The organism is Rhabdothermus arcticus (assembly GCF_055382915.1).
Genome location: NZ_AP043808.1, coordinates 1,426,923 through 1,482,481, shown reverse-complemented (window position 1 = coordinate 1,482,481; position 55,559 = coordinate 1,426,923). Strand labels below are relative to the sequence as shown.

General features: G+C 70.3%; 50 protein-coding genes, 2 tRNA genes and 2 rRNA genes (2 of these 54 cut by a window edge). 28 read left to right on the top strand and 26 right to left on the bottom strand.

Annotated elements, in window-relative coordinates:
* The 3 genes from ACZ48Y_RS07725 to ACZ48Y_RS07715 all read left to right on the top strand — a co-directional run.
* Positions 1–448, top strand: partial view of an NUDIX hydrolase gene (locus tag ACZ48Y_RS07725; protein ID WP_464742884.1) — the 3' portion only. It extends 14 nt beyond the left edge of the window; the window shows 448 of its 462 coding nt (coding positions 15–462); its start codon lies beyond the left edge, outside the window; it ends in the stop codon at positions 446–448.
* Complete coding sequence (locus tag ACZ48Y_RS07720) at positions 412–1,722, top strand: nicotinate phosphoribosyltransferase (RefSeq protein ID WP_464740061.1); 1,311 nt, start codon at positions 412–414, stop codon at positions 1,720–1,722. The genes ACZ48Y_RS07725 and ACZ48Y_RS07720 overlap by 37 nt, the downstream gene beginning before the upstream one ends.
* Before the next feature lie 94 nt (positions 1,723–1,816).
* Entirely contained in the window at positions 1,817–3,625 is a 1,809-nt protein-coding gene (locus ACZ48Y_RS07715) for an aldehyde ferredoxin oxidoreductase family protein (RefSeq protein WP_464740059.1), read from the top strand.
* A 109-nt stretch (positions 3,626–3,734) separates the two neighbouring features.
* Here ACZ48Y_RS07715 and fmt read toward each other — a convergent pair whose 3' ends face one another.
* The 12 genes from fmt to ACZ48Y_RS07655 are packed head-to-tail and all read right to left on the bottom strand — an operon-like array spanning position 3,735 to position 13,960.
* Positions 3,735–4,658, bottom strand: coding sequence for a methionyl-tRNA formyltransferase (gene fmt, locus ACZ48Y_RS07710; protein WP_464740057.1), 924 nt, complete (start codon positions 4,656–4,658; stop codon positions 3,735–3,737).
* The gene (gene def / locus ACZ48Y_RS07705; RefSeq protein WP_464740055.1) at positions 4,655–5,242 is read right to left on the bottom strand and encodes a peptide deformylase; all 588 of its coding nucleotides are present in this window, start codon (positions 5,240–5,242) and stop codon (positions 4,655–4,657) included. The genes fmt and def overlap by 4 nt, the downstream gene beginning before the upstream one ends.
* A 5-nt stretch (positions 5,243–5,247) precedes the next feature.
* Complete coding sequence (locus tag ACZ48Y_RS07700; RefSeq protein ID WP_464740053.1) at positions 5,248–6,096, bottom strand: CdaR family protein; 849 nt, start codon at positions 6,094–6,096, stop codon at positions 5,248–5,250.
* A complete protein-coding gene (cdaA, locus tag ACZ48Y_RS07695) occupies positions 6,089–6,808 on the bottom strand; it encodes a diadenylate cyclase CdaA (protein ID WP_464740051.1) in 720 nt (239 codons plus the stop codon). The genes ACZ48Y_RS07700 and cdaA overlap by 8 nt, the downstream gene beginning before the upstream one ends.
* Positions 6,809–7,954, bottom strand: a complete 1,146-nt coding sequence (locus tag ACZ48Y_RS07690; RefSeq protein ID WP_464740049.1) for a phosphopentomutase — start codon at positions 7,952–7,954, stop codon at positions 6,809–6,811.
* A gap of 18 nt (positions 7,955–7,972) precedes the next feature.
* Positions 7,973–9,592, bottom strand: a complete 1,620-nt coding sequence (locus ACZ48Y_RS07685; protein WP_464740047.1) for a helix-hairpin-helix domain-containing protein — start codon at positions 9,590–9,592, stop codon at positions 7,973–7,975.
* Positions 9,585–10,376, bottom strand: a complete 792-nt coding sequence (locus tag ACZ48Y_RS07680) for a histidinol-phosphatase HisJ family protein (RefSeq protein ID WP_464740045.1) — start codon at positions 10,374–10,376, stop codon at positions 9,585–9,587. The genes ACZ48Y_RS07685 and ACZ48Y_RS07680 overlap by 8 nt, the downstream gene beginning before the upstream one ends.
* Positions 10,377–10,403: 27 nt before the next feature.
* Entirely contained in the window at positions 10,404–11,300 is an 897-nt protein-coding gene (locus tag ACZ48Y_RS07675; protein WP_464740043.1) for a carbohydrate kinase family protein, read from the bottom strand.
* Between the two features lie 3 nt (positions 11,301–11,303).
* Positions 11,304–11,894 carry a DNA-3-methyladenine glycosylase family protein gene (locus tag ACZ48Y_RS07670; protein ID WP_464740041.1) on the bottom strand — a complete coding sequence of 197 codons (591 nt, stop codon included), beginning with the start codon at positions 11,892–11,894 and terminating at the stop codon, positions 11,304–11,306.
* Positions 11,887–12,480, bottom strand: a complete 594-nt coding sequence (locus ACZ48Y_RS07665; protein WP_464740039.1) for a cysteine hydrolase family protein — start codon at positions 12,478–12,480, stop codon at positions 11,887–11,889. The genes ACZ48Y_RS07670 and ACZ48Y_RS07665 overlap by 8 nt, the downstream gene beginning before the upstream one ends.
* Positions 12,477–13,037, bottom strand: coding sequence for a biotin transporter BioY (locus tag ACZ48Y_RS07660; RefSeq protein ID WP_464740037.1), 561 nt, complete (start codon positions 13,035–13,037; stop codon positions 12,477–12,479). Before ACZ48Y_RS07660 ends, ACZ48Y_RS07665 begins: the two co-directional genes overlap by 4 nt.
* The gene (locus tag ACZ48Y_RS07655) at positions 13,034–13,960 is read right to left on the bottom strand and encodes a biotin--[acetyl-CoA-carboxylase] ligase (RefSeq protein WP_464740035.1); all 927 of its coding nucleotides are present in this window, start codon (positions 13,958–13,960) and stop codon (positions 13,034–13,036) included. The genes ACZ48Y_RS07660 and ACZ48Y_RS07655 overlap by 4 nt, the downstream gene beginning before the upstream one ends.
* A gap of 58 nt (positions 13,961–14,018) precedes the next feature.
* Between ACZ48Y_RS07655 and ACZ48Y_RS07650 the strand changes: the two genes are divergently transcribed.
* Positions 14,019–15,941 (top strand): tetratricopeptide repeat protein, encoded by a 1,923-nt coding sequence (locus ACZ48Y_RS07650; RefSeq protein ID WP_464740033.1) that lies wholly within the window; start codon positions 14,019–14,021, stop codon positions 15,939–15,941.
* Between the two features lie 30 nt (positions 15,942–15,971).
* Here ACZ48Y_RS07650 and ACZ48Y_RS07645 read toward each other — a convergent pair.
* The 3 genes from ACZ48Y_RS07645 to ACZ48Y_RS07635 all read right to left on the bottom strand — a co-directional run bounded on the left by ACZ48Y_RS07645 (position 15,972) and on the right by ACZ48Y_RS07635 (position 18,139).
* Positions 15,972–16,047, bottom strand: a tRNA-Phe gene (locus ACZ48Y_RS07645).
* A gap of 3 nt (positions 16,048–16,050) precedes the next feature.
* Positions 16,051–16,128 (bottom strand) — tRNA-Asp (locus tag ACZ48Y_RS07640).
* Positions 16,129–16,198: 70 nt separating this feature from the next.
* On the bottom strand, positions 16,199–18,139 hold the full coding sequence (locus ACZ48Y_RS07635; RefSeq protein WP_464740031.1) for an EAL domain-containing protein: 1,941 nt from the start codon (positions 18,137–18,139) through the stop codon (positions 16,199–16,201).
* A 90-nt stretch (positions 18,140–18,229) separates the two neighbouring features.
* On the opposite strand from ACZ48Y_RS07635, the gene ACZ48Y_RS07630 reads away from it, so the two are divergent.
* From ACZ48Y_RS07630 to rrf, 3 genes are all read left to right on the top strand, one after another.
* Positions 18,230–18,604, top strand: a complete 375-nt coding sequence (locus tag ACZ48Y_RS07630) for a hypothetical protein (RefSeq protein WP_464740029.1) — start codon at positions 18,230–18,232, stop codon at positions 18,602–18,604.
* A gap of 128 nt (positions 18,605–18,732) precedes the next feature.
* Positions 18,733–21,666 (top strand): 23S ribosomal RNA (locus ACZ48Y_RS07625).
* A gap of 102 nt (positions 21,667–21,768) precedes the next feature.
* Positions 21,769–21,885 (top strand): 5S ribosomal RNA (gene rrf, locus ACZ48Y_RS07620).
* Between the two features lie 49 nt (positions 21,886–21,934).
* Here the strand turns inward: rrf and ACZ48Y_RS07615 are convergent.
* The 5 genes from ACZ48Y_RS07615 to rgy are packed head-to-tail and all read right to left on the bottom strand — an operon-like array spanning position 21,935 to position 31,890.
* Positions 21,935–22,531 (bottom strand): queuosine precursor transporter, encoded by a 597-nt coding sequence (locus tag ACZ48Y_RS07615; protein WP_464740027.1) that lies wholly within the window; start codon positions 22,529–22,531, stop codon positions 21,935–21,937.
* 11 nt (positions 22,532–22,542) lie between these two features.
* Positions 22,543–24,156: an FAD-dependent oxidoreductase gene (locus ACZ48Y_RS07610; RefSeq protein ID WP_464740025.1), complete on the bottom strand. Its 1,614-nt coding sequence runs from the start codon at positions 24,154–24,156 to the stop codon at positions 22,543–22,545.
* The gene (locus tag ACZ48Y_RS07605) at positions 24,144–25,586 is read right to left on the bottom strand and encodes an FGGY family carbohydrate kinase (RefSeq protein ID WP_464740023.1); all 1,443 of its coding nucleotides are present in this window, start codon (positions 25,584–25,586) and stop codon (positions 24,144–24,146) included. Before ACZ48Y_RS07605 ends, ACZ48Y_RS07610 begins: the two co-directional genes overlap by 13 nt.
* 4 nt (positions 25,587–25,590) lie before the next feature.
* On the bottom strand, positions 25,591–28,527 hold the full coding sequence (locus ACZ48Y_RS07600; protein WP_464740021.1) for an HD domain-containing phosphohydrolase: 2,937 nt from the start codon (positions 28,525–28,527) through the stop codon (positions 25,591–25,593).
* 9 nt (positions 28,528–28,536) lie between these two features.
* Complete coding sequence (gene rgy / locus ACZ48Y_RS07595; RefSeq protein WP_464740019.1) at positions 28,537–31,890, bottom strand: reverse gyrase; 3,354 nt, start codon at positions 31,888–31,890, stop codon at positions 28,537–28,539.
* A 16-nt stretch (positions 31,891–31,906) separates the two neighbouring features.
* On the opposite strand from rgy, the gene ACZ48Y_RS07590 reads away from it, so the two are divergent.
* From ACZ48Y_RS07590 to ACZ48Y_RS07580, 3 genes are read left to right on the top strand one after another with little or no spacing between them, the layout of a single operon-like run.
* Entirely contained in the window at positions 31,907–32,206 is a 300-nt protein-coding gene (locus tag ACZ48Y_RS07590) for a hypothetical protein (RefSeq protein WP_464740017.1), read from the top strand.
* A gap of 16 nt (positions 32,207–32,222) precedes the next feature.
* Positions 32,223–32,873, top strand: a complete 651-nt coding sequence (locus ACZ48Y_RS07585) for a DUF47 domain-containing protein (protein WP_464740015.1) — start codon at positions 32,223–32,225, stop codon at positions 32,871–32,873.
* Positions 32,873–33,925, top strand: coding sequence for an inorganic phosphate transporter (locus ACZ48Y_RS07580; RefSeq protein ID WP_464740013.1), 1,053 nt, complete (start codon positions 32,873–32,875; stop codon positions 33,923–33,925). Before ACZ48Y_RS07585 ends, ACZ48Y_RS07580 begins: the two co-directional genes overlap by 1 nt.
* Here the strand turns inward: ACZ48Y_RS07580 and ACZ48Y_RS07575 are convergent.
* A complete protein-coding gene (locus tag ACZ48Y_RS07575) occupies positions 33,922–35,616 on the bottom strand; it encodes an ABC-ATPase domain-containing protein (protein ID WP_464740011.1) in 1,695 nt (564 codons plus the stop codon). The two genes, ACZ48Y_RS07580 and ACZ48Y_RS07575, sit on opposite strands and share 4 nt — an antisense overlap.
* Before the next feature lie 67 nt (positions 35,617–35,683).
* Between ACZ48Y_RS07575 and ACZ48Y_RS07570 the strand changes: the two genes are divergently transcribed.
* The gene (locus tag ACZ48Y_RS07570) at positions 35,684–35,854 is read left to right on the top strand and encodes a hypothetical protein (protein WP_464740009.1); all 171 of its coding nucleotides are present in this window, start codon (positions 35,684–35,686) and stop codon (positions 35,852–35,854) included.
* On the top strand, positions 35,851–36,453 hold the full coding sequence (locus ACZ48Y_RS07565) for an SDR family NAD(P)-dependent oxidoreductase (protein WP_464740007.1): 603 nt from the start codon (positions 35,851–35,853) through the stop codon (positions 36,451–36,453). The genes ACZ48Y_RS07570 and ACZ48Y_RS07565 overlap by 4 nt, the downstream gene beginning before the upstream one ends.
* Here the strand turns inward: ACZ48Y_RS07565 and ACZ48Y_RS07560 are convergent.
* The 3 genes from ACZ48Y_RS07560 to ACZ48Y_RS07550 form a co-directional block, all read right to left on the bottom strand.
* A complete protein-coding gene (locus tag ACZ48Y_RS07560; protein ID WP_464740004.1) occupies positions 36,434–37,327 on the bottom strand; it encodes a DMT family transporter in 894 nt (297 codons plus the stop codon). The genes ACZ48Y_RS07565 and ACZ48Y_RS07560 overlap by 20 nt on opposite strands.
* Positions 37,328–37,811: 484 nt before the next feature.
* Positions 37,812–38,792: an ABC transporter permease gene (locus tag ACZ48Y_RS07555; RefSeq protein ID WP_464740002.1), complete on the bottom strand. Its 981-nt coding sequence runs from the start codon at positions 38,790–38,792 to the stop codon at positions 37,812–37,814.
* Positions 38,792–40,582: an ABC transporter permease gene (locus ACZ48Y_RS07550; RefSeq protein WP_464742882.1), complete on the bottom strand. Its 1,791-nt coding sequence runs from the start codon at positions 40,580–40,582 to the stop codon at positions 38,792–38,794. Before ACZ48Y_RS07550 ends, ACZ48Y_RS07555 begins: the two co-directional genes overlap by 1 nt.
* Positions 40,583–40,689: 107 nt before the next feature.
* Between ACZ48Y_RS07550 and ubiE the strand changes: the two genes are divergently transcribed.
* Genes ubiE through ACZ48Y_RS07535 form a run of 3 tightly spaced genes read left to right on the top strand, consistent with a single transcriptional unit; the run spans position 40,690 to position 42,531 of the window.
* A complete protein-coding gene (gene ubiE, locus ACZ48Y_RS07545; RefSeq protein WP_464742880.1) occupies positions 40,690–41,355 on the top strand; it encodes a bifunctional demethylmenaquinone methyltransferase/2-methoxy-6-polyprenyl-1,4-benzoquinol methylase UbiE in 666 nt (221 codons plus the stop codon).
* The gene (locus ACZ48Y_RS07540) at positions 41,348–41,839 is read left to right on the top strand and encodes a hypothetical protein (RefSeq protein WP_464740000.1); all 492 of its coding nucleotides are present in this window, start codon (positions 41,348–41,350) and stop codon (positions 41,837–41,839) included. Before ubiE ends, ACZ48Y_RS07540 begins: the two co-directional genes overlap by 8 nt.
* Positions 41,836–42,531: an FAD-dependent oxidoreductase gene (locus ACZ48Y_RS07535; protein ID WP_464739998.1), complete on the top strand. Its 696-nt coding sequence runs from the start codon at positions 41,836–41,838 to the stop codon at positions 42,529–42,531. The genes ACZ48Y_RS07540 and ACZ48Y_RS07535 overlap by 4 nt, the downstream gene beginning before the upstream one ends.
* Here the strand turns inward: ACZ48Y_RS07535 and ACZ48Y_RS07530 are convergent.
* Positions 42,496–43,455 (bottom strand): A/G-specific adenine glycosylase, encoded by a 960-nt coding sequence (locus tag ACZ48Y_RS07530; RefSeq protein ID WP_464739996.1) that lies wholly within the window; start codon positions 43,453–43,455, stop codon positions 42,496–42,498. The two genes, ACZ48Y_RS07535 and ACZ48Y_RS07530, sit on opposite strands and share 36 nt — an antisense overlap.
* Complete coding sequence (locus ACZ48Y_RS07525) at positions 43,436–43,855, bottom strand: CoA-binding protein (protein ID WP_464739994.1); 420 nt, start codon at positions 43,853–43,855, stop codon at positions 43,436–43,438. Before ACZ48Y_RS07525 ends, ACZ48Y_RS07530 begins: the two co-directional genes overlap by 20 nt.
* 19 nt (positions 43,856–43,874) lie before the next feature.
* Between ACZ48Y_RS07525 and ACZ48Y_RS07520 the strand changes: the two genes are divergently transcribed.
* From ACZ48Y_RS07520 to ACZ48Y_RS07460, 13 genes are all read left to right on the top strand, one after another.
* Complete coding sequence (locus ACZ48Y_RS07520; RefSeq protein ID WP_464739992.1) at positions 43,875–44,396, top strand: bioflim formation protein; 522 nt, start codon at positions 43,875–43,877, stop codon at positions 44,394–44,396.
* Positions 44,397–44,414: 18 nt separating this feature from the next.
* A complete protein-coding gene (locus tag ACZ48Y_RS07515) occupies positions 44,415–45,248 on the top strand; it encodes a carbohydrate ABC transporter permease (RefSeq protein WP_464742878.1) in 834 nt (277 codons plus the stop codon).
* Positions 45,245–46,015, top strand: a complete 771-nt coding sequence (locus ACZ48Y_RS07510; RefSeq protein WP_464739990.1) for a carbohydrate ABC transporter permease — start codon at positions 45,245–45,247, stop codon at positions 46,013–46,015. Before ACZ48Y_RS07515 ends, ACZ48Y_RS07510 begins: the two co-directional genes overlap by 4 nt.
* A gap of 4 nt (positions 46,016–46,019) precedes the next feature.
* On the top strand, positions 46,020–47,213 hold the full coding sequence (locus tag ACZ48Y_RS07505; RefSeq protein ID WP_464739988.1) for an ABC transporter substrate-binding protein: 1,194 nt from the start codon (positions 46,020–46,022) through the stop codon (positions 47,211–47,213).
* Positions 47,210–47,977: a sugar phosphate isomerase/epimerase family protein gene (locus ACZ48Y_RS07500; protein WP_464739986.1), complete on the top strand. Its 768-nt coding sequence runs from the start codon at positions 47,210–47,212 to the stop codon at positions 47,975–47,977. Before ACZ48Y_RS07505 ends, ACZ48Y_RS07500 begins: the two co-directional genes overlap by 4 nt.
* 90 nt (positions 47,978–48,067) lie before the next feature.
* A complete protein-coding gene (locus ACZ48Y_RS07495; RefSeq protein WP_464739984.1) occupies positions 48,068–49,156 on the top strand; it encodes a c-type cytochrome in 1,089 nt (362 codons plus the stop codon).
* A gap of 9 nt (positions 49,157–49,165) precedes the next feature.
* Positions 49,166–49,648, top strand: coding sequence for a cytochrome C (locus ACZ48Y_RS07490; protein WP_464739982.1), 483 nt, complete (start codon positions 49,166–49,168; stop codon positions 49,646–49,648).
* Positions 49,645–50,259, top strand: coding sequence for a QcrA and Rieske domain-containing protein (locus tag ACZ48Y_RS07485; RefSeq protein WP_464739979.1), 615 nt, complete (start codon positions 49,645–49,647; stop codon positions 50,257–50,259). Before ACZ48Y_RS07490 ends, ACZ48Y_RS07485 begins: the two co-directional genes overlap by 4 nt.
* A gap of 56 nt (positions 50,260–50,315) precedes the next feature.
* Positions 50,316–51,506, top strand: coding sequence for a cytochrome b (locus ACZ48Y_RS07480; protein ID WP_464742876.1), 1,191 nt, complete (start codon positions 50,316–50,318; stop codon positions 51,504–51,506).
* A 127-nt stretch (positions 51,507–51,633) separates the two neighbouring features.
* A complete protein-coding gene (locus tag ACZ48Y_RS07475) occupies positions 51,634–52,116 on the top strand; it encodes a type II secretion system protein (protein WP_464739977.1) in 483 nt (160 codons plus the stop codon).
* A gap of 65 nt (positions 52,117–52,181) precedes the next feature.
* Complete coding sequence (locus tag ACZ48Y_RS07470; RefSeq protein WP_464739975.1) at positions 52,182–53,363, top strand: hypothetical protein; 1,182 nt, start codon at positions 52,182–52,184, stop codon at positions 53,361–53,363.
* Complete coding sequence (locus ACZ48Y_RS07465; RefSeq protein WP_464739973.1) at positions 53,360–55,015, top strand: GspE/PulE family protein; 1,656 nt, start codon at positions 53,360–53,362, stop codon at positions 55,013–55,015. Before ACZ48Y_RS07470 ends, ACZ48Y_RS07465 begins: the two co-directional genes overlap by 4 nt.
* Before the next feature lies 1 nt (position 55,016).
* Positions 55,017–55,559 carry the 5' portion of a type II secretion system F family protein gene (locus ACZ48Y_RS07460; protein WP_464739971.1) on the top strand. It continues 654 nt past the right edge of the window, so the window shows 543 of its 1,197 coding nt (coding positions 1–543); the start codon lies at positions 55,017–55,019; its stop codon lies off the right edge, out of view.

Below are 55,559 nucleotides of genomic sequence, written 5' to 3'. Positions count from 1 at the left end.
GATCTCCGCCGGGGGGGTGGTGCTGCGCGGCTGCCGCCGCCCGCGCGTTTTGCTCATCGCCACCAAGAACCGCCGGGTCTGGGCCCTCCCCAAGGGGCGGGTGGAGCCCGGGGAACGCCACAAGCAGACCGCGCTTCGGGAGGTCCGTGAGGAGACCCAGATCGAGGCCGCGACGATCCGCGATCTGGGTTCGGTGCGCTACTACTTCACCGTGCACGAGGAGGAGGGGCAGGTGCGCATCTCCAAGACCGTGCACTACTACCTGATGCGCTACCGCCGCGGCGAGCCCAAGCCTCAGCTCGAGGAGGTCGACGACGCGCGCTGGGTCGATGCCCGGCGCGCGATCGGTATGCTGACCTACGAGAACGAGCGCAAGGTCCTGGAACGCGCCTTGCACCACTGGAGGGAACGATGCAAAAAGCGCTCTTCACTGACCTCTACGAGCTGACGATGGCTTATTCCTACTTCAAGCGGGGGATGAACACCCCGGCGGTCTTCGACCTCTTCGTGCGGCCGCCGGTTCCCCGGCGACGCTTTTTGGTCTTCGCCGGGCTGGAGAGCGTGCTTGCCTACCTCGAGGCCTTCGCCTTCAGCGACGAGGACCTCGCCTACCTCGAGGGCCTGGGCCTGTTCGACGACGCCTTTTTGCGCTTTCTCTCCGAGCTCTCCTTCTCCGGGGACGTCTGGGCCATGGAGGAGGGGACGATCGTCTACCCCGGGGAGCCCTTGATCACCATCGAGGCCCCGCGGATCGAGGCCCAGTTGATCGAGACCTACCTGCTCAACGTGGTCAACTTCGAGACCCTGATCGCCACCAAGGCGGCCCGGGTCCTCCTCGCCGCGGGGGAGGGGAAGGGGGTCGTCGACTTCTCTCCCCGTCGCGATCACGGCGAGGACGCCGCGATGCGCGTCGCCCGGGCCAGCTACCTGGCGGGGATGGATGGGACCTCGAACACCCTCGCCGGCAAGCGCTACGGGATCCCGGTGGTGGGAACGATGGCCCACGCCTACGTGATGAGCTTTCCCAGCGAGCTCGCGGCGTTCCGCGCTTTTTCCGCCGACCACCCCCGCCCGATCCTCCTCATCGACACCTACGACGTCTTCTCCGGGTTGGAAAACGCCATCCGCGTCGCCGAGGAGCTGAAAGCCCAGGGAAAGCGCCTTTTCGGCGTGCGCATCGACTCCGGCGACCTGGCGCGGCTGACCCCCGCGGTGCGGGCCCGCCTGGACGCCGCGGGGCTGGCCGAGGTCAAGATCCTGATCTCCGGCGATCTCGACGAGTACCGCATTCGCGATTTCTACCTGCGCGGCGGGGTGGCGGATAGCTTCGGGGTGGGCACCCGGCTCGGCACCTCCTACGACCTGCCCGCCCTGGGCGGGGTCTACAAGCTGGTGGAGGACGTCGAGGGGCCGAAGATCAAGAAGAGCCCGGGCAAGGTCACCCTTCCCGGGCGCAAGCAGGTCTTCCTCGCCGAGGACGGGGTGACCCACATCGTCGGCCTGCGCCAGGAGCCGCCGCTGGGCGCCCCGTTGATGCGGCCGGTGATGGAGCGGGGGCGGAGGATCGCCCCCCCCGCCGACCTGGCGCGCCTGCGGGAGGCCACCCGGGCGCGGATCTTCGGCCTGCCCAAGTGGCTTTCCGGGATCGATGCCCCCGAGGTCCCGGCCTACCCGGTGACGCGCTCGAAGAGGCTCGAGGCCCTCCTCGCCGAGCTGCTCTAGGGCGTGTTGCAAGATCTTGCAACACGATTGCGGCGTTTCCTGCCCCTCCTTATGATGGGGGTGTAACCCAAGGGGTTCGTCAAAGGAGGGGAAGATGCTCGGAGGATACGCACATCGGCTGGCCAGGATCGACCTCACCCGGCAAAGCGTCAGCTATGAGGCGCCGAAGGAAGAAGATCTAAGAAAATACGTCGGCGGCCGCGGGCTTGGGGTGAAGTACGTCTTCGACAACGGGCCCCAGGTGGACCCGCTCTCCCCGGAGAACCTGCTCGCGATCATGAACGGCCCGCTCTCCGGCACCAAGGCCAAGATGAGCGGGCGGCTCGCGGTGGTCACCAAAAGCCCCCTCACCGGGACCGTCGCCGACAGCCACATGGGGGGCTGGACCGCGGCCAAGCTCAAGTGGGCGGGGTTCGACGGTCTCTTGATCACCGGCGCGGCGAGCGAGCCGGTCTACCTCCTGGTCAAGGACGGCGAGGTGACGATCGAGGACGCCAGCGACCTTTGGGGCAAGACCACCCACGAGGTCCACGAGATCTTGCGTCAGCGCCACGGGGAAGAGGCGGACGTGATGGCCATCGGCCCCGCCGGGGAGAACCTGGTCAAGTTCGCCAACTGGGTCAACAACGACGAGCGGGCCGCGGGGCGCAACGGCACCGGCGCGGTCGCGGGCTCGAAGAAGCTCAAGGCGATCGTGGTCATCGGCGATAAGCACAAGGTCCCGGACCCGGTGGACAAGGACGCCTGGCGCGAGGCCGACCAGCACGCCCTGGCAGGCATCGTCGACGAGAAGAACGTCACCTCGCCCAAAAAGGGCGGGCTCAGCCTCTACGGGACCAACGTCTTGATGAACATCACCAACGCGATCGGGGCCCTGCCCACGCTGAACGCGCAGCACACCCAGTTCGCCGAGGCCGAGAAGATCTCCGGCGAGTACGTGCGCGAGCACATCCTGGAAAAGGACAACACCTGCCACGCCTGCCCGGTGGCCTGCAAGAAGATGGTCCGCATCCGGGTCAACGGCGAGGAGATCGTCTTCGAGTCCTACGAGTACGAGTCCGCCTGGGGGCTCGGCGCCGACGTGGGCAACGGGGACACCCACTGGGTGGGCTACGCGATCTATTTGGCCAACGCCTACGGGATGGACACGATCGAGCTCGGGAACGTCCTTGCGGTCCTGGCCGAGGCCACCCAGCGCGGCTACGTCCCCCCCGAGGAAGGCCTGGCCTGGGGCGACAAGGCGCGCGAGGCCGAGCTGATCAAGAAGGTCGCGCTGCGCGAGGGCGTGTACCACCGGCTCGGTGAGGGCGCGGCCGGGTTCGCCAAGGCGATCGGCCACGAGGAGCTGGCGATGAGCGTCAAGGGCCAGGGTATCCCCGCCTACGACCCGCGCGGGCTCAAGGGGATGGGGATCGCCTATGCGACCTCGAACCGCGGTGCCTGCCACCTCCGCGCCTACACCCCGGCCTCGGAGATCCTCGGCGTGCCGTATAAGACCGACCCCCTGGAGTGGAAGGGCAAGGGCGAGCTGACCAAGCTCTTCCAGGACCTCTCCAGCTTCACCGACTCGCTGGACCTTTGCAAGTTCAGCCAGTTCGCCGAGGGACCGGAAGAGTTCGCCGAGCAGTTCTCGGCCTACACCGGGATGCAGGTGACCCCGGAGGAGATCCTGCGGATTGGCGAGCGGATCTACAACCTCGAGCGCTACTACAACAACCTCGCGGGCTGGGGCGAGGGCTCGGACTACCTCCCCGAGCGCTTCCTCAAGGAGCCCGCCGACGCCGGCGGCTCCAAGGGGCACGTCACCGAGCTGGACAAGATGCTCGAGGAGTACTACGCCGCCCGGGGCTGGAAGAACGGCGTGGTGCCGGAGGAAAAGCTCAAGGAGCTGGGAATCCTCTAAGCTGGAAAACGCGCGCGGGCGGGGCCTTGGCCCTGCCCGCTTTTTGGTTGCGGCGTGCGCGAGGGCACGCCGCAAACAGAGGTTTGGTTCGAACGATTGCCAGCTAGGCTTACCCCCCGAGGCGGGTGCCCGGGGTGACGGCGTGGCCCCGGACCCAGTCGGCGGCGGGCATGGGGCGTTTGCCCTCGGGCTGGACCTCGATGAGGCGCACCGCTCCTTCGCCGGTCGCGACCAAGACGCCCTCGGGGCCGACCTCGAGCACCTCCCCGGGGGCACCCGCGCCCGCTTGTGGCCGCATCGTTAAAACCTTGACCCGTTTCCCTCGGTGCCAGAACCAGCTTCCCGGCCAGGGCTGGACCCCGCGGTGGCGGGCGTAGACTTGCGCCGCCGGTGCCTCGAAGCGAATCCGCCCGTCCTCCTTGGTCAGCCGCGGCGCGTAGCTCGGAGGACCGGTCTGCGGGGTGGGGGTCTCCGCTTCCAGGCGCTCGAGCACCTCAAGCAGCTGGCCGATCCCCAGGTCCCTGAGCCGCGCCGCGAGCTCGGGGGCGGTCTCGTCGGGATGGATGGCGACCCGGGTCTGCCGGTAGAGGGGGCCGGTGTCCATTCCCTCGTCGAGCCGCATCAGGCTGACCCCGGTCTCGGTCTCCCCCTCGATCAGCGCCCAGTTCACCGGGGCCGCGCCGCGGTACTTGGGCAAGAGCGAGGGGTGGATGTTGAGCACGCCGTGGGGGAAGGCCTCGAGCACCGCCTTGGGGATGATCTGGCCATAGGCCGCGACCACCCCGACCTCCGGGGCCAGGGCTGCGAGGCGTTCGAGGAAGGCCCGGTCCTTCCTGAGCTGCCGGGGCTTTATAACCTCCAGGCCGAGCGCGCGGGCCCGCTCGGCGACCGGGCTCTCCTTGGGCTTGAGCCCCCGGCCCGCGGGCCGGTCCGGCTGGGTGACGACCAGGGCCACGTCGTGGTGCCGGGCCAGGGCCTCGAGCACCGGCACCGCCCAGGCCGGGCTGCCAAAGAAGACCACCCGCCGCTTCACCGGCCGCGAAGCTCCTTCAAAAAGGCCTTGGCCTCCCGCTGCATCTCCGCCAGGCGGGCGCGGTTCTCCTCCAGGAACCGGCGCCGCGCCTCGGGGGGGAGGCGGTCAAAAAAGAGGACCCCCTCGAGGTGGTCGAACTCGTGCTGGATGATTCGCGCCAGGTAGTCCTCGGCCTCGAGCACCTTGGGTTCGCCGTGCTCGTCCTGGTACTCGACCCGGACCCGAAACCTGCGGGGCACCTCCTCGCTGTAGAGGCCGGGCAGGGAGAGGCAGCCCTCGGTGCCCACCGCCTCCCCTTCGGAGAAGGTGATGCGCGGGTTGACCATCACGAAGAGCTCCTTCACCCGCTGCTTCAAGGGGGCCTCCTCGCCCTCCTCCTCGGGCTCGTCGTGGTAGAGGGCGGCGACGAAGATGCGCTGGCCCACCCCCACCTGGGGGCCGGCCAGCCCCACGCCCCCGGCCTCGAACATCGTCTCCAGCATGTCCTCCGCCAGGCGCGGGATCCGGCTGAAGTCGCTCACCGGGCGGGCCTTCTTGCGCAGGATGGGATCGCCGTAGAGGCGGATCGGCAATACCTCGGCCACGCCCCTTATTCTACGCGTTGGACGACGAACCGCCCCCAGGGAGCCTTGAGGGCGTAGACCCCCTCGGGGAGGCGAAAGCGCAAGGGGGCGGTGTAGCTGCCCTCGCGCCACTCCACCTCGGCGACGACGTGGTCGATCTCCGCAAGCAGCGCCGGGGGGCCGACCAGGGTGATTTCGCGGGGCACCTCGACGCGAACCGCGACCAGCCCCTGGGGTGGCCCGGGGAGCGCGATGGGGACCTTCTTGAGCGAGAGCAGGGGGCCGCGAAAGCGGGCCTGAACCGTGTCGGGGACGGGGCTTGATTCGGGGAGCGCGCGCCCCTTGGCGTCGAGGACGAGGACCTTGAGCGCGTTGCCCCCTACCCCCAGGGCGTAGGCGGCGTCCTCCACCACCCGGGCCGGGCCCTGGACGCGGACCTCGGCGACCTCGGGAAGGACCGCCTGGCCCGGGTAGAAGCCATAGAGCGGGCGCTTGACCTCCAGGTAGCGGTCGACGAAGCCCGCGATCCGGGCGGGGATCACCGCGGCGACGATGACCCCCGCCGGGACCCGGACCTCGACCGGGCGCTCGAAGGGGCCCTCCTCGACGTCGGAGAGGTCGAGGTAGGCGACGACCGCCTCGGGGTGTAGGCCCTCGATCAGCCGGGCCTCGCCGCGGACCCGGACCACCACCTCCCGGGGCAGGCCGACCGCGCCACGGTCGCCGGAGAGGCCGATGACCTCGAGTGGGCGGTGCAAGACCCGCTCGACCACCGGCTCGCTGCTCTTGAGCTGGTACCAGAGCAGGAAGGCGGCGAGGAGCGAGAGCAGCTTGGCGGGCCAGTTGTGCTTGAGCCGGGTCCAGAGCCTACGCACCGAAGACCTCCATCAACTTCTCGCGCAGCTCGGAAGGGGTCAGGGGGGGCGAGAGCTCACCGCGCTCGGCGATGCGGATCGTCCCCCGCTCCTCGCTGACCACCAGCGCCAGCGCGTCGCTGGCCTCGGTAAGCCCCACCGCGGCGCGGTGGCGGGTGCCCAGGTAGACCAGGTCCGGCCGCTCGGAGAGGGGAAAGAGGCAGGCCGCGGCGAGGATGCGCTCCTGGCGCACGATCATTCCTCCGTCGTGCAGCGGGGTGCCGACGGTGAAGATGGTCTCGATCAACCGCGCTGAGATCAGGGCCTCGATCAGCTCGCCGGTCTCCGCGAACTCCCCCAGCGGGGTGCGGCGCTCGAAGGCGATCAGCGCTCCCATACGGCGCGCGGCCATGCGCTCGGTGGCGCGCACGATCTCCTCGATCTCCCGCTTGCGCACCCCCGAGGTCCCGATCCGCCCCCGGCCGAGGCGTTCGAGCACCCCCCGCAGCTCGGGCTGGAAGACCACGATCAGGGCGAAGACCCCGAGGGTGGCGGCGTTGCCCAGGAGCCAGGCCAGGGCCTTGAGCCCCAGCCGGTCGGCGACGAACCAGACCAGGACGTAGACCACCAGGCCGCGGATCAGGTTGAGGGCGCGCGTCTCGGCGAAGAGGTTGTAGAGGTAGTAAAAGAGGACGGCAACCGAGAGGATGTCGAGCAGATCGCGCCAGGTCATCTACACGAAGGCCTCCCCCGGCCCCTCCCAGGGCAGCGTGAAGCACTTGGCCAGGCTGGCCGCGACGTCGGCGAAGGTCTCCCGGGTGCCGAGGTCCCGCCCGGCCATGTTCGGCCCGGCGACGAGGAGCATCCCGTACTCGCGGGTGTGGTCGGTGCCGCGGAAGGTGGGGTCGTTGCCGTGGTCGGAGAGCAAGAAGAGGCAGTCCTGGGGCCCGAGCGCCTCCAGAAACCGCGGCAGGGCCCGGTCGAAGGCGTAGAGCGCGGCTGCGTAGCCGAAGGGGTCGCGGCGGTGGCCGTACTTGGCGTCGAAGTCTACCAGGTTGGCGAAGACGAGGCCGTCGAAGTCCTCCTTCAAGAGGGCCAGGGTCTTCTTGATGCCGTCGTCGTTGTCGTCGGTGTGGACCTCGCGGGTAAAGCCGCGGTGGGCGTAGATGTCGGGGATCTTGCCCACCCCCACGACCTCGAGCCCCGCGGCCCGGATGCGGTCGAGGACGTTCTCCGGGGGGGTGAGGGCGAAGTCCTTGCGGTGCTCGTTCAGGCGGTAGAAGCTCCCCGGCGCCCCGGCGAAGGGGCGGGCGATCACCCGGGCCACCGCGTAGGGCCCCTGGAGGATCTCGCGGGCCGCCTTGCTCCAGGCGTAGAGGGTCTCGAGCGGGACCACGTCGACGTGGGCGGCGATCTGAAAGACCGAGTCCGCCGAGGTGTAGACGATCGGCTTTCCGGTCTTGAGGTGGGCCTCGCCGTAGTCCTTGATCGCCTCGGTGCCGGAGTAAGGCTTGTTCAGCAGCACCCCGCGGCCGATCGCCCGCTCGAAGGCCTCGATGACCTCGGGCGGAAAGCCCTCGGGGAAGGTGCGAAAGGGGTGCTCGAGGTGAATCCCCACGAACTCCCAGTGGCCGGTGGTGGTGTCCTTGCCCCGGTTCTTCTCCTTCATCCGCCCGTAGGCCGCGACCGGCGCCGGCTCCGGGGGGAGGGTGTGCACCCCGGGCACGTTGCCGAGCCCTAAGCGGGGCAGGTGCACCAGGGGGACGTCGGTCTTGAGCACGGTGTGGTCCAGGGTGTCCGCGCCTTCGTCGCCGAACTCGGGCGCGTCGGGGAGGTAGCCAAGCCCCACGGAGTCGAGCACCACCACGGCGACCTTCATGGCCCCAGCATACCGCCGTCAACGCCGCGCGCGGCGGGCATGGACGTGGGCCAGGAGGGCCTTTGCGGACCAGGTGTTGACCACCCGTTCCGGGCTGAGGGCGGCCTTGTTGGCCATCAGCACCCCGAGCTCCACGTAGTCCAGCATCTCCAGGCTGTGGGCGTCGGGCCCGATGGAGAAGAAAAGCGCCTCGCGGTGGGCCAGCGCCAGCCGCCAGTCGAGGTCCAGCCGGGCCGGGCTGGCGTTGAGCTCGACGATCACCCCGGCCTCGGCGGCCTTGGCCAGGACCCGTTCCCAGTCCGCGCGGGCCCCGGGGCGGCGCAGCAGGAGCCGCCCGGTGGGGTGGCCGAGGATGTCCAGGTAGGGGTTGTCCAGCGCCCGCAGGAGGCGCTCGGTCTGGGCCTCGGGGTCCAGGTCGAGGTGGCTGTGCAGGCTCCCGATCACCACCTCGAAGCCCTCGAGGACCGCCTCGGGGTAGTCCAGGGCGCCGTCTTTCAAGATGTCGGACTCGATCCCTTTGAGGATGCGAAAGGGCGCGAGCGCCGCGTTCAGGCGGTCGATCGCCGCCCACTGGGCGCGGACCTCGGCGACCGAGAGGCCTCCGGCGTAGCCCGCCGAGCGCGAGTGGTCGGAGACCACCATGTAGGCGTAGCCCGCGGCGATCGCCGCCCTGGCCATGGTCTCGAGCGACTCGGCGCCGTCGGAGGCGGTGGTGTGGACGTGGATCAACCCCTTCAGGTCGGCGCGGGCGAGCGGGCGTGCCGGAGGGTCGAGGCCGATGTGCTCGGGCTCGCGAAAGTAGGGCGGGTAATAGGGGCGGCCGCGGGCGGCAAAGACCTGGGCCTCGTCCCGGGCTTCGGGGAGGGGACCGAGGGTGGTGACGAAGGGCGCGGAGCCGGTGGCCTCGACCCAGACGCGGCCCAGGTTTTCGGGGGTGGCAGAGAAGACCTTGAGGGAGAGCCCCTCGACCCGCCCCCGCACCAGCTGGCCCTCGCTGGCCTCGGCGCGCGCGCCGAGCGCGGCCTGAATCGCCTCGGGCGGGGCCAGGGCGACGAGGTCCACCCCGCCCACCGTCTCCAGGCCCCGCCGCAGGCTGCCCGCGAGGCGGCCCTCGATGCCGTGGGCGGCGAGGTCGGCCTGGACCTCGGCGGCGGCGGCCAGGCCGACCGGGAGCAGGACCCGGCGCTGGCTTTCGAGCGCGAAGCGGGCGGCGCTGGCGATGCGCTCGGCGCTCTTTTTCCCGAAGCCGGGCAGGGCGGCCAGGCGGCCGGACGCCGCGGCCTCGATCAGGGCCTCGAGGGTGGTGATCCCTTCCTCGAGCAGGCGGCGGATCTTCTTGGGGCCCAGGCCCTGGACGGAGAAGAGCTCGAGGGCGCCGGGGGGGAGGCGACCCTCGAGCTCGTCGAGGTAGGGAAACCCGCCGGTGCGGACGATCTCGTCGAGGAGCTGGGCGAGGCCGGGGCCGATCCCGCGGATCCCCTGAAACCCGCCCTCGGCGAGCTCAGCGAGGGGCGCGGGGTGGGCCTCGAGCGCCCGCGCCGCGCGGCGGTAGGCGAGGACCCGAAACGACCCCTCGTCGAGGACCTCCATCAGGTCCGCGGCGCGCTTCAAAAGGGCGGCGAGCTCCTTTTTATTCAAGGGGACGGGCCTCCGGCTTGCGGCCTTTGAAGACCTGAACCTCGGTGTAGCCGGTCTCCTTGAGCACCCGGACGGCGTCCGAGAAGCGGTGGCCGACCTCCTCCGGGGCGTGGGCGTCGGAGCCCAGCACCACCGGGATGCCGAGCTCGCGGGCGCGCATCAGGATCGGCGGGCTGGGGTAGAGCTCGCCCACCGGCTTGCGCCAGCCCGAGGTGTTGACGTCGAGCGCCAGCCCCTCGGCGGCGATCGCCTTGAGCGCCTCCTCGGCGAGGTCCAGGTAGCCCTCGGCGGGGACGTGGCCGAACTTCTTGGGCAGGTCAAGGTGGCCGATCGCGTCGTAGAGCCCGGTCCTGGCGGCCTCGACGACCAGCTTGAAGTAGTCGCGGTAGACCTCGCGCACCTCGCGCCATTCGAACTCCTCGGCATACAGGGGGTTGTCGAAGCCCCAGCCGCCGATGAAGTGCACCGAGCCGATCACGTAGTCGTAGGGGTAGGCCTCGAGCACCCGCCGCACGAAGCGCTCGGTGCCCGGGTGGTAGTCGGCCTCGAGGCCGATGCCCACGAAGAGGTCCGGGGTGGCCTCGCGGAGCTTCTCCAGCGTCGCCAGGTAAAAGGGCAGCGCCCCGAGCTCCATCCGCGACTCCGGGTCGAACCAGGGGGGCATCGGCGCGTGGTCGGTGAAGACCAGACCGGAAAGCCCGGCCCGGCGCGCGGCCTCAACGTAGGCCGCGGGCTCGCCGCGGGCGTGTTTGCAAAGCGGGGTGTGCACGTGGCTGTCCAGCACGCTTCGAGCATACCGGACGGACCGGAGCTAGACCGGGGCCGCCTCGTCGAGCGGCGGCCGGGCCCCCAGCCGGCCGACCACCCAGCTGGCCGCGTGCACCGCGCGCCGGCCGGCCTCGAGCGGCGAGGCCCCGGAGAGCACCCCGGCGAGGAAGACCCCGGCAAAGGCGTCCCCGGCCCCGGTCGCGTCCACCGCCGCCACCGGCGGCGCCGGGACCTGCACGAAGCCCTCCGCGGTGGGGATCAGCGCCCCCTCGGCGTCCAGCTTGACCACCACCCGGGTGCCGGGGAGGGCGTTTGCGAGGGCCCGCGCCGCGGCCTCGAGGTCCGCTTGCTGGCTGAGCACCCGGGCCTCCTCGCGGTTGGGGAAGAACCAAAGGGGGCGGATCTGGCGCAAAAGCTCCAGGTAGGCGCCCCGGCCCATCTCCTCGATCCGGCGCGCGGAGGCCGGGTCCAAGCTGACCGGGCGCACCCTAGCTGCGGCGTTGAGGGCCGCGGCCCGCGGAGGGTCGGTAAAGAGCGCCCACCCCGAGAGGAAGAGGTGCGTGGCCGGGCGAAAGGCCGCCTCGGGCAGGGCCTCCGGACGCAGGAAGTGGTCCGCCCCGTAGCCGAAGACCTGGGTCCGCTCCCCGCCGGGGCTGACCCAGATCGCCACCGCGTTGGTGGGGTGATCGGGGTCCTTGACCAAGAAGGCCTCGACCCCCTCCCGAGCCAGCTCCTCGGCGGCCAGCCGGCCGAAGGCGTCGTACCCGACCTGCCCCAAGAAGGCGCTGGGGTACCCGGCGCGGCGGCACCAGACCGCGACGTTCGCCGCTCCGCCCCCGGGTAGCAGCGCCACCTGCCCGGGCACGTCGGCCCCGGGATGCAGGGGACCCTGGGGCTTGACCAAAACGTCCCAGGCGTAGTCGCCGAGGGCCAGGAGCACCGCCTAGCCTCCGTCGTGGTCGGCCCAGAGGTAGTGCGCGGCGAACGAGCGATAGGGGCGAAAGCGCTCGCCCAGCGCCCTAAGCGTCCGGCGGTCGCGCACCCCGTAGTGCCGCTCGATCTGGCGCACCAGGCCCAGGTCGTCGATGGGCCAGACGTCGGTCCGGCCCAGGCCGAAGATCAACACCATTTCCGCGGTCCAAGGACCGATCCCCTTGAGGGCGGTCAGGGCGCGCCGCACCGCGTCGTCGGGGCCGGTGAGCGCCTTCGAGAGGGCCCCCCAGCGCCGCGCCGCCTCGCGGATCGTCTCCCCCTTGGTCCGCGCCAGCCCGAGCGCCCGGAAGGCCGCGAGGTCCATCGTCGCCAGGTGTTCGGGGTCCAGCCCGCTGGCCTCGGCGAGGCGGCGGTAGAGGGTGCGGGCGGCGGCGTTGGAGAGCTGCTGGCCGATCACCGCCCGCACCAAGGCCGCGAACGGAGGGTGCACCCCCCAGCGCGCCGGCCCGTGGCGGGCGATCAGCCGGGCCATGACCGGGTCCCGTCCGAGGCGCGCCAGCGCCTCGGGCCCGGCGACGACCTCGCCGACGTGCTCAGCCAAAGCGGACGCCGTCCACGGTGGTCACCTTTCCCTGGTAGAGGAAGGTGACCTGGCGCAGCGCGGCCATCAGGTCGAAGGGGGTCAGGGCGCTGGTCCCGTCCTCCGGGAGGACGACGTCGTACCAGCGCAGCGCCGCGCTGCCCGCGGTGTGCAGCACGCAGATGTTGGCCACGGTCCCGACCACGACGACGTGCCGCACCCCCCAGAGGTGCAGGTAGTGGTCGAGCGGCGTGCCGTAGAAGCCGTCGTAGCGGAGCTTTTTGATCACAACCTCGCCGGGGCGAGGAGCCAGGGCCTCGACGATCTCCGCGCCCCAGGTGCCGGCGATCGCGTGACGGGGCCAGATCTTGAACTCCGGGTCGTCCTCGTCGTGCCAGTCCTGGGTGTAGACCACCCGCGCCCCGGCGGCCCGCGCCTTGTCGAGCAGGCGGCGGATCGCGGGGATCGAGGCCTCGGCGTCGGGGACGAAGAGCGCCCCGTCGGGGTGGGCGAAGTCGTTTTGCATGTCGACGACGATCACCGCGGTGGCCTCGGGGGCCAGCTCGACCGCGGCCACCCGGGGAATCTCCGGGACCTCGACGGTCATCTCCGCCCTCCGTTCACCCGTAGGACCAGCGCCGCCGCGATCAGGGCCTTCAAGAGGTCGCCGGGAAGGAAGGGGATGGCCCCGAGGGCGAGCGCCTTCACGAGGTCGGCGCCAAGGTAGAGGGCCAGCCAGGGCACGCCGAGCCCGTAGATCACCGCGCCGGCCAGGACGAAGGCCAAAAACGCGCTCCAAAAGCGCCGCCCCGCGCCGCGCTCGACGAGCGCCCCGGCCAGGTAGGCGGCCAGGGGAAAGGCGAAGAGGTAGCCGCCGGTGGGGCCGAGCAGGTAGCCGAGCCCCCCGCCCTTGGCGAAGACCGGAAGGCCCAGGGCTCCCTCGAGCAGGTAGAAAAGCATCGCCCCGGCGCCGATCCGGGCCCCGAAGAGGGCGCCCGCGAGCAGGACCCCGAGGGTCTGACCGGTGATCGGGACCGGGCTGAGCGGCAGGCTCAGCTTGGAGAGCAAGGCCACCATCGCGCTGGCCGCGAGCATCAGGGCCAGCGTGCGGCGAAGGTCCTTGGCCTCGACGTAGCGTAGAACGAGCGGAACGGTCTTGGTCATCGTGCCTCCTCCTTCTTCACCAGCTCGACGTCCCCCGCGGTGACGGCCTTGCGCTTGTTGTGCTTGAGGCGCAATAAGAGCGCGCCGTCCTCGCGCAGGTCGTCGGCCAGGCCCTCGAGCACCCCCCCGACCCAGCGCACCCGCACCCGCCGCCCCAGGGTCAGCGCGTGCAAGCGCCAGGCCTCGACCAGGGCCTCTGGCGTCTCGGCCAGGGGCAGGGCGCGCTCGAGCGCGTCCAGCACCCGGGCCAAGAGCTCGTCCCGGCGCACCCCGGGGAAGTAGGCGGCGAGCGCCGCCGCCTCGGGGGGCAGCCCCCGGACCTCGACGTTGATCCCCACCCCGAGGAGGACGTAGCGCACCTCCTCCCCCAGGACCTCGGCCTCGAGCAGCACCCCGGCGAGCTTTTTGAACGCCGGGTCGAGGACGTCGTTGGGCCACTTCAGCCCCCCCACCCCGAGCGCCCGGACCAGGCCCACCCCGGCGGCCAGGGGCAGGCGGGGGAGGACCGAGAGCCCGGACGTGGGGCGGAGCAAAAGGGAGAAGTAAAGCCCCCCGGGGGGGCTCGCCCAGACCCGCCCCCGGCGGCCCCGGCCCGCGCTCTGGGCCTCGGCGAGGACCACCGCCCCCTCGGGAGCCCCGGCCTCGGCCCATTCCCGGAGCCGGTCCTGGGTGCTGGTGGTGCGGCCGAGGTAGCGGTAGGGCCGGCCGAACCGCCCGCGGAGCCGCTCGGCGAGGGCCTTCGGCCCCGGCGCGCCGGGTTTGAGCCGCACTCCCTGGGGTCCGAGCTCCACCGGGTAGCCCTCCGCGGCCAGCTTGCGCGCGGCCTGGTGCACCGCCTGGCGGCTTACCCCAAGCCGCCGGGCCAGCGCCGCTCCCGGCTGCCAGGCGTCGGTCAGGTGCTCGATCAGGGCCACGTCAAGCATCATAGCCGCTTTTGCTTGACGCAATCCTCCCCTCATCCGCCGCGACTATAGTGGCGCTATGCCGAGGATCGCGACCGTTTGGTTCTTCCTGCTCTTGCTCTCCGCCTTCGCCCGGGGCTGGGTCCTGCCCTTCGAGGGCCAGGGTGGGGCCAGGGCGGCGCTCGCGGTGGCAGCGGCGATCGCCGCCGAGGACCCCATCCTGGCCGGGCTCTTCCTCCCCGAGCCTCCCTGGCGGGAGGGTTGGCGGCTGACCTTGCGGCGCCTCGCTTCCCCCGCCGGGGTGCGCATGGTTCGGGAGGCCACCGGGGTTGACTACGTGCTCGGCGGCTACCGCGACGCCGAGGGATTCTGGCGGGTCTACTACGACGATGGGCAAACCAGCGCCTCGGGGAGGTTCGAGCGCCCCGAGCTCGTCGCCCGCTGGGCCGCCGGCCTGCTCGGCCGCAGCCCGCGGCCCCTTCCCCGGGACCTGCCCGACGAGGCCCTCTTGCGCCTGGCGCTGCGCGACCCCGAACTGGCCGCGAGCCGGGCCGAGGCCGCAGGCCTCGCGGACTTTGCCCGGCGCCTTCGCGCCTACGCCGCGCTCCGCGACCGGGGGGACCCGAGCGGGCGGCTGCCGGAAGCGGTCCGCGCGTTTTGGGAGGCGATCCGGGCCCGGGACGTGCGCCGCATGCCGGACGCCGGGATCGGCCCGGTCTGGCGCGCGTTCCTGGCCCCGGACCCGCGCCCACGCGCCCTGACCCTCGCCAAAAGCGCCCGGCTTTTGGACCAGACCGCGGCGCTCTTGATCCTTCGTGAAAAGGGCGACCCCGCCTGGCGTCGGCTGGCCCGGCGCATCGTTCGGACCGAGCCGCAATACGCCTGGGCGCACGAGATGCGCAGCTTTGCCGCCTTCGAGGAGGGGCGGGCAAAGGAGGCCCGGGACGCCCTCCTCCAGGCGGTGCGGCTGGACCCGGAGAACGGCCTTTACTGGACCAACCTCGGCTGGGCGTACTACCTGAGCGGAGACCTGGCCCGGGCCGAGCTCGCCTCCAAGCTCGCTTTGCGCATCGACGAGAACCCCACCGCGCGCTACAACCTGGGCCTGTTCTCGGCCCTCGAGCGGCGCCACGTGGCGGCGCTGACCCACTACCGCCGGGCGCTCTGGTTGGATGAGGCCTGGGAGGTCGAGGCCGCGATCCGGGACCTCGCCGCGCGGCCCGAGCCCTGGCTGCGCTTTTGGGAGGGCTACCTCCTGGCCCGTGCCGGTGAGGTCGCCCCGGCCAAAAAGGCCCTCGTCGCCTTTTTGGAGGCGGACGGGGATCCCTTGCTCCGACCCTGGGCCCGGCGTGAGCTCGAGCGCCTGGAGCGCGCCCGTGCGCGCGTCGTCTTGAAGGCCGTAAGCCCCCGGGCGGACCTCCCCGAGCTCGGGCCGCTGGCCGGCGAGCCCCTTTGGATCGCGGTGCGGCTCGAGGCCACCCCCGCCCTTCCCAAGGCCCCGGTCGAGGTCACCGTCTTCAAGGACGGCGCCCCCCTGGTGAAGGGCACGTTCTTGCTGCACCCCCTCTACCCGCCGAACACCGTCGCCGCCGAGGGCACCCTCGGCCCCCTCGAGCCCCTGCCCGAGGGGCGCTACCGGCTCCGGCTGCGCTTTGGGGAGGCCGAGACCGAAAGAACGCTCGAGGTCAAGACGGGCCACCTCGGGCAGCGCCTTTTGGCCCGCGGGCACCTGCCCCGCGACCTCGACGGCCGGCCGCTGGTGGACCCCGCAACCCTCCTCCAAGCGCACGGAGAGGCCCGGCTGATCGCGGCCTTGATCGAAAAGCTGCGCAACGCGGCGCCGATCGCCGAACGGGTGCCGGCGTTTTCCGCGATCGCCGAGCGCCTCCGCGAGGTCGATCCAAAGACCGCGCGCCGCTACTTCGAGGCCGCGCTCGAGGACCCTTCCTGGCTTCAACCCAACGCCATCGAGGGGTTCCTCCGCTGGTTGAAGGCTCGGTAAAGGCAAACGCCCCGCGCTTGGCGGGGCGTTTGGTGCCGAGGGGCGGAATCGAACCGCCGACACCGCGATTTTCAGTCGCGTGCTCTACCGACTGAGCTACCTCGGCAGCTGGCGGCCCCGACGGGACTTGAACCCGCGACCTCCCACGTGACAGGCGGGTGTGCTAACCAAACTACACCACGGGGCCGCGTTTGACCCGCATCCATGCGGGCAAAGCCCATGCTACTGAAGCCCACCGGGGCTGTCAAGCAGCGTCGTTAGGCGGGTTTTTCCGGCAGGGTGGCGTAGTCCGCGGGCCGGGCCAGCCCAAAGCCCTGGGCGAAGCGCACCCCCATCCGCTTTAGGTCCTCAAGGCACTGCGCGTCCTCCACCCCCTCGGCCACCAGCCCCAGGTCCAGCTGCGTGGCCAGCGCCGCGATCCCGCGGATCAGGGACTGGGCCCGCGGCCGGGTGAGGTTTGCGATCAGCGTGCGGTCGAGCTTGACCCAGTGCAAGGGGAGCTCGGCCAGAAGCGAGAGGCTGGAGAAGCCGGTGCCGAAGTCGTCGAGGGCGAGGCGGAACCCGCGCTCGGCCAGGGCGTAGAGGGTCTCCTTTTCCACCCGGCCCATCAGGGCGTACTCGGTGACCTCGAAGCCGACCCAGCGGGGGTCGGCTTGGCTGGCCGCGAACGCGGGAAACTCGGGGTCGGCGAGGGTGCTCGGCAGCAGGTTGACCCAGACCGGGACGCCGAGCCGTTGCGCGATGGCCTCTGCGCGGGCGAGGACGTACGCGTCGAGCCGCGGGCCCAGCCCCTTTTGCTCGGCCAGGGGGATGAACTCGGCGGGGGAAGCCTTCCAGCGCAGGAGGAGCTCGGCGTGGGAAAAGCGCCGCTCGCCCAGGTCCCAGACCGGCTGGGCGACGAGGCTCAGCCCCTCGGTTTCCAAAGCCTCCTTCAGCGCCAGGAGAAGCACCCGCTCGTGCTGCGCGCGGGCGTCCGCGTGGGGGTTGAAGACCGCCAGACCGCCCCCGGCCTTGGCGCGCCTTAAGGCGGCCACGGCCTCGCCCCAGCGGGCTTCGAGGACTTGTTCCGCAGGCCCTTTTCCCGCCGTTCCCGGCGCGAGGCCGATGGCCAGCGAGGGCACCAGCCGCACCTCGCCGCCGGCCAGCAGGATGGGTTGCTCCGCTGCCTGCCGTAAGCGCCGGGCGGCCTTCAGCGCACCCGCTTCGTCCGAGCGCAAGAGCAGCGCCGCAAACTCGTCGCCGGCCATGCGCACCAGCAGGTCCCCGGCAAAGAGCGCCGCCTTGAGGCGGCGGGCCACCTCAAGGAGCAGCCGGTCCCCGGCGGCGTGGCCGACTCGGGCGTTGATCGTGCGCAGGTGCCCGACGTCCATCGCCAGCACCGCGTAGGGGGTGCCGGGGGCGAGGCGGGCGAGCAGCATCGGGCCGGTCTTCTGCCAGAGGCGTTCGTTGGGGAGCTCGGTGAGCGGGTCGTGGTAGGCGAGGTATTCCGCCTCGGTGGTCTTTTGCCACCAGCGGTAGACGAGGTTCAAGGTGGCCGCCAGAATGCGCACCCGCGCCAGGTCGTCGGGCGAAAAGGCGCCTTCGTGGAAGGCGTCGAGGTTCAGCGCCAGCGCCACCCGGCCCCCGATCACCACCGGGACGCGCAGCACCTCGACGGGTGGGGGCGTGTCTTTGAGCACGCGGTCGAGCGTCGCTCCTCGCGGCGGCGCGTTCAGGATCGAGGGCGTGGGGGTCGCGTCCCAGGCTTCCTCCAGGGGCAGCACGACGTCGAACAGGGCCTTCGGGTAGTTCCAAAGGGCCTTGAAGACGAAGCCCTGGCCTTGGCGCAAAAGGACGCTGCCCGCCTCCGCCTGGGGCAGGAGCTCGCGCGCGATCTCGAGCAGCTTGGGGTAGAACGCGCTCTCGGTGAGCGTGCCGGCGAGGGTGGCCTCGAGCAGCTCGGCGAGCGCGTCCTCAAAACGCAGGGCGGGCGCGAGTTCGATCGCGATCCCGATCCCTCCTTCACGCCAGTAGAGGTAGTCCTTTCCCCCGTGGACGAACCGCCCGGGTCGGGACGGGGGACGGAGCTTGAGCCGCGCCGCCGCGGGGTTTGCCGCGCGCGGTCGCCCCGCTTCGTCGAGGAGGAAGACCGGTCGTTCCCCTTCCCATAAGGCCCGGCCCAGGGCCTTTTCGAGCTCGGAGGGTTCGCTTTCCCCCATGCTTACCCTGCAGTATAGCAGGATTAGGCCCTGTGGTATGCTGATGTTTAACCCGAGGCGTAGGGGTATGAAGAGAGGTAGAGGTAAGTGATGCTCGCGCAAAAGTTCGAGACCGCCCAGGCGCTCCGAGCGGATGCCCGCGCCAAGGCGGCCTACAGCTGCTTGCTCGACGCCGCCATGGCCCGGCGCACCCTGACCTACGGTGCCCTGGCCGAGCAGCTTGGCCTGCCGCGGCGGGGCAACCACATGGCCAGGGAGCTCTCCCGGGTTTTGGAGCTGATTGCCGCCTACGAGGCCCTGCACCTGCGGCCGCTCTTGCCGGTGCTGGTCTTCTCCACCACCGCGAGGCGGCCGGGGAAGGGTTTTTTCCTGCATGCCCGGGCGCTGGGCCTGCTCACCCCCGAGACCGGCGAGGACTTCTTCTTCCGCATGCAGCTCGGCGCGGTCTACCACACCTGGAGCTAGCCTGCTTGACAGGGTTCTTTCTCCGTGGTATCTTAGCTTTTGCGCCACTGAGGTGGCGGGGGACCATGAAAAGCGGGCCAAGCGAGTAGCGCGAAGCGTCTTGGGCTTTTTACACGTGGAGTGTGGAAGGTCAAGGTAGTAAGGGCGCACGGTGGATGCCTCGGCACCCGAGCCGATGAAGGACGTGGCTACCTGCGAAAAGCCAGGGGGAGCCGGTAGCGGGCGTTGATCCCTGGATGTCCGAATGGGGGAACCCGGCCGGTGGGGACACCGGTCACCGCTGTGTATGCAGCGGGGGGAACCTGGGGAACTGAAACATCTAAGTACCCAGAGGAGAGGAAAGAGAGATCGACTCCCTGAGTAGCGGCGAGCGAAAGGGGAAGAGCCTAAACCGGGGTGCTTGCACCCCGGGGTTGGTGGGGCGTGTCCTGGGCGAAGCCCGGGGAGTGAGCAATCCCTGGTCTAGCCGAATCCTGCTGGGAAGGGGAGCCAGAGAAGGTGAAAGCCCTGTAGGCGAAAGGCCAGGGACTCTCTGGGGCACGACCCCGAGTACCCTGTGGTTCGTGGAGCCATGGGGGAATCTGGGCGGACCACCGCCCAAGGCTAAGTACTCCGGGTGACCGATAGCGAACCAGTACCGTGAGGGAAAGGTGAAAAGAACCCCGGGAGGGGAGTGAAAGAGAACCTGAAACCGTGCGCTTACAAGCAATCACGGCCCCACGCCTGCGCGCGAGCGCGGGGAGGGGTTGTGGTGTGCCTATTGAAGCATGAGCCGGCGACTTGCGGTCACTGGCGAGGTTAAGCCGGGAGGCGAAGCCGAAGGGAAACCGAGTCCGAAGAGGGCGTAGAGTCAGTGGTCGCAGACCCGAAACCAGGCGAGCTAGCCCTGGCCAGGCTGAAGCTGGGGTGACACCCAGTGGAGGGCCGAACCGGTAGGGGATGAAAACCCTTCGGATGAGCTGGGGTTAGGAGTGAAAAGCTAACCGAGCCTGGAGATAGCTGGTTCTCCCCGAAATGACTTTAGGGTCAGCCTCAAGCGGCAACTCAGGCCTGTAAAGCACTGCTAGGGCTAGGGGGCCCACCAGCCTACCAAACCCTGGCAAACTCAGAAGGGTCTGAGTGGAGGCTTGGGAGTGAGGGCACGAGCGATAACGTCCGTGTCCGAGCGCGGGAACAACCGAGACCGCCAGCTAAGGTCCCGAAGCTAGGCTAAGTGGGAAAGGATGTGGGGCTGCTGAGACAGCCAGGATGTTGGCTTAGAAGCAGCCATCATTTAAAGAGTGCGTAATAGCTCACTGGTCGAGTGGCCCCGCGCCGAAAATGAACGGGGCTTAAGCCTAGCACCGAAGCTGCGGGTGCGACGGGAAGCCGTTGCGCGGTAGGGGAGCGTTCCCGAGGCCAATGAAGGCAGACCGCGAGGGCTGCTGGAGGCAAGGGAAGTGCGAATGCCGGCATGAGTAACGATAAGTGGGGTGAGAATCCCCACCGCCGAAAGCCCAAGGGTTCCTACGCAACGGTCGTCGGCGTAGGGTTAGGCGGGACCTAAGGCGTAGCCGAGAGGCGAAGCCGAAAGGGCAGCCGGTTAATATTCCGGCCCCACTCCACTGGAGCGATGGGGGGACGCCCTAGGCTAGGCGGAGCGGAGCTATGGCTAAGCCCGTTGGCCAGCGGGGGGTGCAGGGTAGGCAAATCCGCCCTGCGGGAGCCCGCCGCTGGTCGGGAAGCCCCGAGAGGGGTGACAAGCCGCTGAAGCCAGGGGGCCGAGAAAAGCCTCTAAGCGATGAAGGTGGAGTGCCCGTACCGCAAACCGACACAGGTGGGCGGGTGTAAGAGCACCAAGGCGCGCGGGAGAACCCTCGCCAAGGAACTCTGCAAAATGGCCCCGTAACTTCGGGAGAAGGGGTGCTCTCCGGGGTGATGAGCCCTGGGGAGCCGCAGTGAACAGGTCCTGGCGACTGTTTACCAAAAACACAGCTCTCTGCGAACACGTAAGTGGACGTATAGGGAGCGACGCTTGCCCGGTGCCGGAAGGTCAAGGGGAGGGGTGCGAGCCCCGAACCGAAGCCCCGGTGAACGGCGGCCGTAACTATAACGGTCCTAAGGTAGCGAAATTCCTTGTCGGGTAAGTTCCGACCTGCACGAAAAGCGTAACGACCGGGACGCTGTCTCGGCGAGGGACCCGGTGAAATTGAACTGGCCGTGAAGATGCGGCCTACCCGTGGCAGGACGAAAAGACCCCGTGGAGCTTTACTGCAGCCTGGCGTTGGTCTTTGGGCACGCCTGTGTAGGATAGGTGGGAGGCTAGGAACCACCCTCGCCAGGGGGTGGGGAGCCGCCGGTGAAATACCACCCTGGCGTGTTCGGAGATCTAACCCCTTTTAGGGGGACAGCGCTTGGTGGGCAGTTTGACTGGGGCGGTCGCCTCCTAAAGCGTAACGGAGGCGCCCAAAGGTTCCCTCAGGCGGGACGGAAATCCGCCGGAGAGCGCAAGGGTAGAAGGGAGCCTAACAGCGAGGCCTACAAGCCGAGCTGGGACGAAAGTCGGGCCTAGTGAACCGGTGGTTCTGTGTGGAAGGGCCATCGATCAACGGATAAAAGTTACCCCGGGGATAACAGGCTGATCGCCCCCGAGCGTCCACAGCGGCGGGGCGGATTGGCACCTCGATGTCGGCTCGTCACATCCTGGGGCTGAAGAAGGTCCCAAGGGTTGGGCTGTTCGCCCATTAAAGTGGCACGCGAGCTGGGTTCAGAACGTCGTGAGACAGTTCGGTCTCTATCCGCCACGGGCGCAGGAGTCTTGAGGGGGTCTGCTCCTAGTACGAGAGGACCGGAGTGGACGCACCACTGGTGTCCCTGCTGTCCCACCCGGGGCATAAGCAGGGTAGCCATGTGCGGGAGGGATAACCGCTGAAAGCATCTAAGCGGGAAGCCTGCCCCGAGATGAGGACTCCCACAGGGCAACCTGGTAAGGACCCCGGAAGAGAACCGGGTAGATAGGCCGGGGGTGGAAGCCCCGCGAGGGGTGAAGCCGACCGGTCCTAATCGTCCGAGGCCTTGACCTTGAGGAGAGATTGCGAGGCGCTTTGTGCGCGCTTGGCCCGCTGAGGTTCCCTGCCACCGGGGTGGTGGCGCGGGAAGCATGAAAGCGAAAAACATGAGATTCCCCCCGTGCCCATAGCGGCGTGGAACCACCCGATCCCATCCCGAACTCGGAAGTGAAACGCGCCAGCGCCGATGGTACTAGGCGGGCAGCCGCCTGGGAGCGTAGGTCGGTGCGGGGGGATTTTCCTTAAAACACCAACGCCGCGCATCGCGCGGCGTTTTTTTCGTTTAGTCGGCGGCCGGGCGGATCCGCTGCTTGACCCAGACCACCAGGGGCAAGAGCGAGAGGCTGATCGCGAACTTAAAGAGGATCTGGCCGAGCATCATGTTGACCAGCGGCGCCCCGGTGCCGGCGAAGGCCAGGGTGATGAAGACCACCGTGTCGAGGACGACGGCCGCCGCGTTGGAGATGCCGACCTTGGTGGCGGCGCCGCCCGGGACGGCCTCGAAGAGCTGGGTGTTGGCCAGCTGGGCGACGAGGTAGGCGGTGAGGGAGGCGACGACGATCCGGGCGCTCTGGCCGAGCACGGCGCGGTAGGCGCCCTCGTCGAACCAGGGGGGCGCGGGCAGGGCGAGAACGAAGAGCCCGTAGAGGGCGAGGAGGGCGTTGGCCAGAAAGCCTCCCCAGACCACCGCCCGGGCCGCGGAGAGCCCCCCGGCGGCGTGGATGGCGTCGCGCAGGGTGAAGGTCAGGGCGTAGATGAAGATCGCCCCGGGGAGGACCAGGGGGCCGAGCTGCACCAGGCGGCCGGCGGAGACGTTGGCGATCACCTCGGCGGCGATGTAGACGCTGGTCAGGAGCAAGAGCAGGCGCTCGCGTTCCACGGGGCTTCATTTTAGGGGGCGAGGCGCAGCCAGTCCTCCGCCTCGCGGGCGCGTGCTTTTTCTTCCTCCGGGCGCCAGCCCTTTTCCCGGGCCATGAGCGCGGTCACCCGGGGCAGGGCCCTGAGCGCCGCGGCCAGGTCCAGGAAGGCCAGCCGGGTGCGGCGCTCGAGCACGTCCAGGGGGTGTTCGGCGAGCTCGTGCCGGGCGGCCCAGACGACCTCGGCCTCGATCTCCGGGTGCCCCTCGGCGAGCCGGGCGGTAAGGCCCTCGGCCTGGGCCAGCGCGGCCACCGCCTGGGCCTGGTCGCCGTAGCTGCGGTGCAGGTGCTCCGCGACGTCCTTGGGGAAGACGCGGGACAACGCGGCCAGATCGGCCTCACGAAACCCCTCGGCCCCGACCAGCGGGGTCTCGGCGCTGACGCTGGGCCCGGCCTTGAGGCCGCGGGTGCGGGCGAGGTGGTCGACGAGGTCCTCGGCCATCTTGCGAAACGTCGTCCACTTCCCGCCGGTCAGGGTGACCAGCCCCTTGGGGCCGTCGACGATGACGTGGTCTCGGGCCAGCTGGGCGGTGTCGTGGGCCCGGGGATCGCGCACCAGGGGCCGCAGCCCCGACCAGGCGCTGAGGACGTCCTCGCGGGTGGGGCGGAGGTCGAAGTGGCGGCGCAGGTGGCGCAGGATGTAGGCGATCTCCTCCTCGGTGGGGAGCGGGTGGTCGCTCAAGGGGGCGGGCTGGTCGGTGGTCCCGGCCAGGGTGTGGCCGCGCCAGGGGAGGACGAAGAGGACCCGGCCGTCCTCGGTCTTGGGGATCAAGAGCCCGGTGTCGGGCGGGGAGAAGGCCGGGGGCAGCACCAGGTGCACGCCCGAGGAGGTGGCCAGGAGCGGGGCGGCGCCGGGGTCCTCCATCTTGCGGATGCGGTCGGTGAAGGGGCCGGTGGCGTTGACCACCACCCGGGCGCGGAGGGGGAAGGTCTCCCCGCTCAGGCGGTCCTGCACCAGGGCCCCTTGGATGCGGCCGTCGTCCTCGATGAGGGCCTTTACCTCGGCGTGGTTCAGCGCCACCGCGCCATGACGGAGGGCGGTCAGGACCACCGCGACGTTCATGCGGGCGTCGTCGAACTGGCCGTCGGTGTAGACCACCCCGCCCTTGAGCCCGGCCTTCTTGAGCTGGGGAAAGCGCGTGGCGGCCTCCCGTTGGGGAACGAAGTAGGCCCGGCCGATGCGCGCCCGTCCGGCGAGGGCCTCGTAGAGCTTGAGCCCGCTCAGGTAGTAGGGGACCTCCCACCAGGCGTAGAGCGGGGTCAAGAGCTCGATCGGCCAGGCCAGGTGGGGGGCGATCCTGAGCAGCGTGGCGCGCTCCTTGAGGGCATCCTTGACCAGGTTCCACTGCACCCGGTCCAGCCGCTTGATCGCCGCCTCCAGGTAGCGCACCCCCCCGTGCACGAGCTTGGTGGAGCGCGAGGAGGTCTCGGTGGAGAAATCGTACTGCTCTACCAGGGCGGCCTTCAGGCCCCGGGTCTGGGCCTCGAAGAGCACCCCGGCGCCGGTGGCGCCGCCGCCGATCACCAGGACGTCGAAGGCCTCGTTTTTAGCGCGGTCCAGCAATGCCTTGCGGTTCACGTTGCCCATCCTTTCGCCCGGCGCACGGCCTCCTGCCAGCGCGCCTGCCGGGCCTGGCGCGCCGCCCCGTCGAGCCGGGGGACGAAGGCCGCCTCCTCCTGCCAGAGCCGGTCCACGTGGCCGAAGTCGAGCAGGCCCGCCCCCACGCCGGCGGCGAGGGCCGCCCCCAAGGCGGTGCGCTCGAGGTCCCGCGCCCGCCGCACCGGCACCCCCAGGGCGTCGGCGGTGAGCTGCAAGAGGAGGTCGTTCTTGGCCGCGCCGCCGTCCACCCGGAGCTCCCGCAACCCGCCCATCGCCGCCGCGGCGTCGGCGGTCTGCCAGGCCAGGGCCTCGAGCGCGGCCCGGGCCAGGTGGGCCCGCCGGGTTCCCCGGGTGAGGCCGATGATCAACCCCCGCGCGCTGGGGTCCCAGTGGGGGCTCCCCAGCCCGGCCAGGGCCGGGACCAGGACCACGTCCCCGCTGTCCTCGACCGTGGCCGCGAGGGTCTCGAGCGCGTCGGGGCTCTCGAAGAGGCCGAGGTCGTTTGCCAGCCAGTCGATCAGCGCCCCGGCGACGAAGGCCGCGGCCTCGAAGGCAAAGGCCGGGGCCTCCTTGAGCCAGGCCAGGGTGGTGAGCACGCCCGGTTTGAGGGCGAACCCCTCGGTGCGGGCGACGAGGAAGGCCCCGGTCCCGAAGGTCTGCTTGGCCTGGCCGGGAAAGAGCGCGGCCTGGCCGAACAGGGCCGCCTGCTGGTCGCCGAGCACCGCGGTGATGGGCACCGGTTCGCCGAGCGCGGTGGTGGTGCCAAAGGGGCCGAAGGAGGGGCGCACCTCGGGGAGGAGGGCCCGGGGAAGGTCGAAGAGGGCCAGCAGGTCGTCGTCCCAGTCCAGCGTCTTGAGGTTGAACAGCAGCGTTCTGGAGGCGTTGGTGGCGTCGGTGAGGTGGGCGCCGGTCAGGCGGAAGAGCAGCCAGGCGTCGACCGTGCCGAACGCCACCCGGCCCTTTTGAGCGGCGTCTTTCAGGTCGTGGGCTTCGAGCAGCCAGGCGAGCTTGCTGGCGGAGAAGTAGGGGTCCAGGACCAATCCGGTGCGCGCGCGGACCCAGGGCTCGTGCCCGGCTTGCTTGAGGGCGTCGGTTCGCGGCGCGGTGCGCCGGTCCTGCCAGACGATCGCCGGGGCCAGGGCCTGCCCGGTGCGCCGGTCCCAGAGGATCGTGGTCTCGCGCTGGTTGGTCAGGCCGATGGCCTCGATCGCCCCGGCCGTGAGCCCGGCGCGGGCCAGGGCTTCCCTGGCGGCCTCGATGACCGAGGCAAAGAGGGCTTCGGGGTCGGCCTCCACCCAGCCGGGGCGGGGGTAGGTCAGCCTCAGGGGGCGGCGGGCCAGGGCCAGGACCCGGCCCGAGGCGTCGTAGACGACCGCGCGGCTCGAGGTCGTCCCCTGGTCCAGGGCCAAGAAGGGCATGCCCCTAGCCTAACGGCTCGTCCCGGGACGGATCGCCCGCCAGGCGCAAGAAGGCCTCGACCACCTCGGGGTCGAAGTGCCGGCCGGCCTCACCCTCGATGTGCGCGATCGCCTTTTCGCGGGGCCAGGCCCGGCGGTAGGGGCGGTCCGAGGTCAGCGCGTCGTAGACGTCGGCCACCGCGAAGATGCGGGCCAGGCGGGGGATCGCCTCCCCTTTCAGCCCCTCGGGGTAGCCGGTGCCGTCCCAGCGCTCGTGGTGGTAGAGCGGCACCACCAGGGCCCGTTCCAGGTAGGGGATCCCCTTCAGCCACTCGTAGGCGTAGACCGGGTGCAGCTTCATCACCGCCCACTCCTCGGGGGTGAGCTTGCCGGGCTTGAGCAGGATCGCGTCGGGGATCGCGAGCTTGCCGACGTCGTGGAGGATCGCCCCCCGGCGCAGGTCGGCGAGGGCCTCGGGGTCGAGCCCCAGGGCGCGGCCCAGGGCCAGCGCCAGCCGGGTCACCCGCTCGGTGTGGCCGGCAGTCTCCTGGTCCCGGAGCTCGACCGCCTTGGCCCAGCCCCAGAGGGTCTTCTCGTAGGCGTCCTCGACCTCCAGGCGGGCCTTGCGGACCAGCTCGAAGCTGCGGGCGTTGTCCAGGGCGACCTCGAGCTCGGAGAGCAGGGTGTCGAGGTAGAGCCGGTCCTCGCTGGAAAGGTAGAGCTCACCTTCGGCGAAGGCGATGAGCACGCCGAGGGTCTTCCCCTCCTGGATGAGCAGGAAGCGCCAGAGCCGGGAAAAGCCCTGGGCTTGGGCCCAGGCCGCGAGGGGGCCCTGCAGCGAGGCGAGCGAAATGACCTGGGGCTCGGGGCGCCCCGCGAGCAGCGGCTCCGGCGGCGCCGGGGGGCTGAGGGGGCCCGCTTTTCCCCGGGCCGCCACCAGCGCGAACGGTCCTTGGGGGTCGAACCGGGTCCAGAGGGCGGCGGCGCCAAAGGGGAGGCGCAGGAAGGCTTCGAGGAGCGGGCTGAAGTCCTTTTTTGGGGCGGTGCTCTGGCGCACCACCTCGCGGCCCACCTCGGCGATCGTCTCCAGGTCGGCGACCCGGCGCGCCAGCCGGGCGTGGAGCGACGCCCGCTGCACGGCGTTGCCGATCGTCTCCGCGGCGAGCTTGAGGCGCGCCACGGTGCGGGGGTTCGGAGGCGCGCCGGGGCGGGCGAGGAACATCGCCCCCACCGCGCTGGGGCCGGCGATGAGGGGCAGCACCGCCGCCGACCAGCCGCTGGGGACGAAGGGCCGGGCGGCGGGGCGCACCCGGGGGTCGCGGGCGAGGTCGGCGACGATCACCGGGGCCTGGGTCGTGATGGCCTCGCCGACCAGGCTCCTTGGTTCCAGGCGGGGGGCGACGGGGACCCTCTCCAAGAAGCCCTTCCGGGCCAGGGCCACCGCGCGGCCTTCCTCGTAGAGCACGAGGGCCCCGGCGGGGGCCTTGAAGAACCCGGTCAGGACCTCGAGCGCGGCCTCGAGCATGGGTTCGATCGCGTCGGTCTGCCGCAGGGCCTTGGAGAGCTCGGCGAAGAGCTCGAGGTCCAGCGCGTGCTCCTTGGCCTCGGTGACGTCGAGGCCCACCCCGAGCACCGCGGGCCGGCCCTCGATCGTCACCACCGCCGCCGAGTAGTCGAGCCAGACCACCTGGCCGGACTTGCTCAGCACCCGGAAGGTGTAGCGGCTGGGGGCGGGCTCGCCGCGCAGCCGGGCCAGGGCGTGCTTTTTGACCATCGCCCGGTCCTCGGGGTGGACGAATTCCCAGATGGGGCGGCGTTTGAGCTCCGCCTCGCTGTAGCCGAGGTGTTCGATCGCGTAGCGGTTGACGAAGACCAGCCGCTCGTCCTGCCACATCAGGATGACCGCCGGGGCGGTCTCGGCGAGGGTGCGAAAGCGCTCCTCGCTGGCTTTGAGCGCGGCCTCCTGGACGACCTCCCGGGTCACCTCCTCGGTGAAGCCGGTGAGGAGCTGGGTCTTGGGATCGTACACCAGGGTGTCCCGGAGCCAGATCCAGGCCCCGGTGCCGCCGTGCTTGAAGCGGTAGACCAGGGACTGGGGGACGCCCGGTTGCCGGAGGGCCGCCCACGCCAGGTTGCGCAGCTGTTCCCGGTCCTCGGGGTGGGCCATCCTGTAGTAAAGGCCGGGGTCTTCGAGAAAGGCCTCCGGCGGGTAGCCGAGGACGTCTTGGGTCCGCGGCGACTGGAAGAGGGCGGGGGCCTGGCTGGGGTCCGTGCCCGGGGCTACCCTGGCCTGGAAGACCACGCCGGGCAGGGCGTTCACCAGGCGCTCGAGCTGCTGAACCTTGGCCTTGAGCGCCTCCCGCAGCTGGGTTTCCTTCGCGACGTCGCGGACGTTCAGCAGCAGCCCGCGGACCTCGGGGTCGGCGAGCAGGTTCTTGCCCCAGACCCGAAGGGTCCGCGTCTTCCCCTTGGCGTCCCTGACCGCGAAGGTGTAGGTCAGGGTTTGGTTCGGGTGTTCCAGCAGGGCGCGCAGCGCGCTGCGCGCCCGTTCCTGGTCCTTTGGAGCGATAAAGGGCAGGAGCGGGACGGCCTCCCCGGGCGCGGGCGGGGAAAAGCCCAGCGCCCCGACCTGGCGGTTGGTGAAGAAGGCGCGGCCCGCCTCGTCGGCGACGTAGAGGGCATCGCGGATCTCGTCGATTAGGGTTTGAAAGAAGGGCAGGTAATGGGGTGCAAGCGCCGCGTAGAGCTGCGCGAGGCCGGCCTCGGTGAGGGGGATCTCCTCCCCCAGGACGTAGGTCGGCCCGGTGAACGCGGGCCGGGGCCGGCCGGACTCGAGGATCAGGGCCGCGATCTCGGCGAGCGCGGGGTCCTCGACTCCGGTGATGCGGCGCAGGGGGAAGCGGAGTCGGCGCAGGAAGGCCAGCGCGTCGTCGCCCTCCACCCAGAACCCAACCTTGGGCACGTACCCAGCTTAACCGCTGGTTTGGTCGGGGGTAAGAAAATTTCGGATGGCCAGGGTGGCCGCCTCCAGCAGCTCGAGCACCGGGCGGGGATCGGCCCCGGCCTCGATCCGGTCCATCCAGGCCTCGACCTCGCGGGTGAAGGCCTCGCTGACGTAGCGCCGGGCCAGAGGGGCCAGGCGGGGGTCCTCGGTGAGCAGGCGGTAGACCCGCTCGCCCCGCCGGGTGGGGGCCAGGTACCGCCCCCGCCGCACCACGTAGCGGCGCTCCAGGAGCTTTTCCACGATCATCGCGTAGGTGCTGGGCCGGCCCAGGCCGCGGCGCTTCATCTCCGCGACCAGGCCGCCCTCGGTGTAGCGCTCGGCGGCGGGGCGCAGCTCGATCTGGGGCTCGACCGGGTAGCGGCCGGGGGCCACGTCCGGGTCCAGGCGCAGGGGCAGGATGCGGGTAAAGCCGTCAAAGCGCACGCCGACGATGAGGTCGCGGGTGAGGGTGGCCTCGCCGAGCCGGGCCCGGATGCGCTTGGTGCGCAGCCGGGCCGGGGCCATCTGGCTGGCCAGAAAGCGCTTGAAGATCAGCCGGTAGAGGCGAAGGTGGTCCGTGCCCAACGGCAGGGTGCCGAGGAGGAGCTGTTCCTCCAGGTCTTCGGGGGTCATCGGCCGGGTGGGACGGATCGCCTCGTGGGCCCCGCCCTCCCCCCAGGGACGCAGGCGCACGTACTCGGGGCCGAAGCGGGCCTCGATCAGCCGCCGCGCCAGGGCCATCCCCTCGGGGGCGACGCGGGTGGCGTCGGTGCGGTGGTAGGTGATCAGCCCGGCCTCGAAGAGCTCCTGGGCCAGGCGCATCGCCTGGGGGACGCGAAAGCCCTCGCGGGCGGCCTCGCTGAGCAGGGCGTCGGTGGTGAAGGGGGGTGGGGGATGGCGTTCCACCTCGGCTTCCTCCAGGACCTCGACGACCAGCTCCGCCGCGCGGTGCTCGCCGGGGAACTCGAGGACCAGGCCAAAGAGCACGACCCGGGTGTGGGGCACCCGGGTGCGGGCCAGCCGCTCCCGCGCGATGACCCAGCCCAGGACCGGGGTCTGCACCCGTCCCGCGGAGAGGGTTTTCTGCCCCAGCAGCCGCTGCAGCGCCTCGGAGAGGGAAAAGCCGATCCAGCGGTCGGCGATGCGGCGCACCATCTGCGCCGCGACGCGGTGGGCGTCCACCGGCCGGGTCTCCTTGAGCGCGGCCTCGAAGGCCCGTCGGGTCACCGCGTGGAACTCGCTTCGGGCCTCCTCGCGGCCGAAGGCCTTCAGCGCCAGGTAGGCGTCCCAGCCGATCTTCTCCCCCTCGGTGTCGGGGTCGGTGGCGAGCAAGTAGGCCTCGGTCTCCAGCGCGAGCTCCCTCAGGGCCTCGATCGCCTGGTCGCGGTCGGGCTGGCTGGGACGGCCATCGGGGCAGCGGGGATCGGGCACCGCCCCCTCGGGGCAGCGGCGCAAGGGGTGGTAGCGGGGGCGGTGGACGGGCTTTTGCTCCACGCCGTAGAGGCCGCCCTTCAGGGCCAGGTCGGTGAGGTGGCCGCGGGTCGCGGTGACCACCAAGAGCCCGTCTTCGGAAAGGACCTCGTAGAGCACCAGGCCGGGGAGGTAGCGGCGCTGGGGGCGGCCGTAGAACCCGGCCAGGGTGCGGGCCTTGTTTGGCGACTCGACGACCACCACCCGCTCCGGCAGCCAGAGCCCCCGGGCCTCGCCGCGCCGGAGCCGCTCGCGGTCGGCGTCGATCTCCGCGAGCAGGGCCTCGAGGTCCACCTCGTCCACCGGCCGGGGCGGGGTCTCGAGCAGGTAGGCGAGCCGGCGGTTGAGGGCGTAAAACGCCTTTTCGTCCTCGGCCAACGTCAGCGCCAGCCCCCGGGTCAGGCCTGCGGGGGTGAGGCGGCTGGTCCGCCCCGAGGCCTGCAGGTAGCCGGTGACGTCGGCGAAGACCAGCACCGGCCGGCCCTCTTCGAAGGTCAGGCCGACCTCGGGGCTCTTTTCGACCTCGGCCTGGAACGCGGGGTCCTCGAGGCGCTCCAAAAGCGCCGCCTTGAGGTGCTCGAGGGCGGCTTCGGGGGGGCGGGAGAGCCGGGCCAGGCGGCGGATCTCGGCCTCCAGCGGCGTGCCCCGCAAGAGGGGCAGGAGGGCCACCCCCAGCCTGAGGAGCTCGGCCGGGGAGAGGGCCTCCCCAAGGGAAAAGCGGAGCTTGGGCACCCCCACCATCAGCGCGTAGCGCACCCGCTCGGGCAGGTCCAGCCCCCGCGCCAGCGGGTTGCGCCAGGAGGCGAAGCCGATCAGGTATTCGACCTCGCCGGCGCGAAAGCGCTCGACGGCGGCCTCGTCGAGGTAGGTCAGGGCGGGCAGGCCGGCGTCGGCCAGGAAGGCCTTGAGGGCCTCGGCCTGCGCCCGGGGCTGGTCCCCGGAAAGGAAGATCAGCCCCCTGCCGCCCAGCCGCCGCATCCAGTCCGCGGCCCGGCGCCACAGGGCGGCCTGGTCCAGGCCGAAGGCCGCCTCGTAGAGGTCGGCGACCTTGCGCAGGGCGTAGCTCGGGGTGCCCAGCTCGAAGCCCAAGAGCTCGCGAAAGAGGTGGACCCGCTTGGAGCGGGGGCGGGCGGTGGCGCTGGAGACCGCGAGCACCCCCCGGGCCTTCTTGCGCAGCCTGGCGGCCTTGGCCTCGGCCCGTTGGGGATCCTTCTTGCGCAGCTCGATGAGGCGCATCCCCTCGGCGATGTCGCGCTCGGAGAACCCCAGCAGGCCGAGCACCCGATCCACGTTCCGCGCCGACTTGAGCAGGCTGTCCACGTCGTCGACGAAGAGGAAGTCCACCGGTCGGGGCAGCTCGGCGTGGTTCTTGTAGAGGAAGGCCACGGTGAAAACCCCGATCGGAGCCTCGCCGGCGAGGAGGGCCGCCTTTTCCCGCTTCTTCCCGGTGTAGGCCAGGTGGGGGGCGCCGAGCGCATCCAACCGACGGCTGGCCTCCTCGACCAGGAGCCGGGTGGGGAAGACCAGGTAGCTCCTCTTCCCCTGGCCCGCCAGCCAGGCCGCGGTGATCAGGCCGAAGGTGGTCTTGCCGACGCCGGTCGGGGCGAGCATGGCAAAGGAGCGATGCTGGATCACCCGCGCGGCCCAGGCCCGCTGCAGGGGCCAGGGAGGCGTGCCCCGTTTCTCTTCGAAGAACCCCGCCCAGGCCTGGAGCCGGGCCTGGGCCTCGGCGTGGGCGGTCAGCCGCCCCGGTGCCGGGGGCGCGCCGGGGTCGGGCTGGCAGACCTCGCAGGCCAGCCCGGCCAGGAGGCGCTCGGAGGTGATCGCCCGGCCGCAGTTGGGGCAGTAGGCCAGATAGCGCGCGGGGAGCATGGCTTATTCTTACCCCGTGGAGCCGGTCTACGTCTTTTTGGGCGAGGAGGGCCCGGCCAAGCTGGCCTGGGCGCTGAAGGCCGCCCTCGAGGCCCAGGGCCTGGGGCCCGCGCGGGCCCAGCGCACCGACTGGGGGTTTCGCGTCGAGGCCCGGGGCCTGGTCTTTCAGCTCTACCCCCACCCCCAGGAGCCGGGGCTCTACGGGATCGCCCTCGAGCCCCCTCGGGGGATAAAGCGGCTCTTTGTGCGCGCGCGGCTGATGAAGGCCAAGGCCGCCCTCGACGCCCTGCTCAAGGGCGAGGCGGTCCGCGCCTAGCCGCTACCATGGATGCATGAAGCTCACCCCCTTGCTCTTTAGCGTGCGCCGGATCGAGGCCGAGATCGAGCGCTACTTCGACGAGGTGCTCGAGGCCGGCCTGGTCTTTTTGCGCGCGGTCGAGCACTACTTGAAGGACGGCGCCGACGCGGGGCTCGAGGCCTACGTCCAGCGCATCACCGAGATCGAGGAGTCCGCGGACGGCCTGCGCCGCGAGATCGAGTCCAAGATGACCGAGCACACCCTGATCCCCGACCTGCGCGAGGACGTCCTGGCGCTGATCGAGCAGGTGGACACGGTCACCAACCTCTACGAGGAGACGGTCTACGCCTTTTACATCCAAGAACCCGAGCTGGTCTTCTTGAAGGAGGGGTTTTTGGAGCACGCCCGGCTGGTGGTGCAGGCCGCGGAGGAGATGGTCCGCGCCGCCCGGGCCTTCTTCCGCGACCTCTACGCGGTGCGCGACCACGTCAAGAAGGTGCAGTTTTACGAGTCCGAGGCGGACAAGCTCGCCACCCGCCAGGGCCAGCGGCTCTTTCGGAGTGAGCTGGACCTTGCGGTCAAGCTGCACCTGGCGCAGTTCATCGAACGCGTGGACAACATCGCGGACACCGCCGAGGACGTCGCCGACGAGCTCTCCATCCTCGCGGTGAAGAGGCTGGTCTGATGGATCCTTGGCTCTGGCTTGCGCTTTCCGGGGGTTTTTTCCTCGGCTGGTCGCTGGGGGGAAACGACGCCGCGAACATCTTCGGCACCGCGGTGGGCACGCGCATGCTGCGCTTTGCGACGGCGGGCCTGGTGGGGGGGACGTTCGTGGTGCTGGGGGCGCTCCTCTCCGGTGCCGGGACCTCGGCCACGCTGGGCGCGCTGGGCCAGGTGGCGAGCTTCGCGGCGGCCTTCGTCGTGGCCCTGGCCGCGGCCTACGCGGTCTTCTCCATGAACCGGCAGGGCCTCCCGGTCTCGACCAGCCAGAGCATCGTCGGGGCGGTGGTGGGCTGGAACCTCTTCGCCCACCGGGGGGTGGACCTCGGGCTCTTGGCCCAGTTCTTCTCCGCCTGGACCGCGACCCCGTTCCTCGCGGGGGTCTTCGCGGTGCTCCTCTACCTGCCCTTTCGCTGGCTGATCCGCCGGGTGCGGGTGCACCTCCTGACCCTGGACTTGCTCTTTCGCTACGCCCTGATCGCCGCCGGGGCCTTTGGCGCCTATGCCCTCGGGGCCAACAACATCGCCAACGTGGTGGGGATCTTCGTCCCCCTGGCGGAGCGCATCTTCAGGCCCCAGCAGGTCTTCTTCGTCGTGCTCACCCCCGAGGACCAGCTTCGGCTCTTCGGGGGACTGGCGATCGCGCTGGGGATCTGGAACTCCTACCGGGTGATGATGACCGTGGGGCGCGACCTGGCCCGGCTGAACGCGCTCGCCGCCTGGGTGGTGGTCGTGGCCCAGGCGCTGGTCCTCTTCGCCTTCGCCTCCCAGCGGCTCAACGGGTTTCTCGTCGCGCACGGGCTGCCCGCGCTGCCCCTGGTCCCGGTCTCCAGCTCCCAGGCCACGGTGGGGGCGGTGGTCGGGCTGGGGCTGATGCTCCCCGGCCGCCAGGTGGACTGGCGGCTCTTCGGCCGGGTCGTCGCGGCCTGGGTGCTCTCCCCGCTCTGGGCCGCGGTGCTCAGCCTGGTGGGGCTCTACGTGCTCGCCAACGTCTTCGGGGTGCGGCTCTTGCCCTAGGCTTCCGGGCAGGGGCGCACCTTCAGGCTGCGCAGGCGGTTGACCGCCCCCGCGAGCTCGAGCCCCCGCACCTCGGCGAGCTCGGGCACCGGTTCGAGGGCGTAGAGCCCCTTCGTCTCCACCTCCTCGATGAGCTTCGCGACCAGGGAGGCAAGCGGCGTCTCGCCGTCGGCGAGGGCCCGCATCCGCTTCAAGAGGGCGCCGATGGTGCGGGCCTGGGCGTCGTCGGTGAGCTGTTCCAGGGCGGTGAGGTCGATGACCTCGCGGCCGAAGAGGATCTCCCGCAGGCCCCGGGTCTTGACCTTTTCCCGCGTCCCCCGGCGGGGGTCGAAGGACGCGGGCAGGGGGCAGCGGGGCACCACCCGAAAGGGGTGGCGGGGGTCCCCGATCGCGCGCCGGGTGGGCAGCTCGGCGGCGAGCTTGCGGGCGCGGTCGGTGGCGTCGTAGGGGCGGTAGTCTTCCATGAGGATCACCCGGTCGGCGACGTCCAGGTAGTCGCCGCTGCCCCCCACGACCAAGAGCAGCGAGACCCCGAGCCGCTCGTAGAGCTCCCGGGCCCGGTCCACCAGGGGGGTGATCGTCTCCTTGGCCACCAGCCGCTGCATCCTGGCGTCGCGGATGAGGAGGTTGGTGGCGGCGGTGTCCTCGTCGATGAGCAGGACCCGGGCTCCGGCCTCGAGCCCCTCCAGGATCGCCGCCGCGAGGCTGGTCGAGCCCGAGGCGTCGGCGGTGGAGAAGAAGGCGGTGTCCTTGCCCAGGGGCAGGTCGTGGATGAAGGGGCGGAGGTGGACCCCGCTCACGCTGCGCCCGTCCTCGCTGCGCACCTTGAGGGCGCTGGGGTCGGTGACCACCCACTCGCGCCCGTCGCCGGGGACGTGGGGGTAGATCCCGAGCTCGAGGGCCTCGAGCAGCGTGGTCTTGCCGTGGAAGCCGCCGCCGGTGATCAGGGTGACCCCGCGGGGGAGGCCCATGCCCGTGATCTCGCCGTGGTGGAGGGTTGGTAGGGTGACCTCGAGCTCGGGCGGACTTTGAAAGGGCACCGCCCCGGCGAGCGGCGCGTCGGAGACCCCCGAGGCGCGGGGCAGGATGCTGCCGTTGCGGACGAAGGCTACGAGCCCCCGCTCGGCGAGGGCCGCTTGCAGGTGGGCGTGCTCCTCGGCGATCTTGACGTGCCGCCAGAGGGCGTCGGGGTCCAGGTTCTCCCAGAAGACCGCGGCCACCGCCTTAGGCAGGGCCTCGACCAGCAGCCGCGCCGCCGCCCGGCCCAGCACCCGCCGCCCCTCGGCGGGAAGCCCGAAGCGAAAGCGCAGCTCCAGGGCCTCGGCGTCGATCGCCGCTCCCGAGCGCAAAAGGATCTCCGCCCCGCCGACGTCCACGAAGCAGCGCCCGGAGTGGCCGGTGCCCCGGATCCGGGGCAGGGCGGCGCAGGCGGCCTTGAAGCGGCGCAGGAGGTGGTCGAGGAGGCCGCGCATGCGCGGCCGGTTGGCCCAGGCCTCGGTGGGGATCCGGTGCACCTCGGCGGGGATGCGCACCCGCAGCCGCGAGGGACTGGCGAAGGGGTCGGCCTGGACGTGGTCCACGAAGAGGGTGAAGGCGTCGAAGGCCCAGGCGCCCTCGATGCGGTGGTAGGCCTTGTAGCCCTTGCCCTCGAGGGAGAGGAGGATGCGCTTTAGCGTCGCGGCGTCGCTCATCAGCCCAAGGGTAGCCCGATCCCGGCCTTGGGGCGAGGAGGCGCGTGCGCCGCGTCGGCTGAGGGCCATGAAGCGGTCGGTCTCGATCACCGGGGGCCTCTTCGTCGTGCCCACGGCCCGCAAGACGGCGGATCTGGAACGCCTCCGCGAAGAGGGGTTTGCCCCCATCGCGCTCGAACTCACCGGCCAGCGCGCGGTCGCCCGCGCGGCGAAGGCCGGCCCTACGGGGTCTTTTTGAACGCTGGCTTCGCCGTTCCCGGCGCGGTCGAGGATCTCGAACCCGACTGGATGCGCTGGCCGTTCGAGGGCAACCTCTTCGGTCATCTGGACCGGTTGAACCGGCTGTTGCCGGCCATGCGGCGGGCCGGGGCCGGGCACGTGGTCTTCAATAGCTCGGTGCTGGGTGTTCGTGTGGGCCGCTACCGCGGGGCCTACGCGGCGAGCAAGCACGCGATGGAGGCGTTCGCCGACGCCTACCGGATGGAGCTTGCGGGCAGCGGGGCCATCGCTTCCCTGATCGAGCCCGGGCCCATCCTCACCCGCTTTCGAGAAAACGCCCGTCGGGTCTTTAAACGACGCTGGCGCTCAAGCTCGATAAAGCCCCCATTGAGCGGCCTACGAGGCGCTTTTGGAGAAGCTCAGGACCTCAGGGCTCGCTTCTCCCGGAACCCTGCCCCCGAGGCGGTGGCCCGCGCCTTGCTCCATGCCCTGACCGCCCGCCGGCCGAAGCTGCGCTATTTCGTGACATGGCCCACCTGTCTGGGGTTTTGGGCCAAGCACCTCTTGCCCATGAGCTTTGGGACCGGGTGCTGGACCGCTAGTCCCGCTTTGCGCTGAGCGCAAGGCCCACGCCAAAGAGCAGGATCGCCGCGGCAACGGCCACCCCCGTGGGTGGCCGTTCGCCGAAGAGGAAGAACGCGGCCACGGCCGCCACCAGCGGCTCCAGGAGCACCGCCAGGGCTACCCGGGTGGGGCCGAAGAAGCGCACCGCGTAGTTCAACCCGGTGTGGCCGACGAGCTGGGGGAGCACGGCGAGCAGCAAGAGCCAGAGGTAGAAGGCCCCGGGGTGCCCGAGGTAGCCCTGGCCCACCAGGGGTGGCCAGGGGAGGAGCACCAGCGCCGCCACCGGGTAGGCGACGCCGATGTAGCCGGTCGTGCCCAGGTGGCGCTGGGCCTCCTGGCCCAGCAGCAGGTAGGCGCTCACCGCCCAGGCCCCGAGCAACGCCAGGAGGTCGCCGAGGAGCGGGGCGCGGCCAGGGGAGCCCCCGCTGGCGTCGAAGACCCCAAGCAAGACCGCGCCGCCCACCGCGACCAGGATGCCCAACGCCTCCCGGGGGCTGGGGCGGCGGCCCAGGCGGGCCTCGATCAGCGCCAGCCAGATGGGGTTGGTGGTGACCAGGGCGACGCTCGCGGCGACCGAGGTGTAGGCCAGGCTGGCGATCCATAGCGCGAAGTGCAGCGCCAGGAACACCCCGGCGAGGGCCGCGAGCAGGCGCGCCCGGCGCGGCCGCGGCCGCGCCGGGCGCCTGAGGGCCAGGGGGGCGAGGAGCAGGGAGGCCAGGACCAGGCGCCCGGCGGCGATCAAGAGCCCGCTGGCGAGGCTGGCCTCCCCCAGAGCCTGATAGGCGAGGCGGATGATCGGCGCGGCGAGCCCGACGCTGACCACCGCGAGGGCCAGGACCGGTCCCGGGGCAAGGCGCACGGGGCCCATTCTAGATGGCGACGCCGCTTTGGGGCCGGTGCGGGGCTTGGCGTTTAGGGAAGGCCTCGCTGGCGGGGTGCGCTTTGCGCGGGTCGGGAGCGCGCGACTTCGCGCGGATCTAAAAACGGTTTTCAAACACCCGGGGTTTCAAACCCTTACAGGGCTGATCGCGGTTGTAACAGAAATGAAGTACATTGCTAATGCTTTCTCCATCAACATGGTTTCAAACCCTTACAGGGCTGATCGCGGTTGTAACCCTTCGCCATTTTACGCGCGTCCAGGACGGGGCAAAGAGGGCCAAAAATGACAAAAGGGCTCTTCCTTGGAACCATTTCACCACCTCACAAGGGTGGCAAATCGCGATTTGGCCGATGCGCATCGCACGCAACAAAGGAACATTCCTCAGATCACAATCTGCCTCACCGAAACCCCGGGTTTTCAAGGTCCCCGCCGGGCTTTCCCGGCCATGCCCCAGTCTACACGATCCAGCCTTCTACTTCTCGTAGGGCTTGCCGATCGCCGCGGGGGGCCGGGCGCGGCCGATGAACCCGGCGAGGACCAGCATCGTCAGGATGTAGGGGAAGGCCTGGAGCAGCGGCGAGGGCAGGACCCCGGCGCCGCCGATCTGGATCCGGAAGGCCTCGGCGAAGCCGAAGAGCAGCGTCGCCCCGAGGATGCCCAGGGGGTGCCACTTGCCGAAGATCAGCGCCGCCAGGGCGATGAAGCCGCGGCCCGCGGCCATCAGGCGCACGAACTGGTTGAGCTCGCCGATCGAGAGGTAGGCCCCCGCGAGGCCGGCCAGCACTCCGGACAGGAGCACCCCCTGGTAGCGCATCCAAAAGACGTTGATGCCCAGGGAGTCCGCGGCCTCGGGGTGCTCGCCCACCGCCCTGAGGCGCAGCCCCCAGGGGGTCTTGAAGAGGGCGAAGTAGCTGACCGGCACCAGCAAAAAGGCCAGGTAGACCAGCGGGTTCTGGTCCAGGATGCGCCCCAGGGGTGTGGAGAAGAAGTCGCTGAGCTGGGGGAAGTAGTGCCTCAGGGTGTAGATGCGGTGGACCACCTCCTGGCTGGCGGTGGCGTTGTGGTAGAGGTAGAGCAGGACGATCGAGGGCAGGCCAAACGAAAGCATGTTGATCGCCACCCCAGAGACGATCTGGTCGGCGCGGTAGCGGATGGAGACCACCGCGTGGATCCAGGCGGTGGCGAGCCCGACGGCGATCGCCGCCAGCACCCCGGCCCAGGGGATCCACCAGACGCGCAGGTTGGGGTCCTGAGCGAGGTAGGGGGCCTCGAGCAGCTGCACGGTCACCGCGGCGGCCAGGGCGCCGAAGTTGATGATGCCCTCGAGGGCGATGTTCACCACCCCGGAGCGCTCGTTGTACATCCCCCCCAGCGCGGTGAAGAGCAAGGGCGTGGTCTCCCTGAGGGCGCCGGCGATCAGCGCGATCCAGAAGACGGAGGAGAAGAACTCCATCACTCAGCCTCCTTTTTGAGGACCTCGGCGGCGAGCAGGGGATCGGTAAAGTAGCGGGGCAAAAAGCCGCCGGCGGCGATGAAGAGCACGATCAGCGCTTGCAGGACCATGACCAGCTCCCGGCTGATCCCGAGCTGCAGGTTGAGCTGCAGCCCGCCGGTGAGCAGGAGGCCAAAGAGGAACGCGGCCAGGCTGACCCCGATCGGGGTGTTCTGGCCCATCAGGGCCACCGCGATCCCGTCGAACCCGACGTTATAGGGGATCGACTGCTTGAGGCGGTACTCGTCGATCCCCCCGCCGAGCACGTAGTGGGTCGCCGCCAGGCCCGCGAGGGCGCCGGAGATGGCCATCGCCAGCACGATCTTGCGGCCGATCTTAACCCCGGCGTACTCCGCCGCTTTGGGGGCCAGGCCCACCGCCCGCAGCTCGTAGCCGTGCTTGGTGCGCCACATGTAGAAGTTGTAAAAGGCCACCGCGAAGAGCGCCAGGACGAAGGCCCCGTTGAGCCGCACCGAGGCCAGCGCCGGGGAGATCTCCATGGGGATCCCGGGGAGGAAGCCGCCCACGAGGTAGCCCAACACCCCGGCCCCGAGCGCGTAGAGGACCCGCTTTCCCAGGTCCTGCCGGCGGGCGAAGAGGTAGTAGGTCAAGAGCATCAGCAAAAGCCCCAGCGGCAGCGCCCAGGAGAGGTGCCCGGGCCCGGCCCCGGAAAAGCCCAGCATCTTCAAGAACATCGGGATCCGGGCCGCCTCCTGGATCTCGTAGGAGCGGGGCTCGTAGCCGGGGTACTTGAAGGGAAGGTGGATCACCCGCCCGAAGAACGCCCACTCGTTCTTGGAGAGCAAGAAGAGCATCAGCGAGAGGGCGATGTAGTTCATCATGATGGTGTTGATCACCTCGTGGGCCCCGAAGCGGGCCTTGAGCCAGCCCGGGATGGCCCCCCAAAGCGCCCCCCCGATCGCCGCGGCGAGGATCGCCAGCGGCAGCAGGACGATGCGCGGCAGGGGGAGGTAGACCCCCACCAGCATGGCGAAGATCGCGCCGATGATGAGCTGGCCCGGGGCGCCGATGTTGAAGAGGCCGGCCTGGAAACCGAAGGCCACCGCGAGCCCGGTGAAGATCAGCGGGGTGGCGATCAAGAAGGCCTGGAACAGCCCGGGAAGGCTGAGCAGGGGACCGAAGAGGAGCTGGTAGGTGTAGGTGACCAGGTCCAGCTTGGTGACCAGGTAGGTGTAGGCGTCGACCGGGGGACGGACCCCGGGGGGCATCTTCAAGAACCAGACGATCGCCGCGCCTGCGAGCATCGCCAGGGCCATGCTCACCACCGGGATCACGACGCCGCGGTAGCGCACGAAGAAGGCCCTGCCCCCGGGCGTCAGAAGGCGCGCCGAGGCCAGCAGGAAGAGGGCGTAGGAAAGCTGCAGGTAGAGCCCCAAGGAGAGGCTGTGCCGCTTGATCGGCAGGCGTCGGGGGTTGACCCCCTCGGCCAGCGCCGCGGCGTTGATCGCCCAGACGGCTTTATAGAAGAGGAAGGCCTCGAGGCCAAAGGCCACGAGCGCCACCCCCCCGAGCAGGGAGAGCGCCCTAGCCAGCCGTGCCTTGGGGAGGACGAAGGCCAGGACCACGGCGAGCGCCATCAGCCCGATCCAGAACCAAAAGGCCAGGGGCAGCCAGGTGAGCTCGGGGATCGGCCCGCCGACCCCGGAGGGGTTGACCACCCCGAAGGGGGTGAGCAAGACCCCCTTGCCCCCGAAGGCGCGCTTGGCCACGAACCAGGGGGACACCGCCATCAGCCCGGCGGTCAGAACCGAGATCAGGAGGAAGAGGAAGCGGTTCACGGAGGGTTATTCTATGGCACATGGATCCCGTGGGTCGTCGTCCCGAGGCGGTGCGCCGGATGTTCGACGAGATCGCCCCGCGCTACGACCTCCTGAACCGGCTGCTCTCGCTGGGGGTGGACCGGCGCTGGCGGCAGGCGGCGGTTCGGACGGCCCTCCTTCGCCGTCCCCGGCGCGTCCTCGACGTGGCCACTGGCACCGGGGACCTGGCGCTGGGTTTGAAGCGCGCGGCCCCGGAGGCGGAGGTCCTCGGGCTCGACTTCTCCCCGGAGATGATCGCCCGCGCCCGGGCCAAGGCCCGGCGGGCCGGGCTTGAGATCGCCTTCGTCGAGGGGGACGCGCTCCACCCCCCTTTTCCCGAGGCCCACTTCGACGCGATCACCGTGGCCTTTGGCTTTCGCAACTTCGCCGACTACGACGCCGGTCTGGCCGCGTTCTACCGCCTCCTCAAGCCCGGGGGGCGGGCGGTGATCCTGGACTTCCCCCCGCCTCCCAAGGGCGTCTTAGGCCGGCTCTACACCCTCTACTTCGAGCGCCTGCTGCCGCTGGTCGGGGGGCTGATCTCGGGCAGACCCGAGGCCTACCGCTACCTTCCCGAGACCGCGAAGCGCTTTCCCGAGCCCGGGCGCTTTCTCGAGATGATGACCGCGGCGGGGTTCGCCGCCGAGGCCACCCCGCTGACCGGCGGCGTCGCCTACCTCTTCGTGGGGGAGAAGCGTGCTTGAGGTCAACCCCTGGCCGGAGCTGATCGAGGCCTTCTTCCGCGGGGAGCGGCCCCGGGCGTCACGACGGTTCGAGCTCGCCTGGGGCCTGGCGCAGGAGCTGTTGGAGGGGACCCGCTTCGAGAACGCCGCGGCCCGGCTGGTGCACGCCGAGCGCGGGCTTTGGCTCGAGCTCAAGGACCCGCTCTCGGGGTTTTTGGCCCTGCTTGGCCCGCTCGTCGGGGAGTACCTCGAGGCCCGCGCGGCCCAGCGCCTCATCTGGGAGGGGCTTTCGCTGGCCGAGCGCCGGGGCTGGGCGGTCTGGGTGCACCGAGGCGAGCTCGGCGCGGTCTATCGCGGCCAGCGGCGGGGCCGGCTGGAGGGGGCGCCGGAGGTCTTCGTCCTGGAGGCCGGCCGCCAGGGGGTGCTGGCCCTCAAGCTGGGAAGGGAGCACCTGGTCTTCCGCTTTCGCCCCGGGGTGCCGGTGCTCGAGGGGGTGCGGGGATGACCTTCGAGGTGCTCGTCGTCGGCGCCGGGTTCGCCGGGAGCGAGGCGGCCTACCAGCTGGCCCGGGCCGGGGTGCAGGTGGGGCTCTTGACCCAGAGCCTGGACGCGCTCTTCTTGCCGGTGACCCCGATCAGCGAGCCGCCCCGGCCGGGGACGCTCTTTTCCGAGGTCTACGAGGAGGGCCTGCCGCCCTTCTTGCTCCACGCCCGGGCCAAGTGGCAGCTCGAGGCCCTGGCGCCGAAGCTCCACCTCTTCCAGGCCACCGCGACCGGGCTGCTGCTCGAGGGCGATCGCGTGGTGGGGGTCTCGACCTGGGAGGGCCCCAAGGCCCGGGCCGAACGGGTGGTGCTCGCGGTGGGCACCTTCCTCGGGGCCAGGCTGCGCGTAGGGGAGATCGAGGAGGCCGCGGGGAGGCTCGGGGAGGCTGCCCAGGACGACCTCTTCTTGCAGCTCAAGGACCTCGGGTTCGGCTTCGTCGAGCGCCGGATCGCCGCGCCTCCGTTCAAGGGCGCGCCGGGGTACGTGGTGCGCTACCACACGCTGGCCCCCGAGGAGTTCGACCCCAAGACCTACCGCCTGCCGCGCCTCGGTGGCCTCTACGGCGTCGGCGCGGTGGTCCGGGGGGGCGAGAGCTACGCCGCGATGAGCGCCGACGGGCTAGGCCTGGCGAAGGCGCTCCTCGGCGAGGGCTAGGACCTTTTCGTCGAGGCGGCTGAGGGGGCGGGGCCTGGCCTCGCCGCCCTCGGCGACGCGGGCGAAGAGGACCTCGACCTCGAGCCGCCGGTGGGTGAGGGCGTGGCGAACGCGCCCCAGCGGCTCGGCCTCCTCGAGGTCGAAGCGGGCCAGGAGCGCGTCCCGGTCCTCGCCCAGGGGCACGCCCCAGAGCCCCTTGAAGAGCCCTGCTTCGCGGGGGACCAGGACCCAGCCCCGGGGTCCCCGAAGGGCCAGGGCGAAGAGCCTCTGGGCCGGGGCCCTTCGGGCCCTTGGGCGGGGGTAGCGCTCCGGTGCCTCTTGGCCCAGGCAGCTGGCCCGGATCGGGCAGCGCTCGCAGGCCGGGCGGCGGGGGGTGCAGAGGGTGGCCCCGAGCTCGATCAGGGCCTGGTTGAAGGCCCCTGGGGCCTCGGGGTCGACGAGGGGGGCCAGGCGGGAAACGAGCTCGCGCGCGCTCGGGGCTTCGAGCGCGAACTGGCGCGCAAGCACCCGCCGGACGTTGCCGTCGATCGCCGGCACCGCCTCGTCGAAGGCGATCGAGGCCACCGCGGCGGCGGTGTAGGGGCCGAGGCCGGGCAGCTTCAAGAGCGCTGCGTAGGTCGTGGGGAAGCCCTCGGCGGCGATGATCTTGGCCGCCTCCCAGAGGCGTTCGGCGCGGCGGTAGTAGCCGAGCCCCTGCCAGAGCTCGAGCAGGGCCGAAAGCGGAGCCTCGGCCAGGGCCGCGGGGGTCGGGAAGCGGGTCAGGATGCGCGTGTAGTAGGGGATCGCGGTCTTGACCTGGGTCTGCTGCAGCACCACCTCGGAGACCAGGATCGCCCAGGGGTCTTTGGTGCGCCGCCAGGGGAGGTCCCGGGCGTGCTCCCGGTACCAGGCGAGGAGCGCCCGCCTATCCACCGCCTTGGCCAAAGAGCCGCTTGTGCTCGGCGAGCATGCAGCGGTCCTCGACGACCTGAATCCCGGCCTCGCGGAGGGCCCGGGCCACGCGGTCGTTCTTGACCCCGAGCTGGAACCAGACGACCTTGGGGCGGAGCTTGAGGATCGCCTCGAGCTCGGCGTCCAGGGCCTCGCCCCGGCGGAAGACGTCGAGCACGTCGACGGGTTCCTCGATCGCCTCGAGGCCGGGCCGGACCCGCTCGCCAAAGAGCGTCTCCCCGGCGAACCTGGGGTTCACCGGGAGGATGCGGTAGCCCTGGGACCAAAGGTAGGCGGGCACGTAGTGGGCGGGCCGGCTGGGGTCCTTGTGGGCCCCCAGGACGGCGATGGTGCGGACGCTCTCGAAGAGGTGTTTTAGGGCCGCGTCGTCCATCGCCGGTATTATGGCAGCGATGAAGCGATGGTTGTGGCTTTTACCCTTTTTCGCGCTGGCCTTCGCGGCGCGACCGGCCTATCCGGAGAGCGCGCTTTCCCTCGGCTACGCCTATCCGCAGGGCGCCTACCTCGGCGCGGCGCTGGCCCTGAGCCAGCCGGTGATGGGGCTCGACGCCGGGGTGGCGTTCGACCTCGCCTACGACGGCGACCTGGCCGGGGGAATCGAGGGCCAGCTCCTGGTCTTTCCGTCCCTGACCCTGGCCGACCGGTTCGTCTCGGTCGGCGGCTTCGTGCGCCTGCCGTTCGCCTACGCGCGGGCTGGGGGGGTGGCCCTGGGGCTGGTCCTCGGGCCCCGGGCGAGCCTGGAGCTCGACACCCTCACCCTCTCCGCCGAGGCCGGCCTCGGCTACCATCGCGGCCTCTACGCCGCCTGGGGGCTGGGGGCCCGGGCCTACCTGGGCGCGTTCGGGCTTGAGGCCCACCTGGACAACGCCCTCGGCGCTCCCGGGGCGCGGGTCGCCCTGGCCTACTTCTTCTGATTCTGAGCGTTGAAGCCGATGGGGACCCGGTTGCGCACCTGGGGCTTCGCCCTGCCGGCCCTGGGGTTCTTGGGGGTCTTTTTCTTCTACCCCTTCGTCGAGGTCGTTCGCTTTTCCACCTGGCACTGGTCGGGGCTCTCCGAGCCCAGCCCGGCGGGCCTCGCCAACTACCGCGAGCTCTTTGCCGACCCCCTCTTCTGGCAGAGCGTGCGGGCGACGCTGGCCTTCGCCGGGCTGGTGCTGCCGAGCTTCCTCGTCCTCTCCTTCCTCACCGCCTTTGCCATCGAGGGGCAGCGCTACGAGCGGATGGTCAAGGGCCTGCTCTTTTTGCCGGGGCTGGTCACCGTGGGGGCCGCGGCCACCGCCTGGTACACCCTGCTGGCTCCGGAGTACGGGGCGCTCGCCGCCTTCGTTCCCATCCCCGCCTGGGACCAGGAACCCCTTTGGGCGATGCTCATCGTCGTCGCCTTCACCCTTTGGCGCTACCTGGGCTACGGGGTGCTGGTGGTGAGCGCCCACTTGAAGGCGATTCCCCGCGAGCTGGTCGAGGCCGCGGCGGTGGACGGGGCCACCCCGGGGGCGATCGTGCGCTTCGTGGTGCTGCCGCTCCTGCGCCCCGCGGCGCTCTTTTTGCTGGTCGTGGGCTCGGTGCTGGCGTTGCAGTCCTACGTCGCGGTCTTCTTGCTCACCCGCGGGGGGCCCTACGGGGCGACGCGGGTGCTCGGCTACTTCATCTACGAGCTGGGCTTTGAGAACTTCCGCCTGGGCTACGCGGCGGCGGCGACCGTGGTGCTCTTGGTCTTCACCCTGGCCGTGGCCTGGGCCCAGGGCAAGCTCTTGGAGGAGCGATGAGGCACGTCTTCGTAGGGCTTTTGGTGGGGCTGGTCGTGCTGCCCTTCCTCTGGATGGCCTACGCCGCGTTCTTGCCGCCGGAGATCGTGTACTCCGGCGACCTGCGCTCGGGGTTTGGCTTCACCCTGGAGAACTTCGCCCGGCTGGCGCCGGAGGGGTTCTGGGCCAAGCTCGGGTTTTCGCTCTTCGTCTCCCTCGTGGTCGCCCTCCTCCAGGTCTTCACCGGCCTGCTCGCGGCCTACGCCCTTTGGAACGGGGCCCCGCTTTGGGGGGTCTTCCTCTTCACCTTGGCGATCCCCGTCGAGCTGCTCCTGGTGCCCCTCTTCGGGGTGCTGAACCGGATGCACCTGCTGGACACCCCCTGGGCCCTGCTGCTGCCCTTCGCCGCCAGCCCCTTCACGGTGATGCTGATCTACCAGGGGATGCGCGGCCTGCCCTACGCCCTGGTGGAGGCGGCGCGCATCGACGGCGCCGGGGAGCGGCGCATCCTGTTCGGGATCGTGGCTCCGGTCCTCTACCCGGCGCTGGTCGCGTCCGGGGTGCTGGCGTTCGCGGCCCACTGGAACCTGGTGCTCTTCCCCCGGGTGGCGGTGGGGGAGCGGTTTTGGACGCTGCAGGTCTGGATCGCAGACCTCACCCGCCGCTATCCCGCGGACTGGGGGCTCTTGTCCGCGGCGGCGCTCCTGAGCACCCTGCCGCTGGTCCTGGTCTATCTGGCCTTCGAGCGTAAGATCGTGGAAACCTTCGAGGGAAGCGTGAAAGGATAGGGTTATGCGGATCGCCTTCGTGTTGGTCTTCTTGTTTGGTGCTGCCCTGGCTCAGGTCGAGGTCTCCTTCTGGCACTCGATGGACGGCCCCGCCGGGCGGGCCATCGAGGCCTTCGCCAAAGCCTTCAACGAGGCGCATCCGGAGGTCCGGGTGGTGCCCCGCTACGTCGGTGACTACCGCGAGGCGGAGACCCGCCTGATCGCCGCGCTGCGCACCAAGACCCAGCCCGTGCTCTACCAGGCGGAGATCGCCTTCTTTCCGCGCCTGGTGGCCGAGGGGCAGGTCGAGGCCCTGGACCCCTACCTCGAGCTCGACCCCGGCTTCGTCGAGGACTTTTACCCCGCGGTCTGGGCCTACGGGGTGATGGACGGGCGGCGCTACGGCCTGCCCTTCAACACCTCGACCCCGGTGCTCTACTTCAACGCCAGCGCCTTTCGGGCCAAGGGGCTGAAGGCCCCCAAGGACTGGGCGGCCTTCGAGAACGCCGCGATCAAGCTCTCCGACCGCCGGCGCAAGGGCTACATCGCGGTGCTCGAGTCCTGGACCTTCGAGAGCATGGTCACCAGCCGCGGCGGCAGCCTGGTTACCCCCGACGGGCGGCCCAACTTCAACAGCCCGGAGGCGGTGGACGCGCTGGCGATGCTGCACCGCCTGGCGCGAAAGCGGGCCCTGATCGCGCGGCGCCTGGCGGAGTCGCAGTTTGCCCTGCTGGACTTCGTGCGCACCAAGGGGATGATGGTCTTCGCCTCGATCGCCAACTGGCCGGCGGCGGAGAACTACTCCTTCGCCTTCGACCTGGGGGTGGCCCCGGTCCCCCGGGAACCGGGCGGCAAGGTGCCCCTCGGTGGGGCCCAGCTGGTGGTGCTCAAGGGTCACGACCGGGCCAAGATCGAGGGCGCCCTGGCCTTCTGGCGCTACCTGATGCGGCCGGAGAACGTGGCCCGCTGGGTCGAGGCCAGCTACTACGTCCCGGTGCGTAAGAGCGCGGTCCGCTACCTCGAGGGCTTCTACGCGGAGAACCCCTACCGCAAGGCGGCCTTCGAGCAGCTGGCCTACGCCGTTCCGCGGCCGCGTGTGCCGGCCTTCGTGCTCTGGCGGGTCTACCTCGAGGAGGCCCTGGAAAAGAGCGTCAAGGGCGGCATGGACCCCAAAAAGGCTTTGGACGAGGCCCAAAAGAAGGCCCTGGAGGCCCGGTGAGGTTCTTTTTCAGCCCCGTGGACGCGGGGCTGTTCGAGCTCGAGGCGGCGTTCCGCTTGGCCGCCGACCTGGGGATGGGGATCGAGGTTCCCTACGACCTCCTCGAGGCCCTCCCCGAGCTCCACGACGCCGACCGGCTCAAGGCCCTGGGAACGCGCTACGGGGTGCCCTTCACCGTGCACCTGCCCTTCTTGGATTGGAACCTGGCCTCGCTCTTTCCCAAGGCCTTCTCGGCGTCCCTCGCGCGCACCCAGGACGGGCTGGACTTCGCCGAGGCGATCGGCGCCGAGGTCGCGGTGCTGCACACCGGCCAGGTCCCCGCCCGTCACCCGATGATCCTCGGGGGGGCCTGGCAGCGGCTGGAGGCGGGGCTTTCGAAGCTACGGCTGGGCGCGGTGCCGGTGGCCCTGGAAAACCTCGCGCTCGACGCGCGCGACCTGCTCCAGGGGCCGGATGACCTGGCCAGGCTCCTTGGGCGCTTTCCCCGGATCGGGTTCTGCCTCGACGTCGCCCACGCCTTCCTGGAGGGTGGCGCCGAGCGGGTCCGGGCCTACCTCGACCGGCTTTCGGACAGGCTGATCCATCTGCACCTCAACGACACCCCGGGTGACGAGGATCGCCACCTTCCCGTGGGCGCGGGGGCCATCCCCTACCCCGCGTTGCGTCCGGCGGCCCTGCCCCCCCGCGCGACCTTCGAGGTCAAGGGCGGGCGGGAGGCTCTCGAGGCCAGCCTCACGGCCCTCAGGGCCGCTTGGGACATTTGACCTCATCCGGGTATAGGTAAGGTGGTAAGAAGGCGCTCATCGCGCCTTCACCCTTGATATGCTTTTGGGGGAAAACGTGGAGGAGGGCTTATGAATCCAAAGATCGAGCGCATCGAGGTCTACGTGGACGATGGTCAGGAACCCATTCAGGTCCTGACCCAGCCGCCTTTCAAGGTCCGGATCGACACCCGCACCCTGCCTGACGGCGAGCACACGCTCCGCGTGGTCACCGTCTTCAAGGACGGCTCCAAGGAGGAGCACCGGCTCGACTTCGTCGTCGACAACCTTCCCGACGCTTTCGTCGAGGGGATCGACGAGGGGCAGCGGGTGCGCGGCGAGGTCGAGTTCGACGTCCAGGTCGGCGACTACGACCTGCCGGTGGGCCGCGCCGGGGCCTCGCCCTGGCTCTACGTCTGGGGCACGGTGATCGTGCTCTTCGTGGTCTGGGCCTTCTTCGCTTTCAGCCCGACGGCGAAGACGATGGCCGAGGAGGTGGCGGCGCAGCCCGAGGCCGCCAAGGCGACGACCGCCGAGGCCCAGGGCGCGCCGGTGGATCAGGCCCTCTTCGAAAAGGGCAAGGCCCTCTACGCGGAGAAGTGCGCGGCCTGCCACCAGCCCGACGGCAAGGGCCTGCCCGGCACCTTCCCCGCCCTCGCGGGCAGCCCGGTGGTGGCCGACGTCAAGGCCGCGGCGGAGAAGATCCTCAACGGCGGGGGCGGGATGCCGGCGTTCAAGGACCTCTCGCCCGAGGACCTGGCCGCGATCCTGACCTTCATCCGCAACGCCTTCGGCAACGCCTACGGCGGGGTCAGCGTCGAAGAGGTGAAAGAGGCGCTGGGCATGGGCGGCGAGGCGGAGGCCGCGCCGCAGCCCGCCCCGGCGGCCTCGGCCGGGGCCAGCGACCTGATCGCCGAGGGCGAGCAGGTCTTCAAGGCCAACTGCGCGTCCTGCCACGGCCCCGAGGGCCAGGGCATGCCCCCGGTCTTCCCCGCGCTCAAGGGCAACGCCAAGCTTAAGGACAAGAACTTCGTCATCGAGCGCATCCTCAAGGGCAAGGGCGCGATGCCGCCCTTCGCGCGTCTCTCCGATCGGGAGATCGCCGCGGTGGCCAGCTACGTGCGGGCCAAGCTCAACAACTTCGGCCCGGTCAGCGAGGACGACGTCAAGGCGCTTCGTTAGGAGGAGGTAATGTACCGCAACGACACGGTCCTGCCCTTCTTTGCCCTTCTGTTCGCGGTGGCGCTCTACCTCGCTACCTACCTCGACGCGCAGCACCTGGCAGCGCTGCGCGGGGGAGGGTTCAGGGAGCTCACCCCCGGCCAGATCGGGCTCCTAGCCTTTGGCACCGTCTTCCTGCTCTACGGCCTGATCGGCTACTTCTCGGTCTGGCTGGAGGGGGTCGAGCTGCGCCCCGGCCGTCACGTCCCCGAGCCGGGAAGCGCGGTGGCGCTGGTCGCGGTGCTGCTGGCGGTGGTCGAGGCCGGCCTCTCGGGCTTCTTCGTGCGCCTCTTGCTCGATCACCTCGCCGGAAAGCCGATCCGCGCCGCCGCGGAGGGCGCGACCTTTGGGGCGATGATGCTGGTGGGCGCGGTCTTGCTCGCGCTCTACAAGAAGTTCTACCTCGGTGACGAGGTGCTGGTGGAAGAGGAACACTCGGAGGTGCCCTGGTGAGCGAGAAAACGACCCGCCGTGCCGTCCTCCGCGCCTCGCTGGGCGCGGGGTTGGGGCTGGCCGGCCTCTCGGCGCTCTTCGTCGCCGGCGGCCTCAAGCCCAAAAAGGAGGTCACCCCGGAGAGCGAGCCCCCGAAGAAGGGCGACCTCTTTGTCGTGGCCGAGGGCCCGGACAAGGGCAAGGTTGTCACCCTGGAGCGGCTGCCCCTGGGCGGGCCCTTCGTGCTGGCCTGGCCGATGGACCCCAAGACCAAGGTGGTGAAGAGCGGGGAGCGGAACAACCTGGCAATGCTGATTCGCTTCCGCCCCGAGGAGTACGACGACGAGACCCGGCGCTACACCGACCAGGGGGTGGCCGCCTTCTCGGCGATCTGCACCCACCTGGGCTGCACGGTGAGCGAGTGGCTGGCGGACCGAAAGGCCTTCCTCTGCCCCTGCCACAAGGGCACGTATGATCCCCGGCACGGGGCCCAGGTCATCGGCGGCCCCCCGCCCCGGCCCCTGCCCATGCTTCCGGTGAAGGTCAAGGGCGACCGGGTGGTCGCCGACGGCGGCTTCCTCTCCCCGGTGGGTCCGGTGGGCACGCTCGGCGTGAAGGAGGGATGGTCGTGAGCGTCTACGGCTGGCTCAACGAACGGCTGGACCTGGACCGCCTGAACAAGAAGTTCATGCGCAAGGCCTTCCCCGTGCACCACTCCTTCTTCCTCGGCGAGATCACCCTGTTTGCCTTCCTCACCCTGGTGCTGACGGGGATCTTCCTGACGTTGAACTTCGAGCCCTCGGCGCGCCTCATCAAGGTCAACGGCCAGGAGGTTCCGGCGGCGTACGCCTCGGTGCTCTACATCGACTCGCTGCCCTTTGGCCGGGTGATCCGCAGCGTCCACCACTGGTCGGCGCACATCATGGTCGCGGCGGCGTTCTTGCACCTGCTGCGGATCCTGCTCTCCGGGGCCTATAAGAAACCTCGAGAGATTAACTGGCTTTTGGGGCTGGCCTTGCTGGGGCTGATCGTGGTCACCGCCTTCACCGGCTACTCCCTGCCCTTCGACGCCTTCTCGGTGACCGCGACCCAGATCGGCTACGGCATCGGCGCGAGCATCCCCTACGTCGGCGAGTGGATCGCCCAGGTGATGTTTGGCGGGGAGTTCCCTACCCTGCGCTCCCTGCCCCGGCTCTACTCGCTGCACGTCCTCTGGCTGCCGCTCTTGCTCATGGCCCTGATCGGCGCGCACATGCTGGTGATGATCAAGCAAAAGCACACCCAGCCGCGCTACGCCAAGAAGGTGGCCCCGGGCAAGATCCTCGGCGTGCCCATGGTGCCGATGCAGATCAGCGTGATGTCGCTGCTCTTCCTTCTCTACCTGGGGGTGCTCTTCATCCTGGGCGGGACGATCATCGCCCACCCGATCGAGGTCTACGGCCCGCCCTCGACCTCGACCCCGGCGGTCAAGCCCGACTGGTACTTCCTTTGGATCTACGGCATCCTGCAGATCATCCCCAACACCTGGGTGATCCCCCTCCCCGGCGGCGCGGAGATCAACCCCGAGTTCATCGGCGGCGTGCTGATCCCCGGCCTGCTCGGGCTGATCGCGGTCCTGCTGCCCTTCTTGGACACCCGTAAGACCAAGATGCGCTACGTCGAGCTGCCGAGCCGCCACCCGATGCGCACCAGCGTGACCGTGGCCCTCTTGGTCTTCTTCATGGTCGCCACCCTGGCCGGCTGGAAGCAGGAGCTGGGCTTTTCCAACGCCACCCTTTGGACGATGTTGATCGCCTTCCCCTTCCTGGCCTGGTGGGTGACCTACGTGATCATGCGCGCGGTCTACGGCAAGGGCGGGTACGAGGACATCGAGGCCTAGACCAGTTGGCCGATCCCCCGTTTGGGGGCCCCCAACAGGGGGCCCCCATTCGCGTGTTTTGGAATGGCTTCCCCAGACCTACCCTGAGGGTGCCTAAGGGGCACACGAGAAGGGAGGAAGGAAGATGATGAGGAAAGGACACAACACCAAGGGGTTCACGCTGGTCGAGCTTGCGATCGTGATCGTGGTGATCGGGATTCTGGCGGCGATTGCGGTTCCGCGCTTTCTGACGATGCAGGAGTCGGCGGGTAAGGCGGCGCTGGACGCCAACTTCGACGCCCTGCGCACCACGGTGGTGGCGATCAAGAGCCGCACCGGCAAGTATCCCAGCGCCAACGAGTTCGACGGGGGCTACGGGAAAGATCCGGTCTCCGGCAAGGTCTACTACTTCTTCAGCAGCCCGAACACCCGCTACTCCGACGCGCAGTACTCGAGCGGCTTGATCGAAAAGAACACCCGGAGCTTTAGGGGCGCGACCCAGATCGGCCGCAACGACCGCTGCCCGAGGGGGTACAAGACCTTCTACCTGGCCAACAAGTACCCGAACCCGGACGTCTACGGCAAGATCTGCTACAACCCCAACAACGGCGACTTGAAAAAGCAGTGGTAAACGGCAAGCACGGAGCGGGGGCGGCCTAGGCCGCCCCCTTCTTCGCCGTAGAATGGGAGCACGCCATGGCCGAGGTCCTCTGCACCGTCGAGCGCATCTACGTGCACACCCATACCCTCAGGGTGTTCGACACCGAACCCCTGCTCACCGAGGAGGGCCGGCCGGACTTTCCGCGCCTGATCCGCGAGGTCAAAAAGGCGCTGCGCAAGGCCCGGGCCCGCGGGCGGGTCTACCTCGCCCTGAGCCCGGAGCTGGTCCTCTTGCACAGCGTCGAGCTGCCGCTTTTCGAGGACTTTCCCCTCGACGAGGCGGTCCTCGCCGAGGCCCAGCGCAGCCAGCTCTGGGGGGAGGAGGAGCTGGTCGTCGACTACGACCTGATGGACCCGGGGGATCGGCGCCGTGCCCGGGTCCTCTTCGCTGCCTTGCCCCGGCAGGTGGCCCGGGAGATGGTGCGTAGGCTCGGAGCCAGGCGCATCGAGCCCTGGCCGCTCGTGCTCTGGCGGGTGGCCAAGGGGCGGTTTGGCGAGCTGAGGACGCTGGTGCTCGAGGTCGAGGCGCGGACGCTCGCCGCCTTCGAGGGGGAGCGCTGGGCGGGCTTTCGCCGGCTGGCCTCGTCGTTCGACGACCGGGAGGCGCTGGCCGAGGAGATCCTGCGCACCCTCATGCTCTTCGAGGTCCCGCCTCCGGTGGACGTGGCGCTGGTCTTCGGCCTGCCCGAGCCCCCGAAGCTCGCCGATCTCCCGGCGAACGAGGTCGTCTACGGGCTGCCGCTGGAGGAGCTCAAGCGCGCCGCCTGGGCCCGGCAGGCCCCGCTCCTCGACCTGCGGCCCCGGCCCGCGCGGCTCGGCCAGGGGATGCCCCGGGACCGCCAGCTGGCGCTGTTCTTGAGCGCGCTCATCCTGAGCGGGGGCTTTCTGGCCCACAGCTGGCTGGCCGCCGAGGGGCGACGCTGGGTCGAGCAGCGCACCCAGCTCGAGGCCACGGTGCAGGAGCTCGAGCAGGCCCTCCTCTCTCCGGAGGCCGAGCCCCTGCCCCAGGGCGTCGGGGCCTGGGTGCTGCGCCAGGTGGCGGAGCAAAGGCCCAAGGACCTCTGGCTCGAGCGGCTATCCGCGGGCACCGACGGCATCCAGCTCAGCGGCAAGGCCCTCAACCCCTACGCCCCGATCGACCTCGCCGAGCGCATCCAGGGGCGGCTCGGCGAGGTCAACCGGGAGGAGGGGCTTTACGTGTGGGAGATCGAGCGATGAAGCTGCCCCCGCGCCTCGGCGAGCTGCTGGTGCGCCTTGGCCACCTCACCCAGGTGCAGCTCGACGCCGCCCTCGAGGAACAGCGGCAGACCGGGGAGCCCCTGGGCCAGATCCTCCTCCGGCGGGGCTTCATCGACGAGGCCACCCTGGCCCAGGTCCTGGCGGACCAGCAGCGGGCGGAGCTGATCTCCCTGAAGGAGGTCGAGCCCGACCCGAGGGCGCTCTCCCTTCTGGACGCGCGCTACGCGCGGGAAAAGCGGGTCTTTCCCCTGCGCCTGGAGGGGCCGCGGCTGGTGGTGGCGATGGCCCGGCCCTCGGACCTCGGCCTGATCGACGAGCTGCGCTTTCTGACGGGCAAGGAGATCGTGCCCAAGCTGGCCCCGGATTCCGAGATCCTGGAGGCGATCCGCCGCTACTACCACGAAGAGATCCCCGAGGAGACCGGCGAGGGGCCGGCCGACGTCGTCGAGCAGGACCTGATGGAGGCCGCCTCCCCCAACGTGCGCCTGGCCGACGCGCTCCTTCGCGAGGCGATCGCCGCCCGGGCCTCGGACCTGCACCTGGAGCCGGAGGAGCACCACCTGCGGGTGCGCCTGCGGGTGGACGGGGTCCTGAACGAGGGACGGCTCTTGCCCAAGGACGCCGAGGGGCCCCTCGTCGCCCGCTACAAGATCCTCGCCGGGCTGGACATCGCCGAGCGCCGCCGCCCCCAGGACGGCCACTTTTCCTACTACTTCGAGGGGCGGCGCATCGAGGTGCGCATCGCGACCGTGGGCACCCTCTGGGGGGAGTCGGCGGTGATGCGCCTGATCTACCCCTCGGGCTCGTTGCGGGGGCTCGACCAGCTGGGGATCCTGCCGCCGGAGTACGAGCGGCTGACCCGGCTCTTGCGGCGGCCTTACGGTATCCTCTTCGTCACCGGGCCCACCGGATCGGGCAAGACCACCACGCTCTATGCCGCCTTGCGCCACATGTACACCCCCCAGAAGAACTTCATCACCGTCGAGGACCCGGTGGAGCTGCCGCTTGAGGGGATCAACCAGATCCCCATCCAGCCCAAGATCGGCCTGACCTTCGCCCGGGCCTTGAAGGCCATCCTGCGGCTGGACCCGGACGTGATCCTGGTCGGGGAGATCCGCGACGCGGAGACCCTGGAGACGGCCTTGCGCGCGGCGTTGACCGGCCACTTCGTCCTGGCCACGCTGCACACCAACGACGCGGTCTCCACGGTGAGCCGCCTGGTGGAGATGGGGGCCGAGCGCCACCTGGTCGCGAGCACCTTCGCCGGGGCGGTGGCCCAGCGCCTCGCCCGCCGGGTCTGCCCGCAGTGCGGCGAGTGGCAGCCCCTGACCGACGAGGAGGCCGCCTTCCTGGGCCCCCGGGCGGAGGAGATCCAAAAAGAGCGCCGGGGGCGCGGGTGCAACTACTGCCGGGGGAGCGGCTACGTGGGCCGGGTGGGGCTTTACGAGGTCTTCGCCCCCGACGCCAAGGTGATGCGCATGATCGCGATGGGGGACGACGAGCTGATGATCCGCGAGCACCTCAAGGAAACCGGGCACCGCGACCTGTCCGAGGTGGGGCTTGAGCTGGTCAAACGGGGCGAGACCACGGTGAGCGAGCTGATGCGCGTCCTGGGGCTGATCGAGGGCTAGCATGCGGTTCAGCTATCAGGCCACCGACGCCGAGGGGGAGCGCCTCTACCAGGGCTTCGTCGAGGCCAGGACCCCCGCCGAGGCCCGGGTCAAGCTCAGGGAGATGGGGCTTTTCCCCTTGAGCCTGAGCCCGGCCCGGACGGTTCGCCGCCGCCGCCCCAAGATCGGCGACCTGGTGCTCTTCGCCGAGCAGTTCGCCAGCCTGATCGAGGCCGGGGTGCCCCTCAACCAGGCGCTGACCACCCTCTCGATGCAGGCCACGGACCCGGTCCTGCGCCAGGCGTTGCGTGAGGTGCGGGCCCGGGTGGAGGCCGGGGCCTCGCTCGCCGAGGCGATGGGCCACTACCCCGAGGTCTTCCCCCCGCTGATGGTCCGGCTGGTCGCCGCCGGGGAGCTCGGCGGGTTCTTGGAGGTCGCGCTGCGCCGCGTCGCCGAGTACCTGGACGCGGCCTACACCCTGCAACAGGAAATCAAGAGCGCCTTGATGTACCCGGCCTTCGTGATCTTCGTGGTCGTCGCCGCGGTCATCGGGCTTTTGCTCTTC

Excerpts from the sequence above, each read along its gene's own strand:
- ACZ48Y_RS07720 (WP_464740061.1), top strand. The coding sequence starts at position 412 with ATGCAAAAAGCGCTCTTCACTGACCTCTACGAGCTGACGATGGCTTAT.
- ACZ48Y_RS07715 (WP_464740059.1), top strand. The coding sequence starts at position 1,817 with ATGCTCGGAGGATACGCACATCGGCTGGCCAGGATCGACCTCACCCGG.
- cdaA (WP_464740051.1), bottom strand. The coding sequence starts at position 6,808 with ATGACCTGGCGCGATCTGCTCGACATCCTCTCGGTTGCCGTCCTCTTT.
- ACZ48Y_RS07690 (WP_464740049.1), bottom strand. The coding sequence starts at position 7,954 with ATGAAGGTCGCCGTGGTGGTGCTCGACTCCGTGGGGCTTGGCTACCTC.
- ACZ48Y_RS07665 (WP_464740039.1), bottom strand. The coding sequence starts at position 12,480 with ATGACCGTCGAGGTCCCGGAGATTCCCCGGGTGGCCGCGGTCGAGCTG.
- ACZ48Y_RS07660 (WP_464740037.1), bottom strand. The coding sequence starts at position 13,037 with ATGACCAAGACCGTTCCGCTCGTTCTACGCTACGTCGAGGCCAAGGAC.
- ACZ48Y_RS07655 (WP_464740035.1), bottom strand. The coding sequence starts at position 13,960 with ATGCTTGACGTGGCCCTGATCGAGCACCTGACCGACGCCTGGCAGCCG.
- ACZ48Y_RS07650 (WP_464740033.1), top strand. The coding sequence starts at position 14,019 with ATGCCGAGGATCGCGACCGTTTGGTTCTTCCTGCTCTTGCTCTCCGCC.
- ACZ48Y_RS07635 (WP_464740031.1), bottom strand. The coding sequence starts at position 18,139 with ATGGGGGAAAGCGAACCCTCCGAGCTCGAAAAGGCCCTGGGCCGGGCC.
- ACZ48Y_RS07630 (WP_464740029.1), top strand. The coding sequence starts at position 18,230 with ATGCTCGCGCAAAAGTTCGAGACCGCCCAGGCGCTCCGAGCGGATGCC.
- ACZ48Y_RS07610 (WP_464740025.1), bottom strand. The coding sequence starts at position 24,156 with ATGGGCAACGTGAACCGCAAGGCATTGCTGGACCGCGCTAAAAACGAG.
- ACZ48Y_RS07605 (WP_464740023.1), bottom strand. The coding sequence starts at position 25,586 with ATGCCCTTCTTGGCCCTGGACCAGGGGACGACCTCGAGCCGCGCGGTC.
- rgy (WP_464740019.1), bottom strand. The coding sequence starts at position 31,890 with ATGCTCCCCGCGCGCTATCTGGCCTACTGCCCCAACTGCGGCCGGGCG.
- ACZ48Y_RS07585 (WP_464740015.1), top strand. The coding sequence starts at position 32,223 with ATGAAGCTCACCCCCTTGCTCTTTAGCGTGCGCCGGATCGAGGCCGAG.
- ACZ48Y_RS07580 (WP_464740013.1), top strand. The coding sequence starts at position 32,873 with ATGGATCCTTGGCTCTGGCTTGCGCTTTCCGGGGGTTTTTTCCTCGGC.
- ACZ48Y_RS07575 (WP_464740011.1), bottom strand. The coding sequence starts at position 35,616 with ATGAGCGACGCCGCGACGCTAAAGCGCATCCTCCTCTCCCTCGAGGGC.
- ACZ48Y_RS07570 (WP_464740009.1), top strand. The coding sequence starts at position 35,684 with ATGAAGCGGTCGGTCTCGATCACCGGGGGCCTCTTCGTCGTGCCCACG.
- ACZ48Y_RS07560 (WP_464740004.1), bottom strand. The coding sequence starts at position 37,327 with ATGGGCCCCGTGCGCCTTGCCCCGGGACCGGTCCTGGCCCTCGCGGTG.
- ACZ48Y_RS07555 (WP_464740002.1), bottom strand. The coding sequence starts at position 38,792 with ATGGAGTTCTTCTCCTCCGTCTTCTGGATCGCGCTGATCGCCGGCGCC.
- ACZ48Y_RS07550 (WP_464742882.1), bottom strand. The coding sequence starts at position 40,582 with ATGGCGGTGTCCCCCTGGTTCGTGGCCAAGCGCGCCTTCGGGGGCAAG.
- ubiE (WP_464742880.1), top strand. The coding sequence starts at position 40,690 with ATGTTCGACGAGATCGCCCCGCGCTACGACCTCCTGAACCGGCTGCTC.
- ACZ48Y_RS07535 (WP_464739998.1), top strand. The coding sequence starts at position 41,836 with ATGACCTTCGAGGTGCTCGTCGTCGGCGCCGGGTTCGCCGGGAGCGAG.
- ACZ48Y_RS07525 (WP_464739994.1), bottom strand. The coding sequence starts at position 43,855 with ATGGACGACGCGGCCCTAAAACACCTCTTCGAGAGCGTCCGCACCATC.
- ACZ48Y_RS07520 (WP_464739992.1), top strand. The coding sequence starts at position 43,875 with ATGAAGCGATGGTTGTGGCTTTTACCCTTTTTCGCGCTGGCCTTCGCG.
- ACZ48Y_RS07515 (WP_464742878.1), top strand. The coding sequence starts at position 44,415 with ATGGGGACCCGGTTGCGCACCTGGGGCTTCGCCCTGCCGGCCCTGGGG.
- ACZ48Y_RS07510 (WP_464739990.1), top strand. The coding sequence starts at position 45,245 with ATGAGGCACGTCTTCGTAGGGCTTTTGGTGGGGCTGGTCGTGCTGCCC.
- ACZ48Y_RS07505 (WP_464739988.1), top strand. The coding sequence starts at position 46,020 with ATGCGGATCGCCTTCGTGTTGGTCTTCTTGTTTGGTGCTGCCCTGGCT.
- ACZ48Y_RS07495 (WP_464739984.1), top strand. The coding sequence starts at position 48,068 with ATGAATCCAAAGATCGAGCGCATCGAGGTCTACGTGGACGATGGTCAG.
- ACZ48Y_RS07490 (WP_464739982.1), top strand. The coding sequence starts at position 49,166 with ATGTACCGCAACGACACGGTCCTGCCCTTCTTTGCCCTTCTGTTCGCG.
- ACZ48Y_RS07480 (WP_464742876.1), top strand. The coding sequence starts at position 50,316 with ATGCGCAAGGCCTTCCCCGTGCACCACTCCTTCTTCCTCGGCGAGATC.
- ACZ48Y_RS07475 (WP_464739977.1), top strand. The coding sequence starts at position 51,634 with ATGAGGAAAGGACACAACACCAAGGGGTTCACGCTGGTCGAGCTTGCG.
- ACZ48Y_RS07470 (WP_464739975.1), top strand. The coding sequence starts at position 52,182 with ATGGCCGAGGTCCTCTGCACCGTCGAGCGCATCTACGTGCACACCCAT.
- ACZ48Y_RS07465 (WP_464739973.1), top strand. The coding sequence starts at position 53,360 with ATGAAGCTGCCCCCGCGCCTCGGCGAGCTGCTGGTGCGCCTTGGCCAC.